This window comes from Candidatus Nitrohelix vancouverensis, assembly GCA_015698305.1.
In the GTDB taxonomy this organism is placed as follows: Bacteria; Nitrospinota; Nitrospinia; order Nitrospinales; family VA-1; genus Nitrohelix; species Nitrohelix vancouverensis.
In genome coordinates, this window is sequence record CP048620.1 from 486899 (window position 1) to 544569 (window position 57671).

The window sequence follows — 57671 nt, forward strand, 5'->3', positions numbered from 1 at the left end:
CCGCACGCGTACGGATTGAGCGGAGGGTGGCCCACAGGGTCCCCGTTCAAATTGAAGTGCGCGGAGGCAAAACCCAAAGTCATCCAAGGAGAATTGAATGCCAGATTTAACCATGAAACAATTGCTGGAAGCCGGAGCGCATTTTGGCCATCAAACCACGCGTTGGAATCCCAAAATGTCGAAATACATTTACGACGCACGCAATGGAATCCATATTCTCAATCTGCAAAAAGCGCTGATTGAATTCAAAAAAGCGGAAAACTACGTTAGAACCATTGCCCAGCAAGGAAAGAAAATTCTCTTTATCGGCACCAAAAAACAGGCCCAGAAGCTGGTAGCGGACGAGGCCGCGCGTTGCGGTATGTACTACATCAACCAACGCTGGCTCGGCGGCGCGCTGACCAATTTTTCCACGATGCGAAAAAGCATCGACCGTCTGATTGAGCTGGAGCGCATGGAAGCGGAAAATGAATTCGACCGTCTCCACAAAAAAGAAGCTCTCAACAAACGCAAGGAAATCACCAAGCTGAACAAATTTTTCTCCGGGATCAAGACCATGAAATCCATCCCGGACGCCGTGTTCGTGATCGACATCGAGAAAGAACACATCGCGTTGAAAGAAGCTCGCAAGCTGGGAGTCAAGGTCATCGCCCTGGTCGATTCCAACTGCAACCCCGACGGCGTTGATTTCCCGATTCCCGCCAACGACGACGCAATCCGATCCATCAAACTGTTCACTCAAAGGATTGCTGAACTCTGTCTCGAAGGTCAGGAAATGCACAAGGCTCGACGCGGCGAAGACAAATCTGATGCGGCATCGAAGAAATCGGCTGATGCGGCTCCAAAGAAACAAGCCGAAGCGCCTGCGGCTGAAGCCAAAACGGAAACCAGCCCCGCTCCCGAAGCGACGGCGGAGACCAAGTAACAGCAACAACGCTTCATTTCAATCTCGACTTGCTCTTGAGCGTTTATCAAGACAAGCTCGAAACGTTTTCAGACCTTGGGGGGCCGCGCCCCTCAAGGTTTGCGGCAAACGCCAACCCAATTCATAGTTTGGCTTGAGGGACACGGCCAGAACATAATCAATCAACTCATTAGAGACTCAACACGAGAAGGGAAGCACATGGAGATCACAGCGGCAATGGTAAAAGACCTGCGCGAACGGTCCGGCGCAGGAATCATGGAATGCAAAAAAGCTCTCAAAGAAACCGCAGGCGACGTCGAGGAAGCGATCACGTATCTTCGTAAAAAAGGCCTCGCCAGCGCCGGCAAAAAAGCCGGACGCGAAACCGGAGACGGCCTGATCGGCTCTTACATTCACGCTGGCGGAAAGATCGGCGTGCTGGTAGAATTGAACTGCGAAACCGACTTCGTCGCAAACACTCCGGATTTCCAGCAACTCGTGAAAGACGTCAGCATGCATATCGCCGCCGCGCGACCGCGTTTTGTGCGACGTGAGGATGTGACGGAAGAAGACCTTGCCAAAGAGCGAGAAATTTTCGCCGCACAGGCCCGGGAATCCAAAAAACCCGAAAACATCATTGAAAAAATCGTTGAAGGCAAGATGGAAAAATACTACGAGGAAAATTGTCTTCTGGAGCAAACCTTCGTGAAAGATAACAACCTGTCCATCACGGAGTTGATCAAACAAAAAATCGCTCTGCTCGGAGAAAACATCACCGTAGGAAGATTCAGCCGTTTTGAAATTTCCAAATAGAAAAGGAACCTGTGACCGAACCAGTCTATAAAAGGGCGTTACTCAAACTAGGCGGCGAGAGCCTTGCCGATGAAAAATTAGGCTTTGGCATCGACCAGGCGGCATTGAAAAATATCGCCGGCGAAATCTTTGAAGCCCGCAAGCTAGGCGTTGAAGTCGCCATCGTCATCGGCGGCGGCAATATTTTTCGCGGCATCACCGCCAGCGAAATCGGCATGGAGCGAGTCACCGCCGATTACATGGGGATGCTCGCCACTGTCATCAACGCCCTCGCCCTGCAACACGCTCTTGAATCGAACGGCATGCCCACGCGGGTCCAAACCGCGATGGAAATCGCGCAGGTGGCCGAAGCTTATGTGCGACGACGCGCCATTCGGCATCTGGAAAAAGGCCGCATCGTCATCTTCGCCGCCGGCACCGGCAATCCTTATTTCACCACAGACACCGCCGCATCCCTGCGCGCGATGGAAATTGGAGCCGATATCATTTTTAAAGCCACGAAAGTGGACGGCGTCTACTCTTCCGACCCTATGAAAGACGAGAACGCCGTTAAATTCGATCATCTCAGCTACATTGATGTTTTGAACAAGGGATTGAAGGTAATGGACTCCACCTCGGTGTCCTTATGTATGGACAATAAACTGCCCATGGTTATTTTCAACGTGCGCCAGAAACACAGCATTCGGCGCGCTTTGATGGGTGAAAAAATTGGAACCACTGTAGGGGTTTGACCATGATTGAAGAACAGAAAAAAGACTGCAAGGAAAAGATGCAACTCTCCCTTGAGCATTTGCGCATCGAACTGGGAAAAGTGAGGACGGGCCGCGCAACTACGGGAATACTCGACGACATCAAGGTTTCTTATTATGGAACCCCGACGCCGATCAACCAGGCCGCGACGGTCGCCGCTCCTGACAGCCAGACCATCACCATCCAACCCTGGGACGCATCCATCATCAAGGACATCGAAAAAGCCATTTTGACTTCAGACATCGGCTTGACGCCGTCCAACGACGGCAAGCTCGTTCGACTCACCATCCCGCCATTGACCAGCGAACGCCGCCAGCAGTTGGCCAAGCAAGTCAAAAAGCACGGTGAAGAATGCAAAGTGGCCCTGCGCAATATTCGCCGCGAAGTGAACGACAAGATCAAGGCGGCGGAAAAGAACAGCGAAGTGTCTGAGGACGACAGCCGCAAAGCCCATGATGAAATCCAGAAGATGACCGACAAGTTCAGCGCCGAAGCGGAGGCCATCGCTCTCGCCAAAGAAAAAGACATCCTGGAAGTCTGACCATGATTCCGGGCGCCTTGTACGAACAAATCGACCCCAATCGCCTGCCCCGTCATATTGCCATCATCATGGATGGCAACGGTCGCTGGGCGCGCAAACATTTCATGCCGCGCGTTGAAGGACACCGCGCCGGCGTGAAGACGGTGGATCGCATCGTGACTCTGTGCCGGGAAATTCACATCGAGGCCCTGACCCTCTATTCCTTTTCCGATGAAAACTGGAAACGTCCCGCGTCTGAAATCAAGGCGCTGATGAAGATACTGGACTATTACCTCAAAAAAGAACTCGACCGGATGAAAGAGGAAAACATCCGCTTCAATACGATCGGGCGCATTCAGGAACTGCCGCAGACGGTCCAAAACCTCATTCAGCACGCCAAAGATTACACCGCCGATAGCACAGGCATGATTCTGACCCTGGCTCTCAGCTATGGCGGACGCCAGGAAATTCTTGACGCCGTCAAAGTCATCGCCGAAAAAGTGCGCGACGGCGAATTGAAAGTCGAGGACATTGACTTCCAGCTCTTTGAACATTGTCTCGCCACCCGCTCTCTGCCCGATCCGGATCTGTTGATTCGCACCAGCGGTGAGAAACGCATCAGCAATTTTCTGCTGTATCAATCCGCCTACACTGAATTGTATTACACCGACGTTTTGTGGCCGCAGTTCAGTGAAGAGGACCTGCTGAACGCCATCATCGATTTTCAAAAACGCGAACGACGTTTCGGTCAGACTCGCGAACAGATCGCCCGATCCGGGCAGACCATTCATTCTTAAATCGCATTCGAAGGGAAACGAGAGTTGATTCGCATCGCCACTAGCGCCGTCGGCATACCGGTCCTTCTGGCCATTCTCTGGTATGGAGGAAGCCTAGGATTTTTTCTACTCGTCGCCCTCGCCGCCGTCATCGCCAACATCGAATTCCACCAGATGATCTCCCATTCCGGCGTCGGCGGATTCGTCGTCGAAGGAACCCTGCTGGCTTTCCTGATGGTTCTGAATTTTTATTTTGGCGGCGTTTATTTCATGGAGTGGATTTTCATTTCAATCCTGACGCTGTTCCTGGCCTGGTTCATTCGCGAGGACAATGAAAAAATCGCTCTCGACCAGATATCCTTCACATTGATGGGGGCGATGTACACGGGCGGACTGCTCGGCTTTTTCCTGCTGATCCGGCAACAGCCCGAGGGAGCGCAACTCATTATTTTCCTTTTGCTCATCATCTGGAGCGGCGACGCCCTGGCTTATTACGTCGGGCGCAATTTCGGACGTCGGCCTCTGGCAAAGACCAGCCCCAATAAAACCTGGGAAGGCGCCGTCGGCGGTTTGTGCGGTAGCATGATCGCCGCCCTGATCTCCGGCTTCACCTATTTGAGCCAGCTTTCGCCGTCCCATTGTTTGCTTGTCGCGTTCATATGCGGTATCATCGGTCAGTTTGGCGACCTTGCTGAATCCTTGCTCAAACGGAACACGGGCGTGAAAGATTCCGGAAACATTCTTCCGGGGCATGGCGGGATTCTCGACCGGATCGACAGCTTGCTATTCGCCGGTCCCGCATTCTACCTGTATTTGAAACTGGCCTCCTGAACAACGAATCTCGCCCGACGGAGCGCACACATGGCAAACAAGCCCATTCAAGGAATACTTCCATGAAAACCATTTCAATTCTGGGTTCCACCGGCTCCATTGGCGTCAACACGCTGGATGTCGTCGAACGCAATCCGGCTGAATTCAAAGTCTGCGGTCTTTCGGCAGGCGGTAATATCGACCTGCTCGCCGAGCAGGCCCGAAAATTTCGCCCCCGGGTGATCGCGGTTTTCGATCCGTCCAAAGCCAAAGCCCTGAAAGATAAATTGTCCGGCGAGAATATCGAAATCGTGTGCGGGCAGGAAGGTAATATTCAAGTCGCTTCTTTACCCGAAGCCGACCTGATCGTCTCCGGCATCGTCGGCAGCGCCGGGCTGGAGTCCACCCTGGCGGGCATCGAAGCAGGCAAAGACATCGCGCTCGCCAACAAGGAAACCCTCGTGGTCGCCGGCGAACTCGTGCTGAAAAAAGCGCGGGGCAAATCCAACATCATCCCCGTCGACAGTGAACACAGCGCCATCTTTCAAGCGCTCAACGGCGAATCGAATAAACGCATCCGAAAAATCGTTCTGACCGCATCCGGCGGCCCCTTTCGCACTTACAGCAAAGAGCAGATGGATCACGTGACCGTCGCCGACGCGCTCAATCATCCCAACTGGAAAATGGGGGCGAAGATCACCATCGACTCCGCCACCATGATGAACAAGGGCCTGGAATACATCGAAGCGAAATGGTTGTTCGGCGTCGACACGCAAGTCGATATCGTCGTGCATGCGCAAAGCATCATTCACTCGATGGTCGAATTTGTCGACACCTCGATCATGGCGCAGTTGGGCATTCCCGACATGCGCGTGCCCATCGCCTACGCCCTGTCGTATCCCGACCGACTGCCCTGCGAACTCGAATCCCTCGACCTCGCGGCGATCGGCAAGCTTACTTTTGAAGCGCCCGACTATGAACGCTTCCCCTGCCTGAAACTGGCGCAGGAAGCGATGGAACAGGGGCAGACCATTCCCGCGGTATTGAACGCGGCGAACGAAATCGCCGTCGACGCGTTTCTCAACGAACAGATCGCCTACAAGGATATCGCGGAGATCATCCGAAGCGTCATGCACAATCATGCGCCGGTCGACCTCGACTCGCTTGAAGTTGTGTTGAACGCAGACGCCTGGGCGCGCGAAGAAGCGCGCAAACAGATCGCCGTCGCCGCGCACTGAATCTCTATGTATCGAATTGGAAACGGATACGACGTGCACCGACTCGTCGAAGGCAGGAAACTGATACTCGGCGGCGTTGACATCCCGCACACGATGGGCCTGGACGGCCATTCCGACGCCGACGCGCTACTGCACGCGCTATGCGACGCACTGCTCGGAGCCTGCGGAGGCGGGGACATCGGCGCGCACTTCCCCGACACCGACGCGAAATGGAAAGGCGTATCCAGCCTCCTTCTGCTGGAACGAGTCGCCGAAATCTGCGCGGAAAAAAACCGCTCCATCGTCAACATCGACGCCATCATCGTCGCGCAAAAGCCACGACTGGCCCCGCACATTCCTCAGATGAAGAGCAACATCGCCCGCGCCCTCAAATTGGACGCAGACGACGTCAACATCAAAGCCACCACCACCGAAAAACTCGGATTCGCCGGACGGGAAGAAGGCATCGCCGCTTACGCCGTCGCCCTCCTCAAAAAAACCGACGGCTGACTCAAGCCAGCCCCGGCCCCTTGAAACTGTTCTTGCGCACGACTTCGGAAACCGGACGACGATAAGGCCTCGGCTTCGGCTCGCCCTTGGCCTTGCCCAGAACCACCAGCATCACCGGAATGCAATCCCTCGGCAACTCAACAATACGAGACACCGCCTGCGGATCGAATCCGATCATCGGCCCCGTATCGTAACCGCGCGCACGCGCGCTGTACATTAACGTCATCGCCGCAAGAGACGCGCTTCGAATCGCCTCGTCCCGGCAAATCTGGTCCTTCCCCTCGTAGAAATTGATCGCGTTGGGGATCATGAAATCCTGCACCTCCTGCGGCGCCGTCTGCCACATGGCCCCCGCATCCTGAAAGGCGTCCAGACGCGCGCACACCACGATCGCCGCCGAACAATCCTCCACCTGTTGCTGGTTCCAGGCCGCCTCGCGCAATTGCTTCTGCGTCTCCGCATCCTGCGCGCAGATGAAGACCGCATGCTGGAGGTTGAACGAACTCGGCGACAATCTCACCTCTTCAAAAATTTCCTTTAGAACCGCATCGCTGATGACATGGTCCGGGTCGTAATGCTTCACGCTACGGCGCGACTGCACGATTTCTGAAAATTCCATACATCTCTCCTAAATGAAAACAAGCTCAATACCATAAAAAAAACCCGGCAGAGCCTAAGCTCTGCCGGGCGACAATCGTACTAAAATTTACTTAGGGATAACTTTAGAAGCTTGAGGACCCTTTTGGCCCATTCCCTTTTCGAATTCTACCAACTGTCCTTCACGAAGGGTTTTAAAACCTTCGGTCTGGATCTCAGAAAAATGTACGAAACAATCTTCCCCCTCATCCGACTCGATAAATCCATACCCTTTGCTCTCATTAAACCACTTAACTCTTCCTTCAGCCATCTGGTACTCTCCTAACAAATGATCGGGAATGAAAACCTGCTAATCTGCCGTATTCATCCCCGGCTTTAATATTGGGTTGGATCCATGCAAGTACTTTTAGCGAGCCATATAGAGGAAAGACGAATAGGAATCAATTAAAATACCTTATCAAACTTAACTCAGGGCGAACAACCTACTAAAGGGATTCACTTAACCATAAATCTTCACAACCCTTTTTGACAACTACATTCTAACATAAAAAATCCACAATCAATATTTATTATGCATGAAACTAAAAATAATTTCCCCGACCCAGAAACCCGGCAAATCGCCCCCTCCCCCCGATTAGCTTTCACAATCCCGTTCAGTTGTGATATATTTTCCCGATATTGATGAACAGGCAAGTATCCGCGCTGTCCGGCAGGGCCGCAAACAAGCAGGGGAAGCAGACAAAAGCCCGAACCCGGCCCGAAACGCGCAGACAACCAGACCCCACCCCAAACGAACAAAATCCGGGCCGTTAGCTCAATTGGCAGAGCAACTGACTCTTAATCAGTAGGTCCTCGGTTCGACCCCGAGACGGCCCACCAAATAAAACAACGGGTTACGAAAATCATTCGTAACCCGTTTTTCTTTGCGCAGGCGCTATGCAGACAGATTAGTTAGGATAAGAAACAGGAAAATCAAAGAAAATAACTAATTTGAACCTTTGTGTTCGCTTATGGTTATATTCAGAAATGTCTGTTTATGACCCAAAACGGACGTTCAATTTTATTTTACTGTTAAATTGAATATAAATATGCCGAAACTAATTAATCTAATAATAGGATTCAAAATCCCTAAGGGCAGTAAGCCGCAAATATTACTACCCAACCAAATGGTACTAACGGGGAAGTTTAAATGCCAAGAATTCTGATCCGCTATAATAATCAAATTTTCAAATTCCTTCGTATAAAATTCGAAACCCAAAGAGATGGTTCGCTAATAGTTATTTTTGATCGGGAGATTAAAAACCCGGAGCTTTGGTCTTGGAGTACAGAACCGGACTCCAACCCTTTGTTGGTGGGGGAGTCACTAGATAAATTCCGCATTTCTTATCACACAAGCGGAAGGATCAATTTTCATGGAAGCAGTGCCAAGCCAATATTTTCAGAACCGATATTTGAAATAACAAAACCCCAAACACTCACATGGATTTCGATCCCTTCTTTTGAGAGCTTTACCCCTTTGACGGAGGAATTGACTGATGACACTGTCATGGAGATGCCCTCAGATTTAAATGACCGAATAACATTCAATCTTGTCATTGTCCCATATTCTTTCATATTTGATAAATCACCAATAATAATGGTTACTTATCATAAGTGGTTTAGTATTGCCCTCTTCAAAGATGTTCTGCCAACCGAAATAAAAAACGGATTTCAAGACCGTTTTATTACTGCTGTTCCTGGAAACGGAGTTTATGGGTCTCAGCAAATTGCTGGAGACAAAGCTTTGATCAAGTTCCACCAGAAGCTGAATGACACACAGGGCGCGATATATTACTGGGAGCCGAATCAAGGAATTTACAGACTGATTTTTAAGTCTCAAATGCGAATTAAGCCAAAACTAAAGGTCGAATTCTTGGACCCTAATATTAAAGCGGAAATTGTTCCATCTAATAGCCGGACAGAAAAAGTTGAAATTCGTTTTAAATGTATAAATAAGAATGGCGTCTTAAGAATTCCGCCACCTATTAAAAGTATCCTTTTGGATTCAAGACTTTGATATCATCACCAATCGCTTTTCTTACTCCACAAAACTGATCATATAACTGCTTCATTCTGTCCCCATTTTGGCGCTAAAGCACGGTATTACGCTATTTATCAAAAGTAGTTATTGCTTGCGGGCTAAGGGAGCTGGGGCAGAATCGCACGGCCTCACTTAAATCGACTCCAACTCGGAATAATATCTAAAAGGATAACCCTTCCTATAACCAGTCAAATGGTTTGTCCATTCTTCCAGGACTGTTCCCTTGTACTGAGCGGCTAGCTCAATGGCCTGAAGGTCGTTTCTTTTTAAATGTATGTTCACTACGGTACTATTGAATTGTAGAACTGGAATAACATGCGTGTTCGGGACTATTTCCGAAATCAGGTCTCTTACAATCTGATGCGCGTGCATGGTTTTGGGAAGGATCAGAATATCGGGTTGAAGAACTTCCAAATCCACCTGAAAAAATGGAAGTGATGGTTTTAGCATTCTGATGTTTCCCGCATAATCCACGCTTTTGTTACCCGCAATTGAAAACTTTCCCAGATTTGCTACCGCCAGGTTTTCCAAAAACAGTTTTGGGTCTTTTGGAGAGTCAAGCCCCAGCGAATTACAAATAAACAGAACCGCACAAAGCAAACTCCCATTTTCAACGGGTCCTATATGCAATCTGGGGAAGAATTTATCCCAGCCTTCCACGTTGGCCGCTCGGTGCCTGTTCCAAGCTCGATCATCACATAAAAAATCCGGGATGGTTTCTGGCTTCCGCTCATAATGCGCTAAATTCTCGGCGCTGGCATAAAGGACGATTTTCTTTGGCGCCTGATTATAATTTTTCCCAACAAAAGGAATGGATGGTGGGAAGGGTTTTCGGAGGGGATTTTTTGAGTTGTCCCATTGTTTCGATGGGAAAGCCCACTCCGGTGAACTGGTAAATTCGTTTTGATACCGATCCAATAATTCCGTTTCTATTTTGCCTGATGAGAACTGATCTGTCATTGCGCTTATGAATTGATCGGTTTCACGTTTTAACCTTTGGTATTGGGCACGCGTTCCATCACCTTGATAATTTCATCGAAATCGTAGGTCTTGTTCAATTCTCTCAAATGCTCGACCAGGAGTTCTGACACTTCCTCTGTTTGCTCCATCTCTTTCAAGATTATTTCAAGTTCTGTTACGTTGCATAGCCCTGCCATTTGTATAAGCCTGGATTGCAGATTCTCTGGCGCGTAGAATTGAGCGGGATCGAACTCTTTTTCCTCCGTTGCCTCTTCTTGCGACGGTGGATCCTCGTTTTCATAAACAAAATCAACATTCAGCAATTTGCCAATACATCTGTAGACTTCATTATCCTGTATGGGTTTTGACATATGTTCATGACAACCTATGGACAAATAATAGTCCCGATTCTTTCCAATAATGTCTGCGGTTAATGACACGATTTTAAAACGGTCCTTGCCAAATTCCTTGTGGATTTCTTGAATCGCATCTTCGCCGTTCATGACGGGCATTCTCATATCCATGAAAATAATGTCGGGTTGGTGTTCTTTTACTTTTTCTATTCCGTCCTTGCCGTTTACGGCAACAACAGTTTCAGCGCCAATATTCATCAGCATTTGGGAGAGCAGTTGTCGGTTGTTTTCAATATCGTCCACGATCAATGCCTTAACTTTTTGACCGGGGGATAAATGCAAAATGGTTCGGCTATCTACTATGGGAGAAACGCGAGTGACTGTAGTATCTTTTGCCGCGGGCGGAAGCGTCAAAGTGAAATAAAACTCGGCGCCTGAATCCGTTTCTGATTTTAAAAACAGGTCCGATCCCATCAGCTCTAGTTGTTTTTTGGCAATGGCTAGCCCCAGCCCTGTTCCGCCTTTTTGCTCCCCCGCTTTATCCTGTTGAAATGCATTAAAAATCTTTTCCTGGGCTTGAACCGGAATTCCCTGTCCGGTGTCGATAATATTGAACTGATATTGGTTATCTTTTAAGGGGGTTACAAAAAATTTTATCTCTCCCGAGTCCGTGAATTTGACAGCATTGCCCAGAAGGTTGATCAAGATTTGTTGCAACTTGACCTCATCGCCATAAACCACAACTGAATCGTCAAAGCCCTTTGCATTCCACTGTAATTTCTTTTCCTTGCAACGCGGCTCGAACAATCTTGAAACATGATCCAGCAATTCCTTGAGGTCGAAGGCGGAAACATTCAATTCCATTTTGCCCGCCTCAATTTTGGAGAGATCCAAAATCTCGTTGATCATGGTTAGAAGATTCTTCCCGCTGGTATCGATGGTTTTGATTGCATCTTTGACATTTGCCGCCATATCACTTTGCCTCAGTAGCATTTGCGAGTAACCAAGAACCGCGTTCAAAGGGGTTCGGATTTCATGGCTCATATTTGCAAGAAAGATGGATTTGGCCAGATTGGCTTCTTCGGCTTCCTCTTTGGCGCGTATGGCAATTTTTTCAGCTTCTTTTCTTTTATCAACTTCCATCTGCAAGGTTGCATTGACCAGTTTTAATTCCGCTGAGCTGGGAAGTTTGAGAGCCTGTTTCAGCAAAGGCCAGACAAGAACAGCGGTTACCAGAGAAACCACGCCGGTAGCCAGCTTAAGGAATCCTTCATACCAGTAAAACGGTTTCCAGATGGTGATCACGCTCACTAAATGAGTTGTTCCGCAAAGAAAAATAAATAGACCGAAAAGAATAAAAATCCACCCGAATGACAAATCCTCTCTCTTCCTTACCAACTGAACCAATGCGATGGGGATGCTGTAGTAGGCTAAGACTATGGTCAAATCTGATAGAACATGCAGGCCCAGCAAGTCGGGCTTCCATAACAAACATTGCCCATGCGGCATTAAATCTTCAGGCCTGACAAAATTTATTAGTTTGCTAAGTGTTTGGGGTTCCATGTTTTGGCTCACCAAGTAGTGGAAGAAAGATTTAATTGTTTAATATACATATACTAGTTAATGAAGGCGTTGGGTTCCACCTCAATCTTATTTCCCGGCAGACTTCCCCGCTGAGACAGGTGATCAAAAATAAGGGTGTGACGGAACTATCCGGCAAGCGCTTGCTCTCCTTCCGCCGGTTCCTGATCTCTTCTGTTTCGTCAATTAAGTCGGGTTCTCCTCTGGATTTTCAGGGGGAAAAACATTATCCTTCTGCTTGGCGGATTTTTCCTTTGTCGCATTGCTGTTGTCTCTGGCAACTCTCTCACCGCAAAGAATGAACCGTCTGCTCTGTCACCCTGCGCTGTTGAAATATCTATAACTCACCGGATTCAATCATCATGGAAAATTTAAAAGGGATCAAACTGAACGTGGGCGCCAGCCCCAGCGCTATATGAAGCAGGCCAGGTCCATCATAGATTATCAAAACTATGAATCCCTGGTTGCCCTCCTGATTTTTCTTTTTGGATCGCTTTTTCTCCACCTCATTATATTTACAATCTTTTTTTGCTCTATTGATAATTTTCGGTTTGGTCTATAGATTAAAGAGTGGAGCTTATTTTAGTTTGGCATAAATCCGAGGTTGAATTTCATCCCGCTTGCTTCCTTACCTTTGCGGGCGTGTCGTTCATTTTTGAAGGGAGTTGATATCATGGCTTATGGTTCCCCTCTTGGCATTCGCAGGATTTATTCGTTTGAGTTTGTGGTGGATTTTTTTGATCGGAGCCGCGAATTTTATATCAACAAACTGGGCTTCAAAGAATCGCATCGGTCCACCCCGGAGTGGGAGAAAATTTTCTCAAGCAGAGGGGTGTATTTTTCAGCGAATAAAATAAAGATTCTGGTTTCTTCGCCTTTATCTTCGCACGCCTACACCGCAAGATTTTTAAAGACGCTTTCGCCGGGAATCCGAAAGGTGACTTTTCTCGTTGAGGATTTGCAGGCGACGATCAAATACCTGCAGGATCACGACGCGACCTTCATCCACGAAGAAAAGGTTCTGGAGAGTGAAGGGACCTGTCACCGATTCATCACCATCACCACGCCGATTGGCTTTCTGGAGTTTTCTTTTCTTCAAATTTCTGGAGACGAAAACGCTATCCCTCTGTTCGAGTCCTTGCCGGGCGCGAATGATACGACATCGGCGCTGAAAAAAATCGATCATCTGACCATCAACGCCCGCACCTTGTATCCCATCGCCAATTTTTTTGAGCATGTGATGGGTATGGAGGAGTACTGGAGGGTTGCCTTTCATACGCCGGATTACAGCACCGGCAGGGAGGGCACTGGTTTGACTTCGCGGGTGATGTGGGATCCGGCGAGCAAAATCAAATTCGCCACGAATGAGCCGCTATGCCCGCATTTCAATGAATCCCAGATTCAAACTTTTATTGACCGGAATCACGGCGCAGGCATTCAGCACATCGCCTTTTCAGTCGAAACTATCATCGACGTGGTGAACCGTCTGAGAGGACAGGGGGTGGAATTTCTCGACACTCCCGACTCGTATTATGATTTGCTGATGGACCGCCTGCGATCCTGCAATGTGGCACAGATTGATGAGGCCTTGAGCGATTTAAAAGACCATCGCATCCTCGTGGATGGCAAGGACGATAAATATTTATTACAGATTTTTCTAAAGGACGCTTCGCTCCTTTATGACGAGGATAACGCAGGCCCGTTCTTCTATGAGCTGATTCAGCGCAAGGGTCATCAAGGTTTTGGCGAGGGAAATTTTAGAGCGCTGTTCGAGGCCATTGAGTCCGAGGAAAGCAAGCGATGAGATTTGTGCGGTATCTATTCAACAAGGACCAGCCCGAGCATGGACTTTTGCGCGATCAGCTCATTTACCCGATGAATGGCATGATCACGACGACGGCTTTGGAATTTCTTGCTGAAGAAAGCAATGCATGGAAGCGCATTGTGGGCCAGAAACCCGTCCCCATGACCAGCGTTACCCTGTTGCCTCCCATAGAAGATCCTGGCGCTTATCTGGCTTTTTATTCGTTTGAACAACATGTCAAAACCTGCCGCGCCAAACGCGGTTTGGAAATGGTCCCCGAATGGTATGACGGACCTGTCTGGTACAACGGATCGACGCGGTGTTTTTCCGGCGACCGGTCGCTCGTGCACTTTCCCGCCGGGGAGAGTAAGAAAGACTTTGAACTGGAGCTGGCGATCATTATCAAAAAAAAATGCTTTCGCGTTTCAGTGAAAGAGGCTTCGAAATATATTGGCGCCTACACCATCGTCAACGATTTCAGCGCTCGAGCGCTTCAGGAAAAAATCATGCGCGTCGGCCTGGGCCCCGCCAAGGCCAAAGACTTCAATACCGGCCTGGGCCCTTGTCTCGTCACCCCCGATGAAATCGGGAACCCGCGCAATTTATCCATGCGCGCCTGGGTGAACGGCGAACTCTGGTCGCAGGGCAACAGCGGCGACTCACATTTCACATTCGAACAAATGATCGCCTACGCCTCTGAAGATCAGACGCTGTATCCCGGCGACGTGCTTTCCAGCGGTACGGTAGGCACCGGTTGCGGTTTTGAACAGGACCGCTTTCTTAAAAAAGGAGACGAGGTCATTCTGGAAATTGAAAACCTGGGACAACTCACTCATTGGATAGGCTGATTCATGTTTAGATATCTTAAATTTGGCAATGTACCGCCGATGCACCATATCGCTCATTATTCCTCAAGCAAGCAGTTGCTCAACGAATATTGTTTCACGCGCGAAGGTTTTGAGGACAGTTACTCAATTTTATATTTGCACCATCCGCCCACGCAGGAAGTGGAATCGGAAACTTACCTCGAAGCCGCCTGGTCGGATTATCGCAAACGGGACCCTCAAAAATTGCAACGCAGGCATTTTCAGAGTCTGCGCTTTGATTCCGGCAGGGACTATATATCCGGTCGCAAGGTATTGGCTTTTAATGAATCATTGACCTATGGCTTGTGTCACCCGGAAATAGAAGAGAGCGCATTCTTTGCAAATAACGACGCCGACGAGCTTTTTTTCCTGCGCGACGGGCAGATTGAATTGCAATCGCTGTTTGGCAAACTGTCCCTGGTCGCAGGAGATTATTTTATCATCCCTCGATCCTGCCCCTACCGCTTCAGCGGTTCCAAACAAGCGCGCATGATATTTGTTGAAGCCAGGGAGGGCGTCGGCATCCCTTCAGAATTTATCAATGACAGGGGACAGTTCAAAATGGATGCGCCCTATTCTGAAAGAAGTTTCAAGACGCCCGAATGGGACGCCGAACTGTTTGAGTCGGACCAGGCATGCGCGATCATTCGCAAACGGAGCGAACAATACACTCGCACTTTCTATTCGAAGAACTACTTCAAGATGTCGGGCTGGGATGGTTTTGTCTATCCCTTTGCGATCAATCTGAAAGACATACAACCCAAAACAGGGCGCGTGCATTTGCCCCCTTCCTCTCATTTGACCTTTTCAGGCGGAGGTTTCGCCGTCATGAGTTTTCTGCCGAGGCTTCTTGATTTTGACGAGCAGGCCATTCCCTGCCCCTTCTATCACTCGTCGGTGCATTGCGATGAACTTCTGCTATACGTCTCGGGAAACTTCACGAGTCGCAAGGGTATCGATAAAGGATCGATCAGTTATCACCCTTCGGGAATTCCTCACGGACCGCATCCCGGAATGTATGAAAAATCCATTGGCGCCAAATCAACCGATGAACAGGCCGTCATGGTGGACACCTTCTCCCCCCTGCATTTGACGCAGGAAGGCGAGGCGCTGGAAGCCCCGGACTATCCCAATAGCTGGAGAGAGGACGCATCATGAGCAAAGCCACGGAATTTGTATCCATTCGACCTGAAGAACATTTCTGGGTGGAGATTTATCATCTCATGAACTCGGTGGTTCAACCGCGACCGATCGCATGGATTTCGACCGTGTCTGAAAAGGGAACCTATAACCTGGCGCCGTTCAGCTATTTCAACCTCTGCTCGATCAATCCGCCGGTCATTTCCAACGCCATCATTTACAATCGCGACGGTTCGGAAAAAGACACTCTGAGAAACATCAAGGCGACTGGAAAATACGTTGTCGGCAACGTGTCCTATGAAAATGCAAACAGCGCTAATGTCAGCTCGGCGCCTTTTGGACCGGAGGTAGACGAATTTGTGGAAGCTGATGTCGCCTTTATCGACCGGGGCCCGAACGAGCCAAGACTGATCGCAGACAGCGCGGTCAATTTCATCTGCGAGCTCAACCAAACGGTCAAGCTCGGCGAAGGGGCGGGAGTCGGCACCCTGGTTCTGGGCAACGTCAAGGAAATCTTGTTATCTGAAAGCCTTTCGAACCTGGACTGGAAGAAAGGCCTGCCGCCTGAACTTTTAAAGAATGTCGGAAGGATGGGCGCGGATCACTATGCTAAGACATCCGATTTATTCCAGCTGGGACGCCCTGAAAAAAAATGAAATACGCGGAACATTCCTATATTTACAGCGCGGTTCGCACTCCCATTGGCGCTTTTAATGGAGCCCTGTCTTCCGTTTCGGCGCCCGATCTTGCGGCCGTTGCGATTACGGAGGCTTTGAAACGGAGCGCGGTTTCGCTGGATGCTATCGGCTCCGTGTACCTGGGCAATGTGCTTCCCGCCGGTCTGGGTCAGGCCCCGGCCCGGCAAGCCGCCCGAAAAAGCGGCCTGCCCGATCATGTCGGAGGATTCAGCGTCAACAAGGTCTGCGGCTCCGGCTTGCAGTGCGTGATCCTCGCCGATCAATCGGTGCGACTGGGGCAAGCGGATTTCGTGGTCGCAGGAGGCATGGAGAACATGAGCCGCGCTCCCTTTCTGATCCCTCAAATGCGCAGGGGTCATAAACTCGGAAACGCTTCGATGATCGACAGCATGATCCATGACGGCTTATGGGATTCTTTTGAAGAAAAGCATATGGGCCAGCTCAGCGATGCCCTGGGGCAACAGCTCGCCTACTCTCGCGAATCGCAGGATGCGTATGCGCTCAACAGTTACGCGCGCGCGCGTCGCGCCCAGGAGTCGGGAATATTTGCCAGGGAGATTGCCTGTGTTTCGTTCACGAAAAAGGGCGTTCAGACAGTCATCGATAAGGATGAACAACCCTTTGCGGACGATCTCGATGATTTCGCTTCCTTGTCTCCGGTATTCGACCGGGAGCGGGGAAGCATCACCAAGGGAAACGGCGCCAAGCTGAACGACGGCGCCGCCGCGATGGTCATCGGCAAGGAAACGGCGGACCTCAAACCCATCGCCAGAATTATCGCCCACACAACGCATGCGCAATCCCCCGCTACCTTCGCATTGGCGCCCGTAGAAGCGATTCGCAAAATCTTAAAGGCGAATCAATTGAGCGTGAACGATATCGACCTGTTCGAAATCAATGAAGCCTTCGCCGTCATGTCCCTGGCGGTGAACGAACAGCTGGGGCTGAATCCTGAAAAGGTGAACGTGCACGGCGGTTCTATTGCGCTGGGTCACCCCATTGGAGCGACCGGGGCGCGTATTCTTGTGACCCTGATCAACGCCTTGCAGGAAAGAAATCTCAAGAGAGGACTGGCCAGTCTATGCATCGGAGGGGGAGAAGCGCTTGCAATGATCATTGAAAGGGTTTAGCCGCTTATCAACCACTCTTTGCAGACCGATTTCCAATGAACGATATATTGTGGGAACCCAGCGCGGAAGAAGTTGAGCGGTCAAACATGTTTCATTTCATGAACGCCGTCAACAAGGAGTTCTCTTTATCCCTGAACTCTTATTCGCAACTGCATCAATGGTCCGTTGAGAATCACAAGGAGTTCTGGGAATTTTACCGCGTCTATTCCGGGATAAAATTTCGCAAACCGCCGCATGAAATTCTCTCCCAGGAAAGCATGCCCGGGGCGCGCTGGTTCGAAGGGGCTGAACTCAATTACGCCGAAAATTTGCTACAGGCTCCGCCTGAAAAACTAGCGCTCATCAGCAAACTGGAGAACCGGCCTCTGACAAGGATGAGCTATGGTGAATTGAAGCGGGACGTCGTTCAATTCGCCTCGGCCTTGACGGCGCTCGACATTCAACCCGGCGACCGCGTCGCCGGCTACCTGCCCAACATTCCCGAAACGCTCATCGCCATGCTCGGTTGCGCATCCATCGGCGCCGTCTGGAGTTCCTGCTCGCCGGATTTTGGCACGCAAGGGGTCATTGACCGTCTCGGGCAAATCAATCCCAAACTACTGGTTTGTAGCGACGGCTATTTTTACAACGGGAAAACTTTTTCAGTAGATGACAGGATCGCTTCTATCGTCAAAGAAGTGACAAGTCTCAAATACCTGGTCCGCGTTCCTGTCATCAATGAAACGCTCCATGCCCCCGATCTTTCAATCGCCGAATGTTTTTCCTGGGAATCTTTTTTAAGCACAGGGAACCCCGACCGTTTCGAATTTCAATCCCTCCCTTTCAACCATCCGCTATTCATCCTTTATTCTTCCGGGACGACGGGACGCCCCAAATGCATCGTTCATGGCGCGGGCGGGGCCTTGCTCCAGCATCATAAAGAACATGCGCTACACAGCAACATCGACGACACGGATGTCGTTTTTTATTACACGACCTGCGGATGGATGATGTGGAACTGGCTCGCCTCCGTTCTGGCGCAAGGCGCCTGCATCGTTCTTTACGATGGCTCCCCGGCCTTCCCCTCCTACGACGTCCTCTGGGACCTGATAGACGAGACCGGCATCAGCGTTTTTGGTACCAGTCCCAAATTCCTGTCCATGAACCAGCAGGCAGGGGTGAGCCCGAAAGCCAGCAGTTCCCTTACAAGTCTTAAAACGATCCTGTCCACCGGCTCTCCCTTGAGCAAGGAAGATTTCCACTGGGTCTATGAACAGGTGAAAACCAACGTTCAATTGTCGTCCATCAGCGGGGGCACCGACATCATCTCCTGCTTCATGCTGGGCAATCCCATGCTCCCGGTGCGCGCAGGCCAGATACAGTGCCTGGGACTGGGGATGGACGTCGTCGCTCTGGATGAATCGGGCCGCCCAGTACGCAGCGCCAAGGGCGAACTGGCCTGTCGCAAGCCCGCCCCTTCCATGCCGATTTATTTTTTGAATGACCCGGACAACGCAACCTACTTCAACTCCTATTTCAGCCGCATTCCCGGAATCTGGTTGCATGGCGATTTCATTGAGATCAACGATCATGGCGGCGTGATCGTGTACGGCAGAAGCGACGCCACCCTGAATCCCGGAGGGGTGCGCATCGGGACCGCTGAAATTTACCGAGTGATTGAAAAAATGGAGGGCGTGCAGGACAGTCTGGTGATAGGGGTCGAGAATAAAAACGATATTCAAATGATCCTGTTCGTCGTCCTGCAAAAGGACATGCCGTTGAGCGATTCTCTCAAGATCCGAATGAAGACCGCCTTAAAAACCGAAGCCAGCCCCCGGCATGTCCCTCATGCGATTTATCAGGTCGCTGATATTCCCCGGACAATGAATGGCAAAAAGATGGAGCTCTGCGTTAAAAATATTTTCGAAAACAGGGCCGTCAACAATTTGATGGCCCTGTCCAATCCTGACTGCCTGCGGGAGTTTGAAACAATAAAGCACGCCCATGAATCGCTCTGAATTCGAACGAATGCAAGCGGGCGAACTCTCCCGCCGATGAAACCGACGGCAGGCCCCTGTTATAAGCCTCTTCGCGACTGATCCAGGCCCAGCCAGAAAGTATGGATCGCGTCCAAAGCCTGATGCCCTCCCCGCAGAAACTTTTTATGATCGAATTCAGGCTTATAATAAGCATCTCTCATTTCTTCAAGAACGTTGTCGCCGTGCCCCTTTTCGCTATCGAAATGAAACTGAAAAAAATCGAGAGGAATTTTTTGATCCGCGGACAATGCCTTTCTGTCGTTATAAATTTCAAGCCCTGTGATTAATTCCTTCCAGAAATTATCTGCCTCCGCTTCCTCTCCCTTTCCGATCCCCCAGGCGGCCCAGGTCTCAATCGCATAACTCGCACCGCGTCCAAACTCGCCATCTTTACTGCCATAGGTTGATTCGAGTCCCTTGATAAATTCCTTGGTCTGCGGCGATGAAGATTCCCAACTGCCCAGTTTGTCTGGGTCCAGATTCAAGGGACGAGCCGTATCCCTCAGCCAGTTGATATGAGCCCAACGCGTTTTGAAGGGTTGCTCTTCGGTCGATCCGTCGGGGTTGATGCCAACACCCAGTTCATTCGCTAATATGTAACGCGCATGCGTTTCAGATTCCCGGTCCGAAGCGTTCAGCAACCGCATCAACTGGGCCAGCAAAAACCATTTTGAAAACACGGCGAATTGCTCGAACAAATCGATGATCTGCGCTTCGCTGGCCTCTCCCTTCTTAAACCATTTGCAATAGGAGTTGTCGACTATGACCGGGTGAGTGTGGATTTCCTTTTGCACAATTCCCCAGAAAACTTCGAAATCTTTTCGCCTTGGAGTATTCATGTGTATCCCCCGCGATCGTTAGCATTGATTTCTCGCAGATAGATATCCTGCCGCTCTCAAACCGGTCGGAGACATTCTATCCACCCTATTAATTTAGTTCTATTTGGGGAAATAGCGACTTTTACAGGATTAAATATTTTTAATAAAAGACCCATAATACGGGAAACGGCCTAAATTATAGAAGAGCCCGAGTTGGCTCTTGTTTGCGGACTTATCAATTCACTTCACGAAAGCATCCATGAGCAAACCCCGCAAGTCGATTCATGGCGAATGGTCCTCGCGTTTCACTTTCATACTTGCCGCGACGGGATCTGCGATTGGTTTGGGAAATATCTGGAAATTCCCCTACATCGCCGGAGAAAACGGAGGCGGCGCCTTTGTTTTCGTGTTCCTCATCTGCGTGCTGGTGTTAGGCCTGCCCCTGATCATTGCCGAAGTCGCCATTGGACGCTACGGTCGTCAAAATCCGATCAACTCCATAAGCAACATCGTAGAAGAAAATAAAAGCCACCCCATGTGGGCCGTCACGGGCTGGCTCTGTCTGCTATCCGGATTCATTATATTTTCGTTTTATAGCGTGATTTCAGGATGGGTCTTCTCCTACGGACTGCAAATGGGACTCGGGACATTTCAAAATATCAGTCCCGACGATTCGATAAAAATATTCAATCAATTTTTGTCCCAACCCTGGACCCTTCTGTTCTGGCACAGCCTGTTCAGCCTGCTGACCCTGCTCGTCGTCGCCAAAGGCGTGCAGACAGGAATCGAAAAGGCGGTAGAAATTCTAATGCCTGTGTTGCTGATCCTGATACTCACCCTTCTCGCCTACGCCCTCTCCACGGGAAAATTCATGGAAGGCCTGCGCTTCATGTTCGATTTCGATTTTTCAAAACTGACAGGGGAAAGCATTCTGATCGCAATGGGACAGGCCTTTTTCACTCTCAGCCTGGCGTCGGGCGCGATGATGATCTATGGCTCCTATCTGCCGCGTGGCATATCGATTCCCAAAGCCTGCTTCATGATCGCCGCCGCAGACACCGCCATAGCCATACTGGCGGGACTGGCCATCTTCCCCATCGTTTTCGCGCACGGGCTGGAACCCGCATCCGGCCCCGGCCTGATCTTTCAGACCCTGCCCGTCGCCTTTGGAAATATGTTCGGGGGACAAGTGTTCGGCGCCTTGTTTTTCATGCTCCTCCTGCTGGCCGCTTTCACCTCGGCAATCTCAATGATAGAAGCGACGGTCGCCTGGCTGGTGGAAAATCATGATATGACGCGTAACAAAGCCTCGCTTCTGGGCGGGCTGGGCGCCTGGCTCCTGGGACTCGGCACGCTACTCTCGTTCAACCTTTGGTCGGGCAAAACTTTGTTTGGAAAAAATTTTTTCGAGAACATCGACTATCTGGTCACCAATATCATGATGCCGCTCGGCGGGATTTTGATCGCCCTCTTTGCCTCCTGGGTGATGTCCAAACACTCGATCCTGAACGAACTCGGGATCAAGGAAGGCCCGGGCTTCTGGGTCTGGAGGGTTTCGGCAGGCCTGATCGCTCCTGTATTGGTTCTTCTGGTTTTCTTCCACTCCATTGAATTCTTCTAATGATGATATCCGTTTGAACTCAGTTCATTCACACTCTATATCTCGATGGGTTTTGGAGAGCAAGCGACTCCCCTTTTCTAATGAGACTATTTGGATTATAAAGAACTCCCAGATGAATCCAAACTTCTGCCATCCCTTTCACAGAAGTACACGAAGGTAAATTGGATGCATCCCTTATTGCCAGAATTGTTTCAGTATTCATATAATAAGGCGCTATCGTTATTCTGGACTCACACCCATTTTTCAAAGAGGGTGCGGCGCAAACTCACCTTGAAAGAAGTTTATTGTATGTGGCAATGGTTCAGGAATTATCAGCGGAAAAAAATACTGGCGACTCCTTTCCCCAGCGCCTGGGAAAAGCAGGTTCAGAAAAACCTTCAATACTACCAACATCTCACCCTTGATGAAAAAAAGCGCCTGCAGGAGCTCATCCAAATCTTTATCGCAGAAAAAACCTGGTCGGGTTGCAATGGCCTGATATTAACGGATGAAATTCGCGTCACCATTGCCGCCCATGCCTGCCTGCTCATCCTTGCCCTGCCTAACGATTCCTATCGCAATGTGGAATCTATTTACGTTTACCCGACCACCGTATTTTCACCCGAGAGCAAGGTCGGATTCTTCGAAGTCGTCACCAACCCCGTGCGCGGCCCCATGCCCATTCTTGGCGAAGCGCATCATCACGGCGGACCGGTGATACTCGTCTGGGATGAAGTGAAGAAAGAAACCCGCCACCCCGAATACGGACACAATGTGGTCTATCACGAATTCGCCCATAAACTGGACATGCTCGACGACAGCGCCGACGGCACCCCGCCGCTGGCGAGTCGCGAAGAATATCAACGCTGGACTGAAGTCTGCTCGAAAGAATATCTGGAACTATGCGAGCAAGTGGAACAGGGAGAGGAACTGTTCTTTGACAGTTATGCGGCAACGGACGAGGCGGAATTTTTTGCGGTGGCGACGGAGCATTTCTTTTGCGAACCAAAAGACATGAAGCTCTACCATCCGGAACTCTATCAGGTCCTGCAGAGTTTCTATCGCCAGGACCCGGCGACGAGAAGCTCCACTTGACATAAAATCAAGCGGGTGATCTTTTTACTCCGATCGAAACATCCAGAACGATATCTGTGTAAGGGACGCGAGGAATGATTTTACCGCTGACTCCTTTCTTGAGCCGAACCAGGCCATAACGTTCCATGGTGTGAAGGGTGCGCGATAAATTTGATTTGGCGCGTCCTGATAGTTCTGCAAGCTCTGCAAGTGAACCCGGATTTTTTTCCAGGATAAGGTCGAGCAAAACCCGGTTCCTGTCAGACAAAATTTTGGCAAAGCTCTCCATGGACGTAAACCACACTTTCGGGTCATTACGCTTCGGATTAATTTTCCCGCTGGCAATAGCCAAGGTGCGCGCCTTCATTTCACCATAATTAGCAATTCCAATTTTTAATGTACTCATTGGATGATTCCTTTCTCTTTTAAAACCTGATCCACTTCTGCCCAGAAATCTGCCAGTAACGAAGCGACAGGTCTGGCGCGCTCTCACAAATTGAAATATTCCTTGATGCCCGCAAGGGTGTTGGTGGTGGCGACGGCGGCGAGGATCAGGCCCATCACCCGGCTGACGACGCTGGCGCCGCTACTCCCTATGAGCCGATTGATCCAGTTGGAAGCCAGCATCAGGATGTAAGCGATGAGCAGGACCAATAACATCATTCCCACAGTTTGCGCCTGCTCGGAGATATTGAAACGCGAGTTTTCGGTCATCAACACCGCGGCCAGCATGGCTCCAGGCCCTGCAATGGAAGGGACGGCTAAAGGAAAAATGGCGGTTTCTTTTTTACACTCCACCAGTCGCACTTCTTCTTCCGGCTTGCTTTCGCCAAAGATCATCGTCAATGCAAACAGGAACAGCACGATCCCACCCGCAACCTGAAAGGCTGAAAGCGGAATCTGCATCGCTGTCAAAATAATCTCACCGGCTATCACAAAGAACAACAGGATCCCGGCGGAGGCCAGCGTCGAATAAAGAGCGATCTTGCGTTTCGCGGCGTCGTCAAATTTTTTTGTCACGGCGATGAAGACGGGGACCGTTCCAATGGGGTCTATGACAGCGAAGAAAAATATGAATGTCGCTACAAAATCTATCATGGGCAATTCCTCGCTGTAATTTGAAACGTTTCAATCTCCTACGATGCAAGGTTAATTGAAACGCAAGACGCCGACAAGCGAAATCCCGCGCCTGTCTTGCGCCATCGGATCGGGCAAGACTTCAGCACGAAAGCGCGATGTCGCGCGATCTATTGCAAAGGGCCGCTACAAGCGGCTCAGCGCCGGGAAAATTCAGACTGTGATCCTTCGACCTCTGGTTTCTCCATCAGTCTGCCGCGACACGCGGCTCAGCGCGGGTTTTGCTGGAGGTATTCTCTTTTTTGCAGGACGCGATAGAGTTTTCCCGCTTCCGTTTTCACCTGCATGGCTTTGGGTAAGTGCGCCAGGTCTTCGGGCTTCTTGATTTCGTGTCGCGTCAACAGCGCGCGGAAGCTGGGGTCGTGAAAAATTTCTTCGGGGATGGCGGAGCGGAAAGTATCTCCCAGCAGGAGTTCGAGCTGGGCCTTTGTGTAGGGGATGCGCTCTTTGGCCCAGATTTTTTTCTGAATGCGTTTGGCGGGTCGGTAGGCGAATCCCCCGGGGCTTTTGTTTTCCTGCGCGAGGGCTTGCCCTTCATCCACAATTTCCATATCTCCGGTTCGGTCGAGGATCATCACCTTGCCCAGCGGGTTGGATCCGATCTCCACCGTGCTGTAGTTGACCAGCAGGCGACGAATGGCGGAGGGCCAGTCGGGCTGGTTGATGTCTGCGCTGATGAGGTCCAGTCCCAAATGCCCGGCGACCCTGAATTTCACTCCCGTGACCTGTTCCAGCGCCTGCGCTACATCGAACAGTTTCTGATCTTTCACTTGAATGGCGACGCCATTGGCAGTTTGTGCGATGGTTCCCACCTTGGGGAAGCCCGGTCCATGCCCGGAAACGAATGACGCTCCCGTTAGGCTCAGCGCTCCGGCGAGGCACAAAATTTTCAGAAGATGCGGCGCTCTTATAAAGAATAGATTCATTTTCATGTTTCGGCGATTTAAGGTTTCGCTGTGAACAGCCCGGCTATTCTACAATAAATTTTTTCGGGGACCACTCGCTAATTTTTTGAAAATTATCAAAAATTGGCACAATCGCCGCATCTAGTTGAAATTTTTGACATTAATGGCAAATAGACCTGATAAACCGGAGTTTTTTACTGCAAAAACGACCTTTTTGGGGTAGTTTAATCAAGCTATTTGCAATAAAAGCCTATTTGGTCACTTTAGGATACAGCATTTTCTCAATCAACGCTTTTCAGTCTGTCCATAGATTATTTATATATCTTCACTTTATTAAGGAAACCTCTCATGAAATTAAAACTAGTTTTAGCGCTTGCGACGCTTCTGATGATGGCGGCTCCTGCCTTTGCCGGCGACTGCCATTCAGAACTGGCAGTATTGGACACGCAGTTGGAAAACGCCAACGTCTCGGACGGCGTTAGAAAAGAAGCGACTTATATGCGCGACGAGGCCGAAAAAGCCTGCACCGCGGGGAATGAACAGGACGCTCAGGAGCATATCTCCATGGCGCGCAGGGCTTTGGGAATTCAAGGCTAACGAGGCTTGCATCACAAAACATCGCGGATCAAACATTTATCTTTAAACAAAACGGGGCGCACGGGGAATGAAATCAAAAACTAATCACTATCTGGTTTTACTACTGACATTATTTTTTATGATCATGGGAGCGGCGGACGCCTTCGCCACCCATTTTCGTTTCGGACAAATCACCTGGAAAAAAACCGGGCCAACGACGGTGCAGTTCACCGTCACCTCCGCCTGGCGGAGTTCTTTTGGCGTCCAGCCCACAAGTCAGGTGGTAGAGCTCGGCGATGGAACATGGGGACAAGCTGGCCCCGTTGTCGCCACACTGAGTGATCTGCGCGGCGAATCTTACAACATCCACACGAACACCTTCAGCAAAACTTACCCTGGAACCGGCCCCTATAGGGCATCAATCGATTCCTGTTGCCGCATCAGCACGCTGTCTAATGGAAGCGATACCATTTATCGAGTGCAAACCATGGTGGACTTGAGAGGTTCGCAAACCGGCTCAACAATCTCGTCCATCACGCCGCAATTGCAATGGCCCCAAGGCCCCAATTCAGTCGCTCTGCCCTTCGCCGATCCGGACAGCAATAACGTAACTTGTTCACTGGCTGCATTGTCAGGCACGACCGACGCGGGTTACAATACGCATCCGACCGCGGGAGGCAACGCGCTCAGCGTATCGAGCGATTGTGTGGTCTCCTGGGACGCTACTTCAGCCGCCGACAAATCCAAATGGGCGCTGCAGGTGGAACTCACAGAAGGCGGCCTCACCTCTGATCTGGATTTTATCATTGAAGTGAACGGTCAACTGGCTTTGAACGAAGCCCCCACCTGTACCCTGAACGGTCCGGTGAACAGCACGGTTGGCGTGGGTCAGGCGTTTGCGATCTCCGCAACAGGTAACGATCTCGAAGACACGCAGTTGACGATGACCGCTCTCGGCGTTCCGGCAGGCGCGACTCTGGTCCCGTCGAGCGGAACCACTCAGAACGATCCCTTCAACACGACCTTCAACTTCACGCCAACCACAACCGGTTCGCATGCGGTCACCATCAACTTCGCGGATTCACAGAATGCGCAAGGTTCCTGTAACTTCTCGCTCAACGTGGTCAACGCGCCGCCGGTGGCGGATGCGGGAAGCGACCAGAACGTGGATGAAGAAACGAATGCGACTCTGGATGGAACCAACAGCTCCGATCCTTTCGGTCGAACCCTGACTTATAGCTGGGTTCAGGTAGCAGGCCCTGCAGTGGCGCTCTCCGGTAGCTCTTCGGCGAATCCGTCATTCACCGCGCCTGCGGTGCTGGTCGATACGGTGGCGACTTTTGAGTTGACCGTAGACAATGGTTCTTTCACAGACACCGACACCGTCGATGTCACCATCGTCAACACCAACACGCCTCCGGTCGCCGATGCGGGTCCGGATCAAACCGTGGAGCAGGAAGGCCCGGCGGGTTCGAACGTAACGCTCGACGGCTCGGCTTCTTCCGATGCAGATAACGATCCGCTGACCTACGACTGGTCGGGCGACGCCACCGCAAGCGGCGTCAACCCCATCGTTCCATTGGCGGCGGGTACGCACAACATCACCCTCACCGTTAGCGACGGTAGCGAAACCAGCGACGACACGGTACAAATCACCGTCGCAGACACCATCGCGCCTGTGATCACCGTGAGTGATCGCACGGTGGAAGTGACAGGACCTACTCAGGCTGTCGATGTTTCTGGCGATGCCACGGCGACGGATGCTGTCGGCGTTGTGTCTTTGACTAACGATGCGCCTGCAACCTTCAACGCCAACACCACGACTGTGGTGACCTGGACGGCTTGTGATGCCGCCGGCAATTGTTCCACCGCCGTTCAAAACGTGACGGTGCAGGACACGACGCCGCCGGTAATCACTGTGACCGACCGAACCGTGGAGGCCACCGGGCCAACGATGAGCGTTGACATCTCGGCGGATGCCACGGCGACCGACGAGTTCGGCGTTGCATCTCTGACCAACGATGCGCCTGCAACCTTCCCGGCCAACGCCACGACTGTGGTGACCTGGACGGCGACCGATGCGGCGGGCAACACCTCCACCGCGGTACAGAACGTAACGGTTCAGGACACCATCGCTCCGGTCATCACCACTACGGATCGTACGGTGGAAGCCACGGGTCCGACGATGAGCATTGACATCTCAGCGGACGCTTCGGCGACGGATGCTGTCGGCGTGGTCTCACTGACCAACGATGCGCCTGCAACCTTCCCCGCCAACGCCACGACCGTGGTGACCTGGACGGCAACCGATGCGGCGGGCAACTCGTCCACCGCGGTGCAAAACGTGACGGTTCAGGACACCATCGCTCCGGTAGTCACTGCGACGGATCGTACGGTGGAAGCGACAGGACCGACGATGGCCATCAACATTTCAGCGGACGCTTCGGCGACGGATGCTGTTGGAGTCGTCTCTCTGACCAACGATGCGCCTGCAACGTTTGCCGCCAACTCCACAACCGTGGTGACCTGGACGGCGACCGATGCGGCAGGCAACTCGTCCACCGCAGTGCAAAACGTAACGGTTCAGGATACGATCGCTCCCGCTCTCGCAGCTCCGGCTGATGTAACGACGGGCGCTACGGGAACCCTGACTACGGTTGCTCTCGGCTCGCCGACTGCAACCGACGCTGTCGGCGTTGTTAGCTTGACCAACGACGCTCCAGCCGCAGGCTTCCCGGTCGACTCCACGACCACCGTCACCTGGACCGCCTCAGACGCGGCGGGCAACACCTCGACCGCTACGCAGGTGGTAACGGTTCGTCCTTTCGATCTCGATATCAACATTTTCAAAACCAAGTTGAAAATTCATCGAGGCGACAGCGACAAGGATAAGGATAAGGACAAAGACAAGGACAATGATCGAGGGCCGAAAGACTGGTTGCAGATCGATGGAAAATTCACTGAATTTTCCAACGGCGACGGCCTGAACTGGCTCACCGATCCGGTTGTCATCACCTTGAACGGCTTCACCTGGAACTTGCCTCCAGGCTCCTTCACTGTTAAAGGAGGAGACAGAGACAAGGACAAGGATAAAGATCGAGACCGGGGCGTTACCTACACCTACAAAGGCGGACACAGCGGCCTTACCGAGGTGAAGGTGGATAGAAACGGTAAATTCAAACTCAAGGTCAAACGCACCGACCTGAGCGGACTGTCCTATTCCACGCCGATTCCTTTCTCTGTCACCGTCGGAAATGACTTTGGAGAAACCGATGTTTCCTTCAATACTCGAAGGGGCAACGATGGCGACAAAGACAAGGATGACGATAAGGGAAAGAAAAGTAAGAAAAAGTCTGGTAAAAGGAGATAGTCTTTTTTAAACTCTAGCAATCGGGGGGAGGGGCTTCGCCCCTCCCCCTTTTTTTAATTGATCACTACTTATGCTGATACGAATTCTATCCATCGTCCTGCTGGTTTTGTCTGCCGCTCCGCTCCACGCGGAACCGAAACCGTCGACCAACAATCCCCCCGTCGCCAACGCAGGCGAAGACATCACCGGTCGGCAGGGAAGCTCCATCACGCTCAACGGCTCCGCCAGCCACGATCCCGACGGCGACAATTTCTCCTATCGCTGGAGTCAACTGACCGGCGACAAAGTCGAGCTGAAAAGCGCGAATTCGCCCACGCCCTATTTCGACGTGCCGCCCATTAAACCCGGCGGCGGTATCTTCATTTTCAAACTGGAAGTCACAGATGATAACAAGGACGACCCGAAAACCTCGACGCCTGATACGGTCATCGTCCATGTCGCCAGCGACATCGACCCGCCGAATTGCAAACGCGCGCTACCTAGCAAAGTCAGCCTGCGCCCGCTTGATTCCAAAATGCACGCCATCAAAATCAAGAATGTCGTCGATGACCGAGACTTTTATAATATTGCCATTCTCGATATCGTGAAGGTCACGCAGGACGAGCCGGTGCTGGGCGAGGGCTATGGCAGTAACGGACCCGACGCCGTCATTCAGGTCGCCGACCCTGTGGACTCGGTTCTGTTACGCGCGGAAGCGGGCAAAGACGGGAATGGCCGCGTCTATCGAATCGATTTCACCGCTACCGACGGTTTTGAAAAATGCGAGGGATCTGTCATGGTTTCTGTGCCGAACGGACAGAATAAGAATTACGCTGTGGACGATGGGCAAAATTACGATTCCACCAAACCCGGCGAGGCGCCCAGCTTGACGCTGGACCCATAAGGCTAACCCGCATTGCTATCATCCCCTTGGGCGAAATCAGAAAATCTTCGGCTCTTATCAAGCAGATGAAATCTGCCCAGCGTGACGCTGGACTCATAACGCTGTCATCTCTCTGCTATCTACCCCTTTAGACGCAACTGAAACGTTTCGGCTTTTATTAAGCAGATGAAATCTGCCCAGCGTGACGCTGGACCCGCAAAGCTAATCTCGCACTGCTATCAACCCCTTTAAACGCAATTGAAAACTTACGGCTCTAACCAAGCGGGCGAAGTCCGCCCGACTTGATAGAGCCGCAAGACTAGTCAAAAATTTTCCCTGAAGCTAGAACCGCTCCCGTCGCAATCAGGGATAGGACAACAATCACCGTAATCAAATAGATGTCAGTCAGCATAGCGCTCACCTCCTCGAAAATTCACGATCATTGCCAGAAGTAAGAAACCCAAATCGTCATGATCCCCGCAAGGATCGCAATAATAAATCCTGCGTGGATAAAAACATGAAACAAAGAGTTTTTGTCGAAACCGAAAAATCGATTGATTGAGTTTTTCATAACACCCTCCTTGAATTTTAATAAAATCCGTTACCATGGAGACTGTCTTTTAGAGATTCAGCGCTGGGAACCGTCGAAGTTTGGCCGCGTTGCCAGCAGGCCCACGCTCCAGACGCTCCCCTCGCGCCACCTTAAACAAGCTGCACTGCTCACAGTCTTTTCGCCTGTTTACTAGTTAAGATGGCTTGCATTCAATTTGGTTTTATTGATAATATTTACAATTAATATTGATTTTATTAATGCAAATATCATCATGAATTCGCTTAATTACCAGCATTTATATTATTTCAGGACCGTGGCGATGGAAGGGAGCGTTTCGCAAGCCGCCAAGAAACTTCTCCTCGGCCAGCCTGCCATCAGCCTGCAATTGAAACAGCTGGAAGATAATCTGGGCCTGCAATTGTTTCACAGGGAGAACAGAAAACTGACCCTAACAGAAGCGGGTCAGACGGCTCTGGAATACGCCAATCAAATTTTTCGACTCGGCGATGAAATGCAAGAGGCATTGAAGAATGGATCCTTCGCACGGCGCGCTCATCTTCAAGTGGGGGCCCTGGACAGCATTCCCAAAAAACTGATCCAGCTACTCATTCAAGCCGCAGGCGAAGTCGCCGAATGTAGCATCACCGTTCTTGAGGGAGAAGGGGATTTTCTGTTTCGGGAATTGCTCGCCTACAAAACGGATTTGGTGATTTCAAATTACCCCCCATCCATCGGCAACGCGAAATTGCATTCCTCGCGAATGCTTGCCAGCGCTCCCATCTCAATTTTTGCCGCGCCCAAATTCAAGAATCTTGCGAGAAAGTTTCCGCAATCAATGGCGGGTCAGCCATTCATCTTCCCGACACTGCATAGCAAGTTACGTCGCGATCTGGAGCATTACTTCCGCGTGAGAGAGATTCCCATCAACATTGCAATCGAAACCCAGGACACCGCGGTTCAAAAAAGACTGGGCATGGAGGGATTAGGCCTGGTGCCGCTCGCTGATTTTTCTGTGAAGGGGATAAGAAAAAGAGGTCAACTGGTAAAACTGGGAACCCTGGCGGAACTGCATGAAGAATACTGGCTGACTTCCAATTCAGGACTAATCCATAACCCCGTTGCCGCCAGCTTATTCGAAAACTTTCAACTCAAGATCTAATCTGTTTTCACGATTAACCCGCTTAAGCGCAACTGGAAACTCACGGCTCTTGTTCTGCAGACATAGTCTGCTTGGAAAATTATTCCCTAAGGCATTTCTGTGATTGGTTAGCAAGCTTCGACTTAATAACAGGGTACAAGTTATAAGTCGCATAAAACTCCGTTCGAAACGCCTTCCATCCCGAACGCTCCACGGCGAGGTTCACCTCCCGCAACTTTTTTGCAGGCACTTCCAGAGTGACGACCTGACCGATCCCCATCATCACATACCAGGAAACGACATGCGTGCCCGCAGGCGGAAACTGTTCCATAAATTTGGCGTCCGACAAAATCGTCTGGATTTCATCAATCGTCTTGGACTGATCGTGTTTAAGAAACACAGTCAGTAAAATACTATCCTCTGCCTGTCGATGCGTATCACTGTCGACCAGCTCCAGACTCCGCATCGATGTTTTAACCTTGAGGATTTCTTCTGCATCGGCGCTCGTCACAGCGCCAGACATCAGGAAAATCAGCCCTGTAAAAATTAATAAACTCATGATGTGTGGATGAATGTTAGATTTCATGATGTTTTCCTATAAAAAATGTTAATTCTCAATTTACCAATGAAGTCTAGTCACAGAATACACATCTGTAATTTATAAGAAAATATCTAATCGCGATAGGCCCTGCCCCTGCCCGGCGCATGAGGGCAAATAAAAAAGGACCCACGCTTGTTAAACGTGAGTCCCTAATCTTCCTCACCCTCAGAGAGGAAGTTTCTAACGCTCAACTCGCACTCCTATCAACCAGTTCAGGCGTAATTGAAAGCGTTTCGGCCCTCTTCCTGCAGGCGAAGCCCGTCTATTATTTTGAAACTTGTGCTTTCAAAATTTTCGATTCAGTGATCCTTGCGTTGCCCTGCGCGTTTGCCTGCGCCGCGCCAAAGTGCTTGGCGGCAAGCTCATGTTTTCCCAATTTATCCAAAGCCATCGCTTCGTTAAAATGATACTCGCCAACGCTCGAATCCTTTTTAGAAGCGGTTTCAAAATGACTCAACGCCTCGCTGTATCGACCGATATTAAAATTGGAAATTCCCAGGGCATTTTCCAATTGAGCGCTTTCATCCAAACCCTCTCGCTTCGGAGCCTTCAACGGCACGTCCGCCGTAAGCACGATCTTGGGTTTAAGAGATAAAAGTTTGGCGTGCAACTCTCCCCGCTCTTTTTCAGCCACCTTGAATTTTTTCAGCGACACCATGATATGATCGACAATGACGTAGAAATCCGCGTCCGTAACGCCCAGCCCCACATGCACCACCTCCAGCGGTCGATTGATCACTCGACAGGGACCGCCGGTTGTGTAGCACATGAGATTTTTATTTTTCTGTCGCAATTGATTCCTTGTATCCGTTCCCATTCCAACAAAGAAATGCGCGATCTTAGGGTCCGCCCACGACTTGGTGAGAAAATCATCGATCACATTGGATATAACGTCATACCCCCCCATGCGCACATACAGAGAATTTTCATCCACAGACTCATAGGCTTTCTCCGCAGTTGCTAAACCGGGAGCCATTAGAAATAGCGTTAACAACACAACATACATACCCTTAAAGCTCATACTTGATTTCATAATTTCCTTTTTTATTTTTCATTGTTCAATCAGTGAACGTGATTCGGTATTTGCCCAGGTCCCAACATAGCATACGGGCCATCTTTTCGTAGTAGCGCTCCTCAGGACAATCATTCATACAATTGATGAAAGAATCAGCTACACCTCGGCATGAAGCGACAATTCATTGCATGGACCACAAAAATTCTTCTGTCCGAAAAAATATAATGCTAAGGTCATAACGCCAAATTATTCTTCAACGGTATGGTAGATTGATTCAGTCTTAACTTCTCTAATTCGACGCGGTGCACATGAAAATTATTTTCAGTCTGTTCCTGGCTCTGTCCTTCTTTCCGAACGCTTGGGCCGCCGACTGGCCCAAGCGAACGATCAAGCTAACGGTAGGCTTTGGAGCGGGGGGAACGACGGATTCCACGGCGCGGCTTCTCGCAAAAATTCTCGAAAAGGACCTCGGAAAACGAATCACCGTGATCAATAAACCGGGAGGGGGCGGCTCGGTCGCCGCGGCTCTCACTCGCGCGCAAAGACCCGACGGTTATAATTTGTTCACGCTCGCAACCGGCGCTTCCGTTCTCATGCCGCACATGCTCGATCTGCCTTACGATCCCTTAAAAGATTTCACATTTATCGCGCAGTATGCGACCTGGAATTTCGGCATTGTCGCCCCTGTAGACGCTCCGTTCGAAACCCTTCAAGAGTTGATCGAATTTGCCAGACAAAGGCCGGGAAGCGTGAGTTATGGCATTGGCGGCGCGGGCACGCCTCCGCATCTGGCGATGGAGCGTCTCGCGCAGGTGGAGGGCCTCGACTGGAAGGCGATTCCCTACACCGGCGGTACGGCGGCTGTGACGGCCTTGCTGGGCGGGCATATCACGATCATGGCGGGTTCAACCGAATGGCTGTCGCAAGTCAAGGCGGGTCGATTCAAACTGCTGGCGATTCTATCGGACAAAAGAATGCCCGATTTCCCGGAGGTTCCCACCCTGCTTGATCTGGGCTACGAAATCGCCGCGCCTTCCATATTGGGCATCGCCGGCCCCGCCGGGATTCCCGATGAAGTCGTCGCCAAGCTGGAGAGCTCGATTGCTTCAGCAATGAAAAGCGCCGAGATGGAAAACCTGATCAGGAATCTGGCAATGCAGATCGAGTATCGAAACAGCGCCGACTTCGAAGCGCATGTCCGGCGGGAGCATCAGGGACAAGGCGATTTGATTCAATCGATCGGTCTGGCCAAACAATGAAGCCGAAGCGATCATTCAGCTTAAAAAAGCGCTCCCCACTCTAATCGCATATTATGGAATCTTACCGAAGTCTCAAGCAGGACATTATCGCATCGCTGGCGATTCTGTTGCTGTCCATTTTCACGATTGGCTACCTCATCCCCAACCACGTCGCCGAAGCCAGCGTTACGGCGCTATCGCCTCGCTTCTTCCCGCTCGTCGGCGCCGTATCCATCGGTCTGTTTGCGCTCTGCTTGTGTCTAACTTCAACCTTTTCACTCAAACGATTAACAAATGAAAATCAAATTGAAGCGACGACTCGCCAAAACGCAAAGCTCTCAGCCTTCGCTGAGTTCAAACGACCCCTCATCGTATTTGCGATTTTATGCGCCTTCGTTTTTGCATTCGAATCGTTTGGCTACCTTGTCGGCGCTCCGGTCGCTCTTTCAACTTTGATGTTCGCTTTCGGTCAGCGCCGCCCCCTCGTCTTATTCGTTCACTCTCCATTGATCGCAGGCCTCCTGTTCCTTGCCTTCGAATATGGGCTGGGTTTACCGCTGAGTTGAGGCCTTATGCCCGATGAACTTCTGAGTTCGTTTCTTTTGGTTTTCAGTTTCGGAAATATCCTTGCGGTATTGCTGGGCGTGATCTTTGGCGTGTTCATGGGAGCGGTGCCCGGTCTGACCGGCACCATGGGCCTCGCTCTGATCATTCCGCTGACTTATACACTGGACCCCGTCGCCGCATTTTGCATTTTGCTCGGTTGTTACAAAGGATGTCTTTTCAGCGGAAGCATTCCCGCCATTCTGATCAACACGCCGGGAACGCCCGCGGCGGCGGCGACGGTCTTGGACGGCTACCCGCTGTGCCAGCAAGGCCAGGCGGGAAAGGCGCTGGGCATGGCGCTCTGGTCTTCGGTGATCGGCGATTTCATTTCGATGATCGCTCTGGTGTTTGGCGCGCTGGCGCTGGCAAGCATGGCCACAAAGTTTGGTCCTCCCGAGTACTCCATGCTGATCCTGTTCTCTTTGACGATCGTCGCGGGAGTATCCGGCGACTCGTTGACCAAGGGATTGATCGCGGCGGGTTTTGGCTTTTTATTTGGAACCGTCGGACTCGATCCGATGACCGCAACGCCGCGTTTCACCTTCGGCGCGGTCACGATGATGAACGGCATTTCATTGATGGCGATGCTGATCGGTTTGTTCGCCATGTCTGAAATACTGATTCAGGCGCAGTCGCAACACGCTCGCGCAACGCTGACCGCCGCGATATCTCAGGCGAAAATCAGCCTGAACGATTTGAAGCAATGCGCGAGAACGATTTTCCGGGGCTCCATGATCGGAATCATTCTAGGCTCCATTCCCGGCCTGGGCGCCACCCCCGCCGCGTTTCTGTCCTACAGCGAGGCGAAGCGAAAATCAAAACGCCCCGAACGATTTGGAAAAGGCTCGCTGGAAGGCGTCGCCGCCACCGAATCGGCAAACAACGCAACCTGCGGCGGCGCGCTCATTCCGCTCATGGCTCTTGGAGTGCCGGGAGACGTGACCACCGCCGTATTGCTCGGAGCCTTTCTGATCCACGGCCTGGCGCCGGGGCCGGTCTTGTTCGAAGAGAATTTGGGACTCGTCTACGCCATCTTCAGCGCCTTGTTTCTGGCGGTGATCCTGCTTCCCTTCGTCGGTCTCGTCGCGGTTCGAATTTTTTCAAGGATTTTGAAAATTCCCAAATCCATCCTGTTCCCCGTCATCGCCCTGCTCTGCGCGCTCGGCATTTACAGTTTCAATTCGAGCTTTGCCGACGTGTGGACCATGCTGATTTTTGGAGTAGTCGGTTTTGTCATGCGCAAGCTGGACTTCCCTCTGGCGCCGATGATGGTGGGATTTGTTCTCGAACCCATTGGCGAGCGTTCGGTTCGGCAAGCCCTGACCCTCTCCTCTGGCAACCCGGGCATCTTTTTCTCCACCCCCATTTCGATTTTGTTTTCAGGCCTGACTCTTGCGTCGCTTACCTATATTTCTTTCAATAGTTACAAGAAAATAAAGCAGGCAAAAAAATCCTAAGAATTGATTAAAATATCTGGAAGGCTATTATAATACAGCCCCTTTTCCATTGATTTTTCCTGCATTATCGCCTCCCTCATGAGTTGTATTTCCTGCAAAACACATTTCGGGCGACGATCCTGTTCTGTAATGAATAGAAGGCTTTATGGCGTATCAAAGCGTTCCTTTCCCGGCTCATACCCTCGCTTGGTTGACTCCAAATCGACCCGCGATTTCTCCCCAAATGAAGCAAGGGAGATATTGTTGAAATAGATAAAATATTCGGTTAATCTAAGCCCGATTTTTACCGGGTGGAGGTATTCAGCCCTGCAGGAAATGAGAATTTTTGTCCATAAAAAGGTGATTCTATGAATATCGTTCAACTCAGCCTTTTGCAAAACGACGGTTGCGCGGGCGGTTGTAAATTCTGTGGACTGAGCCTCAACTCCGAAGTCGAGCGCGAACTCTCCCCCAGCGAAATTGAGTTTCAAAAATCATTCGATTTTGCGCGCAGTTCCAATGCGCGCCTCGAACTGGTGTTCCCAAGCGTTGGCACCAATCAACGCGAAGTGCTTGGCCTGTTAACTGAAATGTCCGGCGTCATTCAACGCAACGCCGACGTCGATCTCGCCATCAACCCCGGTCTTTGCACCCGCCCCGAGTTTTACGATCAATTGGCGAGTCTTGGCGTTAAACGTTACCGCAACAATCTGGAGAGTTCCCGCCGCTTGTTTCAAGACCTGGTTCCGAGTCGACCGCTGGCCCAGGACACCAAACTCGAATCGTTAACACTCGCGCGCGCTTCCGGCCTGAGCGTCGACACCGGTTGGCTCTGCGGTTTGGGCGAGACCGAAGCGGATATTGATGATATTCTTGAGCTGCTGGAGGCATCCACCCCGGATTCCATCACCCTTAATTTTTTTGACCCGCGTGAAGCGGCGGAAGCTTTTGAACACACGCAACCTTCCCATCAAGCGGGATTGGACCGCTACGAAGCCTTGCAAGCCCGTTTCCCAGGAACAGAATTGACTCTGGGAGGCGCGTACGAACTGTGGATGGGAGCGGATGCCCAGCAACTATTAAAAGCGGACGGCGTTTATGTCGGTCGCTTTCTCGATCATGGAATTGAGAAGAGCGCTTGCTAATAAAACGGATTTTTCTTCCACTCCTGCAATCCAATAATTCCAGATGCCTTTGATAGAAGCCATCGTCATCGGCGCCGGACAGGCGGGTCTGGCGATGAGTCGCTGTTTAGGCCGTCGCATTATTCCGCACATCGTTTTGGAGCGCGGCCGGATCGCCGAGCGCTGGCGCAGTGAGCGCTGGGATTCGCTTCACCTGCTGACCCCGAACTGGCATACCCGCTTGCCGGACTGGAGCTATCGGGGCGAGGACCCCGAGGGTTACATGAGCGTTCCCGAACTCGTTACATTTTTCGAAGACTACGCGCAATCGTTCAGTGCGCCCATACATGCCGGGCGAAATGTTGATTCCGTCCAACCGATTCCCAAGGGATACGAAGTGCGAGCCGGATCGGAAATTTGGCATACGCGCGCGCTGATCATTGCCACCGGGCACTGCGACGTCCCTTACGTGCCGGATGTCGCCGCTGGCCTGAATTCGCAGATCGTTCAATTGACGGCGCCGCAGTACCGCAACCCCGATCAGCTCGACCCGGGCGGCGTACTGATCGTCGGCTCCGGCGCTTCGGGATCGCAAATCGCTGAAGAAGTTGCGAAATCGGGCCGACGCGTGACCCTGTCTGTGGGCAGACACCGGCGCCTGCCGCGACGTTACCGCAACCAGGATATTCTCTGGTGGATCGACCGCATGGGTATTTTTCGCGAACCCGCAGACCCATCCACCTCACGTGGTTTCCCCGCCCCGCAACTGGTCGGTTCGAACGAAGGTCGTTCTCTCGATCTTGGCATCCTGCAGGAACTCGGAGTAAGATTGACCGGTCGGGTGGCGGCGATTGAGGGGGTCCGCGTCCGCTTTCATTCAAATTTAGAGAACTCGATTCAACAGGCAGAAGAAGAGATGCGTAATTTTCTCGACCGCATAGACTCCTTCGCGGACGCGCATGAACTGGGCGGCATCGCAGAAAGGCCGGAACCGGCGAGACCGGAACCGGTGAGCCCCGCCCCGCCGCCAGACGAAATTGATCTTTCCAATGAAGGCATTCGCACCGTGATCTGGGCTTCGGGCTATCGTCGCGCCTATCCCTGGTTACAGATGGACCTGCTCGACGATCAGGGGGAATTGCGCCATCGCGACGGCGTGACAGACGCGCCCGGGATCTATGTGATCGGCCTGAGACGCCAGCGCTTGAATCATTCCAATTTCATCGACGGAGTCGGAGACGACGCCGAGTTTCTCTCCGAACACATCCTTCGTCATCTCGCTGAATCATGAAAACCTCCCACTCGATCAGCCAGCTGGGACGAATGCTCCGCGACAGAAGTCTGGGCTGCCTGGAACTGACCCAAGACGTTCTCGGCGAAATAGACAAACGCAATCCGCATCTGAATGCCTTCAGCAATATCACTCGGGAACGCGCTCTCCAGGAAGCCGCTCAGGCTCAAAGCGAACTGGACCGAGGCCTGGACCGCGGCCCCTTACACGGCATTCCCTACGCGATCAAAGAACTCTTCGACCTGGAAAACGCAGGCGCCAGCGCCGGAACCCCTTTGCTCGACCATTACATTGGCAAAGCAGACGCCGGAGTCATTCGACGGTTGGCAGAAGCCGGAGCGGTTCTGGTGGGACAAACCCACACCAGCCCGCTGGCGGCGACGATCCTTGGCGTCAACCCCGCGCGCGGCACGCCGCACAATCCCTGGAAAAGGGAAGCATATATTCCCGGCGGCTCATCCAGCGGTTCCGCAGTCGCGGTGTCGGCCGGGCTGGTCCCTTTCGCGCTGGGTACGGATACGGGCGGCTCGATCCGCGTCCCCGCCGCCTTGTGCGGGGCCGCCGGTCTTTGTCTCACAACAGGAAGCGTTGATTCCAGTGGAATGCGGCCCCTGGCGCCAAGTCTGGACAGTATCGGCCCGCTCGCCCGCTCCGCACAGGACATCGAATTCGTTCGCGCCGCCATTCAAAATGGCGAGACGAAGAATCCGCCTGACCTTAAAGACCTGAGGATCGGCGTTTGCGAATCGGTTTTTTTCGACGACGCGCAGGAAGAGATCCCTAACGCCGTCTTCTTAGCGGCGCGAATACTGGAAAAACTCGGCGCAACGATTTTCAATGTGCAGTTTGAGGAGCTGGAACGTTTGCATCAACTCGCTTGCGAAACGAGTTTGATTGCGGCGGAAGCCTACCCACTGCATCGGGAAATTGTCGACCACCCCGATGCCGACTGGGTTCTGCATTGGCTGAGAGTTGCGCGCGACTATTCGCCTCAACATATCCAGAAGGCGCTGAATGAAAAGAACGCGATTCAGGCGCAACTGGCGGAGCGCATGCGCGATCTGGATGCGGTTCTGGCGCCGACGACGCCGCGCGTCGCCGTTCCCGTTTCGACTTGCGACAGGCCCGATACCCACGCAGAGCTATCCGCCGCGATGTCTCGAAACACGCGATTGGGCAATCTTGCCGGCTGGTGCGGCCTGTCCATACCATCGGGATTCACAACCGACGGATTGCCGATGGGTCTCATGATATACGCAGGTCCCCGTCAGGAATTGATTGTGATCCAAGTCGCACGCGCCTTTGAATCGTCTTATCATGCAAAGCGCGAAGCGCTTCAATTTTCACCCATACCTTAGCCATCACACAAGGATGCCCATGCAAGCCAACAATTCCATGTCCGTCGAATTTTCGAGCGTGAGAGAGCAAGCGCGCGAGGAATATGAAAAATTTCTGGGGACCTTCCTTCGGGACAGCCCGGTTGTGGCGCGACGCGGCGACCCGAAAGTCGCTGATCTGGTGTTTGGAGATCCGCATGACCCATCGCTGTCCGGCATTGCCGAAGCCTTGCATGCGGCGGTTGATGTCAGCGCGGATCTGGGCTATCGCTACCTGCATCATTTGCCCGAAGCGCGCGAAGCGGCGACGGATGCGCTTTCACAACGCACCGGGCTGAATTTTGAGAGCGATGATTTGTTTCTGAACACTGGCGCCTTTTCCGGTCTGGTCTGTTGCCTGCAGGCCTTGTGCGATCCTGGTTCCGAGGCGCTTTACCTCAGCCCACCGTGGTTCTACTACCGCTCCATGATCAAGTCCGTCGGCGCCATCCCGAAGGGCGTGGACCTCAATCCGGAAGACTGGGGCCTGCCGCTGGATGCGATCAAGTCTGCGATTGGCCCGAAAACCAGCGCCGTCCTGATCAACTCCCCGCACAATCCGAGCGGCAAGGTATTATCTGACGAAGAACTTTCTGCTTTGGCGGAGATACTGACGGAGGCGAGCCGTCGCCTGGGTCGGGAGATTCCAATCATTTCAGACGAGGCTTATTCGCGCATTGTTTTTGATCAGGCCCATGCGCCGACGCCTGCGCGCCACTACGCCGCGACGATCGTTCTCTACACCTACGGCAAAACGCTCCTCGCTCCCAGTCTGCGAATGGGCTATATGGCGCTGGCTCCCGGCTTTCCCGATTCCGCGCGCATGCGACGTATGTTCGATGCGATCCAGCCGATGGGCGGCTGGTTGCTCCCGACCTGCATCGGGCAACGCGCCCTGCCGCAGTTGGAAAATCTTTGCGTTGATTTAGAACAAATCAAACGTCGGCGCGACCATCTTGTCTCCGCCCTGCGAGAGGGAGGCTATCGAGTCGTTCCCGCCGAGGGGACTTTTTATATGCTGGTCGATAGCCCGGATCCCGACGACATCGCCTTCTCGCTTTATCTTGAATCGCGCGATGTACTGGTTCTGCCCGGCTCCGTACTGGAAACGCCAGGAACGTTCAGGGTATCGCTCACTGCTTCGGACAGAATGATCGAACAGGCCGCCGAAGTGTTCAGAAAGGGCTACACACCGGAATCGCCTAAATAGAAACAGGGATAATTCACTAGAACAGGTCTTCGATGGAAAGATACCTTTCGCCGGTATCATAATTGAAGGTCAGAACCACGTCGCCTTTTGCAATCGTTCCATCCTTGATTTGCTTTTCGACAGCGGCCAGGACCGCTCCGGTGGATACCCCTGCAAACAGCCCTTCCTCTCGCGCAACTCGGCGCGTCATCGCAAACGCTTCTGCATCGCTCACAGGGGCGACTCGGTCCAGACTGTCCACGATCAGGTTATCCGGAATAAAACCGGGGCCGATGCCCGGTATATTATGACTGCCGCCATTGCCTTCGGAAAGCGTTGGCGCCCCCGAGGGGTCGACAGCAACCACTTTCAGATTCTCGATATGTTCCTTCAGGATATCCGCTAGCGCGCTGATATGTCCGCCTGTGCCAAACGCCGCAAAGAGATAATCGAGGCGATCGAAATCGCGAACGATCTCCAGCGCCGTTGTGTTCTTGTGCGAATCGATATTGGCCCTGTTGCTGAACTGTTCGAGCATGATGGAACCGGGAATCGCATCGCGCAAGGCCTGGGCTTTTTTAATCGCGCCGTCAATGCCTTCCTCTTTAGGTGTCAGCACAAGGTCGGCGCCGTAAGCCGTTATGATTTTTCGCCGCTCGATGCTTTGCGATTCCGGCATGACGATCTTGACTTGATAGCCTTTCAGCGGGCCGACCCAGGCGAGACCGATCCCCGTATTGCCGGAAGTCGCTTCAATAAGCGTTCCACCTGGTTTCAGGGCGCCGTCATTTTCCGCCGCTTCGATCATTCCCAGACTGATGCGGTCCTTGATACTGCCGCCGGGGTTTTGCCGTTCCAGTTTGATCCAGATTTCATGCTCCGGGAAAAGCTTGTTCAGCCGCAAATTCGGTGTGTTGCCGATCAATTCGAGTAAGCTGTTTATTTTCATGTGACGATCAATTGATTTCCGGTTCAGGAATGAATGGGAAGGATGTTCCGCAACCTATTATAGAACCGTTTTCAAAGAAAAAACAGACGGAGTCCAATTAGCCATCATACATTTCGCCAGGGATAGAATTTTTTCAGCAGCGCCGCCGTCGATCCCAGGAGTGAAAGTCCGTTAAGTATAAGCGTCTCTGATGACGCTACAGTTATAACAGCACCTTCTGCCAGTCATGTCATTCGCCAGTTTTGTTCTACCCAAAAAGGCTTTATACTCCATTGAGGAGGAATACAAGGCGCTTTGCCTGATAAAGGGAAAAGCTATTTTTTTGAATTATGAAGCGAATGAGGAATGCTAGACAATCGCTCCCATTGATCCCCATCACACGGCCCCTCTTACGATGAAAAATTCAAGAGAATCCAATTTCAACAGACGCTCTATATATTTTTTGAAAATCCTTCTTCCCCTGATTTTATTGAGTTGCGCTTCGCAACCTTCAATCTCTTCAACTCCGGCCCCGCTCACTACTGACAGTCGCGTCGATTTTCTGAACTCTCAAATCAACAAGGGCTGGATGATCAGCTTCAAACTCCCCTCTTGCGATCCTCTGGCCGTCAGCAATTTGAAAACCCGATCCTTCACCTACGATGTTGCGCTTTCCGCCATCGTTTTCAAAATGCTCGGGCAAGATGAGAAAGCGGACCGCCTGTTGTCCACAATTGAAACATTCATCACCGCCGAAAATGGAATAGAATTTTCCTACGACGCCAACGACGGCCCTCTGGGAATGCGCTATGTAAGAACCGGGGCTGTCTCCTGGCTTGGATACGCCCTGGTCTACGCGGACCGACTCAAACATGCGCAGATTCTTGCCGAGTTTCTACTGACCCGAAGAGTCGTATCGCAAGGCGACTCAAGGAACGGTCTTTTCAGAGGCGGCTTCGGAGAGATCAAAAAAGAGACTTTTAACGACAAGGAAATTGAATGGATTTCAACCGAACATAATATCGACGCCTATTTTTTCTTTAGAGATCTGGGACTCAAGTTAAGCAACACGCATCCACAAAACGCTTCACGATATTCCGCCGTCGCTCGTGATCTGAAAGACAGGATCGTCGATACGCTTTGGAATCCTGAAGGTCGTTATTTCTACAGAGGTCTCAATATGCAAGGTCTCGACAGGGAAACGCCTCTGGACGTTCAAACCTGGGGGGCCTTGTTTTTAACCGCCACCGGGCATGGAGAGAAGGCTCGTTCGGCGCTTCAATTCGCCAGAAAACATTTTTTACTGAAAAACGTTTCGGTCAAGAAAGAACTGGACGATGAACAAAAATTCAATTGCCAGTATGAGTGCAAGAACACTTCATTCATTGGATTCAAACCCTATCTGGCGTCTCCTGAATACAAACGCCCTCCCGATTTGATCTGGACAGAAGGCTCTTATGGCTACAGTCTTGCGGCGAAACGCCTTGGCATCGCCGAACCGGAATTGGAATCCAGCCTCAATCAACTGGAGAGCTGTAACCTTTATGGCGGCGTTTTGCAAACAACGGAAACGCGAAGCCCCATTCCTTATGAGTTTCATGCATGGGAGTCCACAGCCAGCACCTCCTGGAGCCTGATCGACTCGCTGGAATCCAGTTTGCCAGAACACAGGAAGCTCTGGACTTCAGACAAAGCCTCGAAATTATTATCTTCTAATTGAATCTGATCGTTGAATACATCTTCAGCCCCACAACGTTCAGACTTCATATTGCCATTCCATCTCTGATTTACTGCCATAAAGCCGACACTCCTATACCATTGATTTATGTAGACTTTTTTCATTATTCCGAATATAATTTAAACAAATTCATATAAATTTAATCTAATTACATAACTCTGCAAAGTGAACGCGCAACAGGTTTGGAGACCTGCCCCAGCCGTGCTTTCCTTCTGCCAAAGGGACTATGAAATCAATATACAAATCAATGGCGCAAGCCTTGATCTTGATATTATTGGGTTCCGCAAGCCTGACCGGCTTGTCAGGCGCCAAGGATCGTCCCGCCTACGCCGCAGATACAAATTCAACGCCCGCAAGCCAGTCTTCCGATTCTGATAGGATCGAGGCGGTCTCGAACCCGTCTGGTTCCGAAGAAACGGGACTGTTCTCCGGTCTTTCAAAATATTTTGAAAGTTTCATTCATTATTTTGATTCCCTTTTCTTCCAGAAGAACAAAATTCAAAAACTGCTGGATGACAAGAACTACCTGCAAGCGGAAATAGAACTCAAGGCGCTTCTGGAGCAGGCCCCAAATGATGCGGACTATTTGAGAGTCTACGCCGCAGTCTTGCTCATCAACGCGAAAGCCGATCCTGCCATAGAAATTTACAATCAGGTGATCGAACAATTCCCAAGAGACATGGACTCGCGCCTGGGTCGCGGCAGAGCGTTTCTTTCGAAAAAGGATTACCCATCCGCATTGAGCGACTTCAGGTATGTGCTGGACAGACAAGGCGACAATCAAAATGCTTTGAAAGGATTGGCGGATACCGAACAGGCCATTCAGTATGAAGCGCAACTCCAAGCCGAACGGGCAATCGCTCAACAAAGAAATCGCGATATGGAAACAGCGGCGAGCCTGACACAGGAACAAAAATACTCTGAAGCGGCAAACATCTATCGCTCTCTCATCGAGAAAAATGAAAATGATCTGGAAGCAAAACTATTTTTAGCGAGGAGCTACGCCCTCAACAACCAGATTGATGAAGCGCGATCCATGTACCAATCCGTCAAGTCAATCGATCCAAACAATGTCGATCTTCTAACAGGCGAAGCCTATCTGCTGGCCAAGGAAAACAAGAACGACGCCGCTGTCGTCAATTTTCAAAGAGCGCTGGAACTGGACAAGAACAACAGCGATGCCCTGCAGGGCCTCAAAATGATTCAGGATCGCGAACAAAACAGAATTCTTCAGGCCGCCGTAAAGAACAAAAAGGAAAAGATTAAATCCCTGCTCACAAGGGCTTATAAATTGATAAGTTTTAAGAAATACTCTGCCGCAGAAGAAACTCTGGAGAAGTCATTAAAAGAATTTCCCAATCATCCTGAAATCAGCTTTTATCTGGCCCGGACAAAAATTTTTCAAAACAAATACAAAGAGAGTTTCGATCTTATAAACCCTCTGATCGACAACCAACCCGACAATGAAGATTATTTGAATCTGCGCGGGCGGGTCTTTATCGCCACGGGGCAATTGGACAAGGCCGATTCAGATTTCGTCCGGGTATTACAGATCAACAAACAGAATGTTGAAGCAAAGAATGGGATCCAACAGATCGCAAAAATAAAGGCATCCACTCTACAAGAGAGTGTTCTCGCTCAAAAAAGGCAATACCTTCAGAACCATCGGGAGCAATTGAAAGAACTTCTGGACAACAATCAATATTCAGAGGCGATAAAAATTTGCAGAAGCGTTCTTGAAAAATATCCCGACGAACTCGCATTCCAGATCACTCTCGCTCAAGCTCTTGCTCTCAATTCAGAAATGGAGGAAGCCGAAAATTTATACGCCGTTCTCATAAACAAACATCCTTTTAATAGCGAATTGATAATCGGTCAGGGATTTTTATTTCTGCGACAAGGGCAACTCAATCAGGCTCAACAAGCGTTTCTCAAAGCTCAGGGAATCGATAGCGACAATCAGGACGCCGCCACGGGCCTGGCATTACTGAAAGAACGCATTGAAAAAGAAACGATCGCCGCATTCATCCGTGATGAATGGGACAAGGCAAACACCCACATCCAACGCGGCGACTATGAGACTGCCATTCAAAGCTATCAGAGCGTCCTCGATCAACATCCTGACAATCTGGACACTCAGATTCTACTGGTTCGCGCTCACCGCCTGGCTTCAGATCTCCCGAGCGCGGAAAACCTGCTCGACACCCTCATTCAATCACACCCGGGAAATGCAGACCTGTGGGCAGAAAAAGGTCAGATACATTCTCTTAAAGGCGACGATGCCCTGTCCCAGGAGAGTTTTGAAAAAGCGCTTGAGCTAAGACCGGACAGCCAGGAACTTCGCATCCGCATTGCCCGTATCATTCAGGGCAGAGCCTATGATTTGCTATTGACCCGGTTGAAAGCGCTCGAGGAGAATAAAGAGTTTGAAGCCGCAGAAGCGCTCATCAGAGAGCATTTATCAAAACACCCCAAGGATGCGCAAACGCACTATCTTCTGGCAAGGAACCTGCGTTTTCAAAACCGCTACAACGACTCCATCGAAATCCTCAATGCTCTGCTGAGTCAAGCTCCATACAATATGGACTACCTTGCCAGCCGCGGAATTATCTGGAGAATATTAAGAGAAACCGACAAAGCCAAACTGGACTATGAGAAGGCCTTGTCTCAAGACCCCGAGCGGGTGGACCTGCTTTTGGGCAGAGGCCATGTTGCGGTTCTGGAGAAAGAGTATTTCGAAGCGGAAGAGTATTTCAATCTGGCGTACGAACTTGCTCCTGAGGAGCCTGAAACGATCGAGTCCAAAGCGCGTATCGAAAACTTCGTCAAAGACACCGTGGTGGAATCGTTTCAAACCGAGACTTTTAGCGGGGGACGCGATTCCAGACACACACAGCGCCTCGAATGGTTTCACCCATTCAATTCCAAATTCAGAGGCAGTGTTGGGATGGAAAGCGTATTCATTTCAGGAGACGCCGATCACACGGGAATCATCTCGGGGAATTACGATCTCTGGGACGATCTGAACCTGAGAGGCCAATTCAGCTTTTCCCCCTCTCCAGATGTGGTCGCCAAACAAATCTATGAAACGGAAATCACCAAAAGCATCAAAGGCATTCCGCTGGAAGCCCTGTTCATGTATCGATACATGGATTTCGAGGAATCCAATTTCCATCTGATTTCGCCCGGCTTCAATTATTATCTCAGCGAGCATACCCGCGTTCTGGTTCGCGGCTATTTTGGCTTCCAGGAAAACGGCAATTCCCATTCCGCGTTTTTAAACATCAATCACGAATTCAGCCCAAGCTTATCCGCTTATATTGGCGGAGCCATCGGTAATGAATCCTTTACCATCGTATCCGGGGCGGACACGCTGGCGGTGGATTCCATCTCAATGCAAATGGGAATTAAATGGAGGATTTCGGATCGGTTCTCGATTGGCTTTAATTACGTTTACGAAGAGAGAAAGGATCAGTTCAACAGGAACCTTTTTGGAATCGTGATACCCCTGCGTTTTTAAAATCCTTTCTTCTCCATAACCCCCCAACCTACTTTTTTCTTCATCGCATACTGGAATGTGCCGACCAGGCGCCACCAGGTATTCGCCGGGCGATAGATAAAGGTCTCTAGCGCCGACAAGCCGCACAGAATAAGCACATGGCTCAATTTCGGATAACGCCGGAAGGTCATCTCCTCAAGGATCACCGCGCCCAGAGAAAGCACTATATTTAGAATGATCGCTCCTATAAAAAACAAGATCGCCAACTCTGCATTCACCAGATCGAAATACCAGGCGACCAAAAAAAGAATCACCCCGACGAATTCGACAATCGGCCCCAAGCCCTCAAAAATGAGAAAAAAGGGGAACGCGAGCATACCAACCACGCCATACTTTGGATTTAAAAACATCGTTGAATGGACGGACAAGCATTGCAACAAGCCCCTCTGCCAGCGCTTGCGTTGCAGGCCAAGCACCTTGTAAGTTTCAGGCGCTTCGGTCCAGCAAACCGGGTCCGGAATATATACAATTTTATATTTTTCTTTTTTCTGGCGAAGATGTTTATGAAGCCTCACCACCAGCTCCATATCCTCACCGATAGCATCCGCCCAATAACCGCCAACGTCAATGACATGTTGTTTTTTGAAAAGGCCGAAGGCGCCTGAAATGATCAACAGGCAACTGAAAGAAGAAAACGCCACTCTCCCCGCCAGAAAAGCCCGGAAGTACTCCATGATTTGAAATTTACCCAAAAGGGTTTTGGGCAATCCCACCTCGTCTATGATCCCACCCCTCACCTTGCACCCGTTGATGATTCGAACCGTTCCGCCGGCGGCGACAGTAGACGTGTCCTGAATAAAGGGTCGAATGATTTTAAGCAGAACGTCCTTTTCTATGATCGAATCCGAATCGATCGCGCAGAACAAGGGATATGAAGATGCATTGATGCCAGCGTTCATTGCGTCGGCTTTACCGCCGCCGTTGACCTTGTCGATCACAAGCAAATTAGGGTGCTTCTTAGATTCATAAACTCCGCGGACTGGCGCGCATTCCACCTGTTTCCGGTAAACCTTGTTGGTAATTTTCAAGTCAAAAGAATCTTTAAGGTATTCCAGAGTTCTATCCGTCGAGCCATCATTGATGACCACGACTTCATACAAAGGGTATTCCAGTTGTAGCAAAGAATTGACGCTGTTTACTATGGACGCTTCCTCGTTGAACGCCGGAGCCAGGATAGAAATCGGCTTGGAGAAAGGGGATTGAAAGACGCTCTTCAATTCGACCAATTGAACCAGCTTCAGGTATTTTCGAATCGCAAAAAAAGCGAGAACAATCAGAAAAATATAGATGCTGTTTAGAACCAGAAAATAAGAAACAATGAAGGTGTTGTAGAGCGTGATCAGAGGCTGGGCAATGTTCAAATAGATCTGATCTAAAATAATCATACGTTCACCAGTTGCCGGATTACATCCCGCGTGAATGGATCCTCAGTTTCTTTAAATAATTTTCTCAGATAATCTTCGCCGGACCTTCCTGTTTTGAAAATCGCGGTGGCGGCGTGAAATCGGCACCACCAGTCCTGATCTCCCAACAAACCCGCCAAGGCTTCAAAAGCTGTTTCATCCTTGAAATTGCCCAGAGCCTTCGCCGCCTGAGACCTGATGGTTGGGTTGTGATTTTTCAGGCAACGCACCAGCGCGGGAAACGATCCGATTTCAACCAGATTCCCAAGAGCCTTGATAACATGTATTCTTTCTTCATCGCTGTTCGACGTTTCAAGCAGTTGCGTCAAAAAAGGCGCCACTTCAACCCGCCTATAGTGCCCGAGAAAATCAAGTATTTTCGTTCTCGATCGCGGCAATTCATTATAAATAGCAAGACTCTCCGAGATTTCAGCAACCACGCCCTTTCCATACCCCAATAAAATTTCTGCAAACATTTCTCCCGAGAGATTCTCTTTGGCCAGCAAGATCGCAAGAATTTTCCCTACTGATTTGCTATCTCCCATTTTCATTAAAGCGGTGGATGCGGCGTAAGACACCAAATCGTTCTCATCAGACAAGGCCTCCGCCAAATCCTTCTTCGCCTCATCCGCCCTTATCTGACCGAGTCGATAAGCCGCCAATGCGCGCCTGAAATAATCCGACGAATCGCGCAACTGCTCAAGCTCCCGATCCAGAAGCCCCTGCTCTCTAAAAATATTGCGAATTTTCTTTGCGTCTCCCCCTCTTATGTTCTCTAAATAATAAAAGAGAAACTCAATAAACATCTCCAGGTCTTTATTCTTAACCACCATATCGAATTGAGCGTCAGGCAGTTCCTCGCTCAGATATTGGAACAATTGAACGCTCCATAGATCAAAATTTTTCTTCTTTCTATTTTCGTAGAAATCCGATTTCACTCGCACATATATAATGTAGAAAAAGAAACCGACTGCGGTGGCTAGAGTGGACAGGGTGAGGATGACGGCAATGGTGACTACGGGGGCTTTATTGAAATAAAAGGAAACGAAGACCAATAAGGGATTTTCAGTCATCAGGACAAATAATTTTCAGTTGGATTATAACCGCGTTGCATACCCTCAACACAATTCACATATCACTAGTATCGACTGAAATATCGACCCTTCCAACCCAGGCGACTGATCATTGTCCTTAAAACTATAAACTCATTTTCTCCCGGATCTTTTTAAAGTCATCTTGATCCGCAATAGCATCTCGTCGGGATTAAACGGTTTGGTAATATAATCGTCGCCGCCTAGCTCAAGGCCCTTGACGATGTCCTGACTTAAGGCCTTGGAGGACAGAATGATGAAGGGGATATCGCAGGTTTCAGGATCGTTTTTTACCCGCTCCAGAACCTGCAGGCCATTGATGTAGGGCATCATGATATCCGTGATCACCAAATCAGGATTTTCTGATTTAACGAAACGGAGCGCTTCTTCCCCATCTTTTGCCCAGACAATGTTGTAGCCTGCTTTTTTTAAAGAATACTCAAGGAGCTTAAATAAGGGCGGCTCGTCCTCCACAACCAGGATCTTTTCTGCCCGAGGTTTTATACTGTCTGAGTCCGAATCTGTTTTCGGCGACTCAGAATCGGTATCCGCTTGTTTCGTAATGAAGTATTGTTTCAGTTGAGTGTGTTTGCCCAAACTGATCCAACGTTCGCCATCTTCGGATATTTTATCCTTTCTGGAAAGCTCTCCATTCTGTATTCCCAGAATCAATGATTTTGCAGGAAAATCTTTTTCAATTTTCCCCCCTCTCATCAATAAAACTGTTTTTAATGGATTGCCCATCAACTTTCCCTTATAAATTTATCAAGGCGCCGTCGGGGACCAGGTTGAGCAAAGTTATTTATTATGAGCCACTCAACTTCCGTCTCGCCAAAAGTATTATAAGAGTCTTTCCATATATAAAAACAAAATTGTTTCCAGGATTGCGACAATCTACCCTATCCTCACCCTCTTTAAATTCACCTGCAACACCACTATACTTTTCATGCGCACGCTGTATTGCCTGATTGCTTTTTAGGGCAGATAGGCTATACTGTATGAAACTACATCATCTGCATCTCTTCTGTCTGCAGACTTCTGGCAGAGAGGTTCAAGACGGCGTAAACAGTGAAAAAGTAAGCATCTCCAGGATTTCTTGAGGACGGACGTCCCCTTTCAGGTGTTGCGAACAAACCGCTCTTTTTGAGGCGGTTATTGCTTTTTTAACAGCGGAAACAGGCAACACGGGACGAAAGATTTCGAGACCTGCAACCTCGAACAACGTCAACGGCCCCCAACCCTGCGCATAATACAATTGTGCGGCAAGCCGCAGTGCACGATCATCGTCTTTTGACATATTCAGTTTCGATCCGTTTGCAGACGAGTCAAACTATCTTTGAATTGGCAGTAAGTTTTTCCAGCGTTTCTGGGAACATCAGGCAACAACAGCTCCACATGAGGTAACTTATGCACGAAGTAAAAGTCTACGACGGTTCAGGTAAATTGAAAAAAGTGATTTCAGTCAAACAACTGAACGTCCGATCCGAGAAACAATTGGAGTCTCCCTCTTTTTTCGGTAGAAACAAAAAAGCTGGAAAACCGGCGGACAATGAATCGCCGCAACCTGCGCCCAATAAAGCGCCTTAAACTTTTTACTCTGGAGGTCTTATTTCTCAGGTCATTGTGGTTCAAAACCAGGTCGAACGGGCGTTAAAAGTTTTAAAGCGCCAACTCAACAAAGAAGGATTGTTCAAAGAACTCAAAAGCCGACGCTTCTTTATGAAACCGTCTGTTAAGAAAAAATTGAAAATGAAGGAAGCCAAGAAAAAGCGCAAGGCCGCGAAGCGAAGATCCCGAAATTTCTGGCAACAATAAAACTCCAGGCGCCCAGGCCCCCTACCGTTTTGATAAACAGCTGAGGTTCAATGAGCTGTGCATTCCTAATCATGGAAATTAACGGGGGCTGAAACGGTTTCATCCACTTGGACCCCTTTACCGTTCTGCGATTGCAAACCATTTTCGGGAGTTCGCCATGGAAAACTACGTTTTTTACGTTCTCGTTGCATCGATGCTGTGCAATTTTGTCGTCTTGGGAATTTCTATAAACCGCCCCAATTCATTTGTACCCGTCAGTTTGTCCGCCATTTCCATTTCTCTCCAAGGCGCTGCCTTGCGAATGGTCGCTCTCAACTCGATCAATTCTTGAGTCTGTACTCTCAACATCTAGAGGCCAAAATCCTATGGATGCTTTCTCCCAACCATTATATGGAGGTTCACGAAAGTGACCACTACAACCACATCTCTTAAAGAACAGATCGAAGCCCTGATGCAAACCTGCACAGAGTTAGCCACCGAAGCGGACAAGCGAAGACAAACCGCTTCTACAAAGTTTGAGTATTACAAATTTGAATTTTCGGACGGCGAGCGCAACGCCTATGAAACGATCGCCAAGAAATTAAAATCCGTCCTCGACAAAGCCGAGAAAGAAGCGGCGAAATAAAGTTTTCCACAAGCCCGCTCACAACCGTCTGGCTTGCAGGGCCGACCGACCCGTCGGCCCTTATCCACCCTTTTGCAGCACAAATTAATCACAATAAATACAATCAATTAGAAATTTTTTCCTATTGGCGGGAATAAATTAAAGATTTAAAGGTCTTTATATCAAGAATAAGAAATTTTCTTATATTTTTGTCTTTAATTTTTATCTACAAAATTGAGAACGTCAAAACGCATTACCGACGGCCTCTCACACAAACACCAGGGGGAAAAATGAAAACCAGATACCAGATCACTCTGTTCAGCATGTTCACGCTACTTTTCAACATCTTTTCGGTCTCCGCTGTCGGAGCCGAAATTCAGGCCAGTCTCGCCACCGCTCCCAATGTTCCCGCTCCTGTGAAACACAACAAGCCGGAAACCGTCGTGATTAAAATGCAAGCGAAGGAATACATCGGCGACCTTGACGAAGGAGTCAAATATGGCTTCTGGAGCTACGACGGAACCGTGCCCGGCCCGATGGCGCGAGTGCGCGTTGGCGACACCGTGCAGTTCCATCTGAGCAACGCCAGCGACAGCACACAACCGCATAACATTGACATCCACGCCGTCAACGGAGCGCACGGCGGCGCGGCCCTCAGCATGGTCTCCCCCGGGGAAGTGAAGATTTTCTCCTTCAATGTCATGGCCCCCGGCTTGTACATCTACCATTGCGCCGCAGGCTCCATCGTCGACCACATCGCCAACGGCATGTACGGCTTGATACTGGTCGAACCCGAAGGAGGTCTGCCGAAAGTGGACAAGGAATTCTACGTCATGCAAAGCGAATTCTTCACAACGGATCCCGAAGACGGTCTGGCGAGCTTTGATTTTCAAAGAGGACTGGATGAAAATCCGACCTATGTGGTTTTCAACGGAAAAAACGGGGCGCTCGTCGACACAAATGCCTTGAAGGCAACGGTTGGCGAAACGGTACGCATTTTCTTCGGGAACGTAGGCCCCAACAGCGTGTCTTCCTTCCACGTTATTGGAGAAATTTTTGATTCAGTCTACGTTGAGGGCGGCATCGGTGGAACCGTCACCAGAAATATTCAAACCACTCTGGTTCCCGCCGCAGGTTCCACCATCGTCGAGTTCAAGGTCGACTATCCCGGCTCTTATGTTCTCGTGGACCACAGCATTTTCAGAGTCGCCAAAGGCGCTCTGGGCCACCTGGTTGTAGACGGCCCAAAAAATGAAAAAGTAGTTCGCGCAGGCAAGTAACAGGACCTATATTATAAGTAAGGGGAGGAATTTTTATTCCCCCCCGAATTCTCCTGAATATCAATCTACGGAAGGAGACAATCATGGATATTTACGATAAATGGTTTGAAATTTTGTCCAAACGCCTGGAACTGGGCCAACGCTTCGGTCTGCGCATGCAGATGGAAGGAGAAGGCAAGTTCAAGGATTTTCAGGGCGAGCATGAAATCCCTGCGCTCAAAACATTTCTGGATAACGCTCGTCATGAAAAAATTGAAGATCTCATCATACGCGGAGCGGATGCTCAGGACAGCGTTATCAGCGAATGCGTATAACGCCTGAGCGCGTCGTTCGTCATTGAACACATATCACAGGAGAGGCCTCGCAGGATCGCCGGATCACAACCCGGCGTTTGGCGGGGCCTTTTCGTATCCGTCGATTCTGCCCGCCTGCATTCCCCACCCGCTATTTTTTAGTTCATGATCTGAAAATTTGAGAAGCATTTTGAATAAAAACAGATAGAATGCGCGCATGAACTACAAAAAACTCTTTGCAGAAATCGACCTCGAATTAAAAGACCTGGAAGACAAGGGTAAAGTCGCCTCCTACATCCCCGAATTGCGCGACGTGGACCCCGCCAAACTGGGCATTCATCTTGTCACCGTCGACCAGAAAAACTATAGCCTCGGAGACAGCGCCGAGAAATTTTCCATTCAGAGTATCTCCAAGGCGCTGACCCTGACCCTGGCCTTTAAGCTCGACGAAGACAAACTCTGGAAACGCGTGGGCGTGGAACCTTCCGGAACGCCTTTCAATTCTCTCATCCAGTTGGAATATGAAAAGGGCATTCCGCGCAATCCCTTCATCAACGCAGGCGCGTTGGTGACCTGCGACGTTCTCCTCAGCCGCCTCGATGATCCCAAACAAGAGTTCATCGAATTCGTCAGAAAGATTTCCGGCAATCCCAAAATAGATTACAGCCCGCACATTGCAGAATCAGAAAAACGCACTGGCTTCCGCAACAACGCCCTCATCAACCTGATGAAAGAGTACGGCAATATCAAAAATAAAATTGATGATGTTCTTGATTTTTATTTCCACCACTGCTCCATCGAAATGTCCTGCAAGGAACTGGCGCATGCCTTCTTATTTCTTGCCAATTATGGAGTCCATCCCAAAACCGGAGAAGAGATCATCGACGGCAGTAAATCAAAACGCATCAACGCCATCATGCAACTCTGCGGATTTTACGACGAAGCGGGAGAGTTCGCCTTCAAGGTCGGTTTGCCGGGGAAAAGTGGCGTGGGCGGCGGCATCATCGCGATTCATCCCGGAAAATTCAGCATTGCTGTTTGGAGCCCCAAGCTCAACAAAAAGGGAAACTCTTACAAAGGCATGAGAGTTCTCGAATCCCTCACCAGCAAAACCCAATCCTCCATCTTTTGAATACGCTCCCGGCCATTCACAAAAAAAGACCCACGGCAAAAACCGTGGGCCGAACTTCCTGCCAAAACTATATTGAGACAACGATGGATCGAATCACTCCTGCATGCGAAAATCCTTCGCGTAAAAAATGACAAGGTCTTTCACGGACAACATGCCGACCACCTTGTTCTCCTCCGTCACGACCAGATGACGAATCTTTTTTTTGATCATCATTTCATTCGCCATTTCCACGGGAAGATATTTGTCGATGGAAATGATGGGCTGGCTCATCACGTCAGAGACCATCGTTGTATCCGGATTGAGGCCCTTGCTCAGAACCTTGCGAGACAAATCAGTTTCCGTGACCAGCCCCACATACTCCCCAAGCTCCTGAATAAGAACCGAACCCACCTCATGCGTTTGCATGAACAACGCCGCTTCTTGCACTGACGACTGGAAATCTACAAACAACACGGGGGAACTCATGTATTCTCCGATATCATCCATTGGCTTTCTCCTTTGTAGTCAAGTTGTATTACGTTATACGAAAACCTGTCGCGTTGCTAAGTTCTCAAACGCGGGTTCGCATAATAAGAAACCAAATCCTTAACTGACAACATACCGATGATCTTTCCCTCCTCTGTGACGGCAAGATGACGTATACCGTGCTTTGCCATGAACTTGTTCGCTTCCTCAACCGGACGATCCGCCGCCAGCGTATGAAGCGGCGTTGACATGATCGAAACAACTTTTGTCGATGCGGGATCAAGCCCTTGCCCCAACACCTTCCGAGTCAGGTCGCGCTCCGTCATAATGCCGACAAAAGACTCTCCTTCACTAATAAGAAGAGAGCCAATATTGTGGCTTTCCATAAACTGAGCGGCTTCTACAACTAATGTTTGTGAATCCATACTCAGAACAGGAGCGGACATGTAACCGCCAACCTGCTCGCCTGAATTGTCCATGGATTTTAAAAATCGGTGAGGCACGTGTTTGGTAGGCATAATGAACCTCTCGTTTAAGATAACGGCGCTCCGCTCAAGACGGAGATAAGTTGCAAACAACCGTTCCCGGAACAAGAATGTTCAGCAATCCCGTTCACGGGAAGTCCTGTTTAGATGAAACTCCGCAGGCGCGGGATTCATCCAAGTGGAGTCAACAGGGTGCGCTCCTTACTGGACGAAGTCAATCGAATCCGACCTAAACAACTGATTTATTTGGAGAGTTATAAATGAGGGGAATGACCTAAAACACTCGGAAAATCAATAAAAAATCAAAGTATGATCGACCCCAGACATTAGCAGATTGAGTCTGTCTACAATCAAATTTCTTTTGAAAGAATTCTCAAGAAACCGCCAATGAGTTGTTCCGGGCGTTGATTATGAGCTTCCACCATGGCTTTCAAATGTTCCTCAACAGAAAGTTTTTTCCAGTCGATCCGGTATCCAAGCCGTTTTAGAATCTCGCCGAAAAGCAACTTCTGAGTTCTTCCATTGCCCTCGCGAAACGGATGCAAGGCGTTGCATTCGCTAAAATAATAGGCCAGCCTGCGGCAAAGATCATTCAACGCCAAACCCTGAAGAAAATTTTCCCGACTCAATTCATCGAAAACCCTCTTGCCCTCAGATTCTATGTTTTCAGGATGAGCGAACAATGTATTTCCCTTTGACATTTGTACTGTACGGAATACTCCTGACCACTCATAAATATCCTGAAACAGGATATGATGAATTTCCTGCCATAGCTTCAGGGTGATCGGCTTATCCTGCATCGCGCTCATAGCTTCAGGCAAGCGCACAACAGTTGCATTAAGCTCTAACGCTTCCAGTTCTGCGGCGTCAGTCACGCCTGGGATATTTTTGAGAATTGTTGAATTGGGGTATTGGTAGATATCGGACCCGTCGTTCCAGTAGGAATCTTTTGGGTCAGTCATACCCTGAGTTCGTGGCTGTATTGCCTGCAAAGCTCCAGATACTCGCTTGCAGTCAGCTTTTCAGCGGCAAATAAATCTTGTAGTTGCAGAGACAATGCGGAGGGGAGAATACCTTCGTATTCGCTGATGATCAAAAAATCGCTGATTTGCCTGCGACGCGAATCAATCTGTTCCGGCGTAAGGCGCGATGGGCGGGATTGAATAATTTCAATTTTTTGCTGTAGGGAGTCCATGCTCTCGTCTCCTATATGATACTCAATTATACCATCAGAGGTTCCAATACGGACTTTGCAAATAGGCTTGGATTATTAAAAAAATATGTTGATTTCAGTCACATGTATATAAATTAAAAATTGATTATATTAATTTAGTTAAAAAAAGCGGTGGCGGGACTCGAACCCGCAACCTTCCCCCTCATACCCTGGCGCCTCCAAAGTATGTCGTAAGATGGGAAACTCTATCCAATTGAGCCGCTCCGCT

Annotated in this window: 56 protein-coding genes and 2 tRNA genes; 37 read left to right on the forward strand and 21 right to left on the reverse strand. The window is 50.3% G+C overall.

The window, feature by feature from the left end; translation table 11 throughout:
• The first annotated feature begins 97 nt into the window (after nt 1-97).
• The 8 genes from rpsB (at nt 98) to G3M78_02435 (ending at nt 6300) form a co-directional block, all read left to right on the forward strand.
• Complete coding sequence (rpsB, locus tag G3M78_02400) at nt 98-925, forward strand: 30S ribosomal protein S2 (protein QPJ64307.1); 828 nt, start codon at nt 98-100, stop codon at nt 923-925.
• Nucleotides 926-1123: 198 nt separating this feature from the next.
• Nucleotides 1124-1717, forward strand: a complete 594-nt coding sequence (gene tsf, locus G3M78_02405; protein ID QPJ64308.1) for a translation elongation factor Ts — start codon at nt 1124-1126, stop codon at nt 1715-1717.
• Nucleotides 1718-1728: 11 nt separating this feature from the next.
• Nucleotides 1729-2448 carry a UMP kinase gene (locus tag G3M78_02410; GenBank protein ID QPJ64309.1) on the forward strand — a complete coding sequence of 240 codons (720 nt, stop codon included), beginning with the start codon at nt 1729-1731 and terminating at the stop codon, nt 2446-2448.
• A gap of 2 nt (nt 2449-2450) precedes the next feature.
• Nucleotides 2451-3008: a ribosome recycling factor gene (gene frr / locus G3M78_02415; GenBank protein ID QPJ64310.1), complete on the forward strand. Its 558-nt coding sequence runs from the start codon at nt 2451-2453 to the stop codon at nt 3006-3008.
• A gap of 2 nt (nt 3009-3010) precedes the next feature.
• The gene (locus G3M78_02420; GenBank protein ID QPJ64311.1) at nt 3011-3784 is read left to right on the forward strand and encodes an isoprenyl transferase; all 774 of its coding nucleotides are present in this window, start codon (nt 3011-3013) and stop codon (nt 3782-3784) included.
• Between the two features lie 24 nt (nt 3785-3808).
• The gene (locus G3M78_02425; protein ID QPJ64312.1) at nt 3809-4594 is read left to right on the forward strand and encodes a phosphatidate cytidylyltransferase; all 786 of its coding nucleotides are present in this window, start codon (nt 3809-3811) and stop codon (nt 4592-4594) included.
• A gap of 62 nt (nt 4595-4656) precedes the next feature.
• Complete coding sequence (locus G3M78_02430) at nt 4657-5811, forward strand: 1-deoxy-D-xylulose-5-phosphate reductoisomerase (GenBank protein ID QPJ64313.1); 1155 nt, start codon at nt 4657-4659, stop codon at nt 5809-5811.
• Between the two features lie 6 nt (nt 5812-5817).
• Nucleotides 5818-6300 carry a 2-C-methyl-D-erythritol 2,4-cyclodiphosphate synthase gene (locus G3M78_02435; GenBank protein ID QPJ64314.1) on the forward strand — a complete coding sequence of 161 codons (483 nt, stop codon included), beginning with the start codon at nt 5818-5820 and terminating at the stop codon, nt 6298-6300.
• Between the two features lies 1 nt (nt 6301).
• On the opposite strand, the gene G3M78_02440 is transcribed toward G3M78_02435, so the two are convergent.
• Entirely contained in the window at nt 6302-6919 is a 618-nt protein-coding gene (locus G3M78_02440) for a nitroreductase family protein (GenBank protein QPJ64315.1), read from the reverse strand.
• 87 nt (nt 6920-7006) lie between these two features.
• Nucleotides 7007-7207 carry a cold-shock protein gene (locus tag G3M78_02445; GenBank protein ID QPJ64316.1) on the reverse strand — a complete coding sequence of 67 codons (201 nt, stop codon included), beginning with the start codon at nt 7205-7207 and terminating at the stop codon, nt 7007-7009.
• Between the two features lie 493 nt (nt 7208-7700).
• On the opposite strand from G3M78_02445, the gene G3M78_02450 reads away from it, so the two are divergent.
• Together G3M78_02450 and G3M78_02455 are read left to right on the forward strand one after the other, a co-directional pair.
• Nucleotides 7701-7776 (forward strand) — tRNA-Lys (locus tag G3M78_02450).
• A gap of 310 nt (nt 7777-8086) precedes the next feature.
• Complete coding sequence (locus G3M78_02455; protein ID QPJ64317.1) at nt 8087-8953, forward strand: hypothetical protein; 867 nt, start codon at nt 8087-8089, stop codon at nt 8951-8953.
• Between the two features lie 156 nt (nt 8954-9109).
• On the opposite strand, the gene G3M78_02460 is transcribed toward G3M78_02455, so the two are convergent.
• Together G3M78_02460 and G3M78_02465 are read right to left on the reverse strand one after the other, a co-directional pair.
• Nucleotides 9110-9937 (reverse strand): hypothetical protein, encoded by an 828-nt coding sequence (locus tag G3M78_02460; protein ID QPJ64318.1) that lies wholly within the window; start codon nt 9935-9937, stop codon nt 9110-9112.
• 29 nt (nt 9938-9966) lie between these two features.
• Nucleotides 9967-11601, reverse strand: coding sequence for a response regulator (locus tag G3M78_02465; GenBank protein ID QPJ64319.1), 1635 nt, complete (start codon nt 11599-11601; stop codon nt 9967-9969).
• A 943-nt stretch (nt 11602-12544) separates the two neighbouring features.
• Here G3M78_02465 and G3M78_02470 point away from each other — a divergent pair.
• From G3M78_02470 to G3M78_02495, 6 genes are read left to right on the forward strand one after another with little or no spacing between them, the layout of a single operon-like run.
• Nucleotides 12545-13675, forward strand: a complete 1131-nt coding sequence (locus tag G3M78_02470; GenBank protein ID QPJ64320.1) for a 4-hydroxyphenylpyruvate dioxygenase — start codon at nt 12545-12547, stop codon at nt 13673-13675.
• Complete coding sequence (locus G3M78_02475) at nt 13672-14523, forward strand: fumarylacetoacetate hydrolase family protein (protein QPJ64321.1); 852 nt, start codon at nt 13672-13674, stop codon at nt 14521-14523. The genes G3M78_02470 and G3M78_02475 overlap by 4 nt, the downstream gene beginning before the upstream one ends.
• Nucleotides 14524-14526: 3 nt before the next feature.
• Nucleotides 14527-15699 (forward strand): homogentisate 1,2-dioxygenase, encoded by a 1173-nt coding sequence (locus tag G3M78_02480; GenBank protein ID QPJ64322.1) that lies wholly within the window; start codon nt 14527-14529, stop codon nt 15697-15699.
• On the forward strand, nt 15696-16337 hold the full coding sequence (locus G3M78_02485; GenBank protein ID QPJ64323.1) for a flavin reductase family protein: 642 nt from the start codon (nt 15696-15698) through the stop codon (nt 16335-16337). Before G3M78_02480 ends, G3M78_02485 begins: the two co-directional genes overlap by 4 nt.
• A complete protein-coding gene (locus G3M78_02490) occupies nt 16334-17509 on the forward strand; it encodes a thiolase family protein (GenBank protein QPJ64324.1) in 1176 nt (391 codons plus the stop codon). Before G3M78_02485 ends, G3M78_02490 begins: the two co-directional genes overlap by 4 nt.
• A gap of 35 nt (nt 17510-17544) precedes the next feature.
• Nucleotides 17545-19506 (forward strand): acetoacetate--CoA ligase, encoded by a 1962-nt coding sequence (locus G3M78_02495; GenBank protein QPJ64325.1) that lies wholly within the window; start codon nt 17545-17547, stop codon nt 19504-19506.
• A gap of 59 nt (nt 19507-19565) precedes the next feature.
• On the opposite strand, the gene G3M78_02500 is transcribed toward G3M78_02495, so the two are convergent.
• Entirely contained in the window at nt 19566-20366 is an 801-nt protein-coding gene (locus tag G3M78_02500) for a hypothetical protein (GenBank protein QPJ64326.1), read from the reverse strand.
• A 238-nt stretch (nt 20367-20604) separates the two neighbouring features.
• On the opposite strand from G3M78_02500, the gene G3M78_02505 reads away from it, so the two are divergent.
• Both G3M78_02505 and G3M78_02510 read left to right on the forward strand, forming a co-directional pair.
• Nucleotides 20605-21966, forward strand: coding sequence for a sodium-dependent transporter (locus tag G3M78_02505; protein QPJ64327.1), 1362 nt, complete (start codon nt 20605-20607; stop codon nt 21964-21966).
• Between the two features lie 288 nt (nt 21967-22254).
• The gene (locus G3M78_02510; protein QPJ66742.1) at nt 22255-23040 is read left to right on the forward strand and encodes a zinc-dependent peptidase; all 786 of its coding nucleotides are present in this window, start codon (nt 22255-22257) and stop codon (nt 23038-23040) included.
• Nucleotides 23041-23047: 7 nt separating this feature from the next.
• On the opposite strand, the gene G3M78_02515 is transcribed toward G3M78_02510, so the two are convergent.
• From G3M78_02515 to G3M78_02525, 3 genes are all read right to left on the reverse strand, one after another.
• On the reverse strand, nt 23048-23425 hold the full coding sequence (locus tag G3M78_02515) for a helix-turn-helix domain-containing protein (protein QPJ64328.1): 378 nt from the start codon (nt 23423-23425) through the stop codon (nt 23048-23050).
• An 83-nt stretch (nt 23426-23508) separates the two neighbouring features.
• Nucleotides 23509-24117 (reverse strand): MarC family protein, encoded by a 609-nt coding sequence (locus G3M78_02520; protein QPJ64329.1) that lies wholly within the window; start codon nt 24115-24117, stop codon nt 23509-23511.
• 248 nt (nt 24118-24365) lie between these two features.
• Nucleotides 24366-25088, reverse strand: a complete 723-nt coding sequence (locus G3M78_02525; protein ID QPJ64330.1) for a hypothetical protein — start codon at nt 25086-25088, stop codon at nt 24366-24368.
• Nucleotides 25089-25409: 321 nt separating this feature from the next.
• Here G3M78_02525 and G3M78_02530 point away from each other — a divergent pair, with 321 nt between their 5' ends.
• The 4 genes from G3M78_02530 to G3M78_02545 all read left to right on the forward strand — a co-directional run bounded on the left by G3M78_02530 (nt 25410) and on the right by G3M78_02545 (nt 31581).
• A complete protein-coding gene (locus G3M78_02530; protein ID QPJ64331.1) occupies nt 25410-25658 on the forward strand; it encodes a hypothetical protein in 249 nt (82 codons plus the stop codon).
• 67 nt (nt 25659-25725) lie between these two features.
• On the forward strand, nt 25726-29007 hold the full coding sequence (locus G3M78_02535) for an HYR domain-containing protein (GenBank protein ID QPJ64332.1): 3282 nt from the start codon (nt 25726-25728) through the stop codon (nt 29005-29007).
• A gap of 70 nt (nt 29008-29077) precedes the next feature.
• Nucleotides 29078-29890, forward strand: coding sequence for a hypothetical protein (locus G3M78_02540; protein QPJ64333.1), 813 nt, complete (start codon nt 29078-29080; stop codon nt 29888-29890).
• Between the two features lie 803 nt (nt 29891-30693).
• On the forward strand, nt 30694-31581 hold the full coding sequence (locus G3M78_02545) for a LysR family transcriptional regulator (protein QPJ64334.1): 888 nt from the start codon (nt 30694-30696) through the stop codon (nt 31579-31581).
• Nucleotides 31582-31660: 79 nt separating this feature from the next.
• On the opposite strand, the gene G3M78_02550 is transcribed toward G3M78_02545, so the two are convergent.
• Entirely contained in the window at nt 31661-32146 is a 486-nt protein-coding gene (locus G3M78_02550; GenBank protein QPJ64335.1) for a hypothetical protein, read from the reverse strand.
• A gap of 280 nt (nt 32147-32426) precedes the next feature.
• Nucleotides 32427-33137 (reverse strand): hypothetical protein, encoded by a 711-nt coding sequence (locus tag G3M78_02555; GenBank protein ID QPJ64336.1) that lies wholly within the window; start codon nt 33135-33137, stop codon nt 32427-32429.
• Between the two features lie 347 nt (nt 33138-33484).
• Between G3M78_02555 and G3M78_02560 the strand changes: the two genes are divergently transcribed.
• From G3M78_02560 to G3M78_02590, 7 genes are all read left to right on the forward strand, one after another.
• Nucleotides 33485-34435: a tripartite tricarboxylate transporter substrate binding protein gene (locus tag G3M78_02560; protein QPJ64337.1), complete on the forward strand. Its 951-nt coding sequence runs from the start codon at nt 33485-33487 to the stop codon at nt 34433-34435.
• A gap of 53 nt (nt 34436-34488) precedes the next feature.
• Nucleotides 34489-34980 (forward strand): tripartite tricarboxylate transporter TctB family protein, encoded by a 492-nt coding sequence (locus tag G3M78_02565; protein ID QPJ64338.1) that lies wholly within the window; start codon nt 34489-34491, stop codon nt 34978-34980.
• A gap of 6 nt (nt 34981-34986) precedes the next feature.
• On the forward strand, nt 34987-36477 hold the full coding sequence (locus tag G3M78_02570; GenBank protein QPJ64339.1) for a C4-dicarboxylate ABC transporter permease: 1491 nt from the start codon (nt 34987-34989) through the stop codon (nt 36475-36477).
• A 347-nt stretch (nt 36478-36824) separates the two neighbouring features.
• Nucleotides 36825-37601 (forward strand): hypothetical protein, encoded by a 777-nt coding sequence (locus G3M78_02575; protein QPJ64340.1) that lies wholly within the window; start codon nt 36825-36827, stop codon nt 37599-37601.
• A gap of 43 nt (nt 37602-37644) precedes the next feature.
• On the forward strand, nt 37645-38871 hold the full coding sequence (locus G3M78_02580) for an NAD(P)-binding domain-containing protein (protein QPJ64341.1): 1227 nt from the start codon (nt 37645-37647) through the stop codon (nt 38869-38871).
• Nucleotides 38868-40229, forward strand: a complete 1362-nt coding sequence (locus tag G3M78_02585; protein QPJ64342.1) for an amidase — start codon at nt 38868-38870, stop codon at nt 40227-40229. The genes G3M78_02580 and G3M78_02585 overlap by 4 nt, the downstream gene beginning before the upstream one ends.
• Before the next feature lie 19 nt (nt 40230-40248).
• Nucleotides 40249-41457 (forward strand): aminotransferase class I/II-fold pyridoxal phosphate-dependent enzyme, encoded by a 1209-nt coding sequence (locus tag G3M78_02590; GenBank protein QPJ64343.1) that lies wholly within the window; start codon nt 40249-40251, stop codon nt 41455-41457.
• 16 nt (nt 41458-41473) lie between these two features.
• Here the strand turns inward: G3M78_02590 and G3M78_02595 are convergent, their stop codons facing one another.
• Entirely contained in the window at nt 41474-42385 is a 912-nt protein-coding gene (locus tag G3M78_02595; protein ID QPJ64344.1) for a cysteine synthase family protein, read from the reverse strand.
• 394 nt (nt 42386-42779) lie between these two features.
• On the opposite strand from G3M78_02595, the gene G3M78_02600 reads away from it, so the two are divergent.
• Both G3M78_02600 and G3M78_02605 read left to right on the forward strand, forming a co-directional pair.
• Nucleotides 42780-44084, forward strand: coding sequence for a hypothetical protein (locus G3M78_02600; protein QPJ64345.1), 1305 nt, complete (start codon nt 42780-42782; stop codon nt 44082-44084).
• 244 nt (nt 44085-44328) lie between these two features.
• On the forward strand, nt 44329-47622 hold the full coding sequence (locus G3M78_02605; GenBank protein ID QPJ64346.1) for a tetratricopeptide repeat protein: 3294 nt from the start codon (nt 44329-44331) through the stop codon (nt 47620-47622).
• Here the strand turns inward: G3M78_02605 and G3M78_02610 are convergent.
• The 4 genes from G3M78_02610 to G3M78_02625 all read right to left on the reverse strand — a co-directional run bounded on the left by G3M78_02610 (nt 47619) and on the right by G3M78_02625 (nt 51452).
• Nucleotides 47619-49016: a glycosyltransferase family 2 protein gene (locus G3M78_02610; protein QPJ66743.1), complete on the reverse strand. Its 1398-nt coding sequence runs from the start codon at nt 49014-49016 to the stop codon at nt 47619-47621. The genes G3M78_02605 and G3M78_02610 overlap by 4 nt on opposite strands.
• Nucleotides 49017-49042: 26 nt before the next feature.
• Nucleotides 49043-50137, reverse strand: coding sequence for a HEAT repeat domain-containing protein (locus G3M78_02615; GenBank protein QPJ64347.1), 1095 nt, complete (start codon nt 50135-50137; stop codon nt 49043-49045).
• Nucleotides 50138-50269: 132 nt separating this feature from the next.
• Nucleotides 50270-50902: a response regulator gene (locus G3M78_02620; protein QPJ64348.1), complete on the reverse strand. Its 633-nt coding sequence runs from the start codon at nt 50900-50902 to the stop codon at nt 50270-50272.
• A 304-nt stretch (nt 50903-51206) separates the two neighbouring features.
• On the reverse strand, nt 51207-51452 hold the full coding sequence (locus G3M78_02625; GenBank protein ID QPJ64349.1) for a hypothetical protein: 246 nt from the start codon (nt 51450-51452) through the stop codon (nt 51207-51209).
• 110 nt (nt 51453-51562) lie between these two features.
• Here G3M78_02625 and G3M78_02630 point away from each other — a divergent pair, with 110 nt between their 5' ends.
• Both G3M78_02630 and rpsU read left to right on the forward strand, forming a co-directional pair.
• Nucleotides 51563-51742, forward strand: a complete 180-nt coding sequence (locus tag G3M78_02630) for a hypothetical protein (protein ID QPJ63870.1) — start codon at nt 51563-51565, stop codon at nt 51740-51742.
• A gap of 21 nt (nt 51743-51763) precedes the next feature.
• Complete coding sequence (gene rpsU, locus G3M78_02635) at nt 51764-51970, forward strand: 30S ribosomal protein S21 (GenBank protein ID QPJ66744.1); 207 nt, start codon at nt 51764-51766, stop codon at nt 51968-51970.
• A 174-nt stretch (nt 51971-52144) separates the two neighbouring features.
• On the opposite strand, the gene G3M78_02640 is transcribed toward rpsU, so the two are convergent.
• Nucleotides 52145-52318: a hypothetical protein gene (locus G3M78_02640; protein QPJ64350.1), complete on the reverse strand. Its 174-nt coding sequence runs from the start codon at nt 52316-52318 to the stop codon at nt 52145-52147.
• A 58-nt stretch (nt 52319-52376) separates the two neighbouring features.
• Between G3M78_02640 and G3M78_02645 the strand changes: the two genes are divergently transcribed.
• The 4 genes from G3M78_02645 to G3M78_02660 all read left to right on the forward strand — a co-directional run bounded on the left by G3M78_02645 (nt 52377) and on the right by G3M78_02660 (nt 55279).
• Complete coding sequence (locus G3M78_02645; GenBank protein QPJ64351.1) at nt 52377-52595, forward strand: hypothetical protein; 219 nt, start codon at nt 52377-52379, stop codon at nt 52593-52595.
• Nucleotides 52596-52864: 269 nt separating this feature from the next.
• Nucleotides 52865-53854 (forward strand): nitrite reductase, copper-containing, encoded by a 990-nt coding sequence (gene nirK, locus G3M78_02650; GenBank protein QPJ64352.1) that lies wholly within the window; start codon nt 52865-52867, stop codon nt 53852-53854.
• Nucleotides 53855-53937: 83 nt separating this feature from the next.
• On the forward strand, nt 53938-54168 hold the full coding sequence (locus tag G3M78_02655) for a hypothetical protein (GenBank protein QPJ64353.1): 231 nt from the start codon (nt 53938-53940) through the stop codon (nt 54166-54168).
• A gap of 196 nt (nt 54169-54364) precedes the next feature.
• Complete coding sequence (locus tag G3M78_02660; protein QPJ64354.1) at nt 54365-55279, forward strand: glutaminase; 915 nt, start codon at nt 54365-54367, stop codon at nt 55277-55279.
• Nucleotides 55280-55372: 93 nt separating this feature from the next.
• On the opposite strand, the gene G3M78_02665 is transcribed toward G3M78_02660, so the two are convergent.
• The 5 genes from G3M78_02665 to G3M78_02685 all read right to left on the reverse strand — a co-directional run bounded on the left by G3M78_02665 (nt 55373) and on the right by G3M78_02685 (nt 57670).
• Entirely contained in the window at nt 55373-55765 is a 393-nt protein-coding gene (locus G3M78_02665; protein QPJ64355.1) for a CBS domain-containing protein, read from the reverse strand.
• Between the two features lie 56 nt (nt 55766-55821).
• A complete protein-coding gene (locus tag G3M78_02670; GenBank protein QPJ64356.1) occupies nt 55822-56262 on the reverse strand; it encodes a CBS domain-containing protein in 441 nt (146 codons plus the stop codon).
• 317 nt (nt 56263-56579) lie between these two features.
• Complete coding sequence (locus G3M78_02675; protein QPJ64357.1) at nt 56580-57191, reverse strand: cell filamentation protein Fic; 612 nt, start codon at nt 57189-57191, stop codon at nt 56580-56582.
• Nucleotides 57188-57424 (reverse strand): hypothetical protein, encoded by a 237-nt coding sequence (locus G3M78_02680; GenBank protein ID QPJ64358.1) that lies wholly within the window; start codon nt 57422-57424, stop codon nt 57188-57190. Before G3M78_02680 ends, G3M78_02675 begins: the two co-directional genes overlap by 4 nt.
• Before the next feature lie 146 nt (nt 57425-57570).
• Nucleotides 57571-57670 (reverse strand) — tRNA-OTHER (locus G3M78_02685).
• Nucleotide 57671: the final 1 nt, after the last annotated feature.

Excerpts from the sequence above, each read along its gene's own strand:
- G3M78_02480 (QPJ64322.1), top strand. The coding sequence starts at position 14,527 with ATGTTTAGATATCTTAAATTTGGCAATGTACCGCCGATGCACCATATC.
- G3M78_02550 (QPJ64335.1), bottom strand. The coding sequence starts at position 32,146 with ATGAAATCTAACATTCATCCACACATCATGAGTTTATTAATTTTTACA.
- G3M78_02655 (QPJ64353.1), top strand. The coding sequence starts at position 53,938 with ATGGATATTTACGATAAATGGTTTGAAATTTTGTCCAAACGCCTGGAA.
- G3M78_02625 (QPJ64349.1), bottom strand. The coding sequence starts at position 51,452 with ATGTCAAAAGACGATGATCGTGCACTGCGGCTTGCCGCACAATTGTAT.
- G3M78_02495 (QPJ64325.1), top strand. The coding sequence starts at position 17,545 with ATGAACGATATATTGTGGGAACCCAGCGCGGAAGAAGTTGAGCGGTCA.
- G3M78_02445 (QPJ64316.1), bottom strand. The coding sequence starts at position 7,207 with ATGGCTGAAGGAAGAGTTAAGTGGTTTAATGAGAGCAAAGGGTATGGA.
- G3M78_02570 (QPJ64339.1), top strand. The coding sequence starts at position 34,987 with ATGCCCGATGAACTTCTGAGTTCGTTTCTTTTGGTTTTCAGTTTCGGA.
- G3M78_02515 (QPJ64328.1), bottom strand. The coding sequence starts at position 23,425 with ATGAGTACATTAAAAATTGGAATTGCTAATTATGGTGAAATGAAGGCG.
- G3M78_02600 (QPJ64345.1), top strand. The coding sequence starts at position 42,780 with ATGAAAAATTCAAGAGAATCCAATTTCAACAGACGCTCTATATATTTT.
- tsf (QPJ64308.1), top strand. The coding sequence starts at position 1,124 with ATGGAGATCACAGCGGCAATGGTAAAAGACCTGCGCGAACGGTCCGGC.
- G3M78_02680 (QPJ64358.1), bottom strand. The coding sequence starts at position 57,424 with ATGGACTCCCTACAGCAAAAAATTGAAATTATTCAATCCCGCCCATCG.
- G3M78_02675 (QPJ64357.1), bottom strand. The coding sequence starts at position 57,191 with ATGACTGACCCAAAAGATTCCTACTGGAACGACGGGTCCGATATCTAC.
- G3M78_02545 (QPJ64334.1), top strand. The coding sequence starts at position 30,694 with ATGAATTCGCTTAATTACCAGCATTTATATTATTTCAGGACCGTGGCG.
- G3M78_02420 (QPJ64311.1), top strand. The coding sequence starts at position 3,011 with ATGATTCCGGGCGCCTTGTACGAACAAATCGACCCCAATCGCCTGCCC.
- G3M78_02565 (QPJ64338.1), top strand. The coding sequence starts at position 34,489 with ATGGAATCTTACCGAAGTCTCAAGCAGGACATTATCGCATCGCTGGCG.
- G3M78_02560 (QPJ64337.1), top strand. The coding sequence starts at position 33,485 with ATGAAAATTATTTTCAGTCTGTTCCTGGCTCTGTCCTTCTTTCCGAAC.
- G3M78_02540 (QPJ64333.1), top strand. The coding sequence starts at position 29,078 with ATGCTGATACGAATTCTATCCATCGTCCTGCTGGTTTTGTCTGCCGCT.
- G3M78_02490 (QPJ64324.1), top strand. The coding sequence starts at position 16,334 with ATGAAATACGCGGAACATTCCTATATTTACAGCGCGGTTCGCACTCCC.
- G3M78_02475 (QPJ64321.1), top strand. The coding sequence starts at position 13,672 with ATGAGATTTGTGCGGTATCTATTCAACAAGGACCAGCCCGAGCATGGA.
- G3M78_02430 (QPJ64313.1), top strand. The coding sequence starts at position 4,657 with ATGAAAACCATTTCAATTCTGGGTTCCACCGGCTCCATTGGCGTCAAC.
- G3M78_02485 (QPJ64323.1), top strand. The coding sequence starts at position 15,696 with ATGAGCAAAGCCACGGAATTTGTATCCATTCGACCTGAAGAACATTTC.
- G3M78_02460 (QPJ64318.1), bottom strand. The coding sequence starts at position 9,937 with ATGACAGATCAGTTCTCATCAGGCAAAATAGAAACGGAATTATTGGAT.
- G3M78_02470 (QPJ64320.1), top strand. The coding sequence starts at position 12,545 with ATGGCTTATGGTTCCCCTCTTGGCATTCGCAGGATTTATTCGTTTGAG.
- G3M78_02575 (QPJ64340.1), top strand. The coding sequence starts at position 36,825 with ATGAATATCGTTCAACTCAGCCTTTTGCAAAACGACGGTTGCGCGGGC.
- G3M78_02500 (QPJ64326.1), bottom strand. The coding sequence starts at position 20,366 with ATGAATACTCCAAGGCGAAAAGATTTCGAAGTTTTCTGGGGAATTGTG.
- rpsB (QPJ64307.1), top strand. The coding sequence starts at position 98 with ATGCCAGATTTAACCATGAAACAATTGCTGGAAGCCGGAGCGCATTTT.
- G3M78_02630 (QPJ63870.1), top strand. The coding sequence starts at position 51,563 with ATGCACGAAGTAAAAGTCTACGACGGTTCAGGTAAATTGAAAAAAGTG.
- frr (QPJ64310.1), top strand. The coding sequence starts at position 2,451 with ATGATTGAAGAACAGAAAAAAGACTGCAAGGAAAAGATGCAACTCTCC.
- G3M78_02520 (QPJ64329.1), bottom strand. The coding sequence starts at position 24,117 with ATGATAGATTTTGTAGCGACATTCATATTTTTCTTCGCTGTCATAGAC.
- G3M78_02440 (QPJ64315.1), bottom strand. The coding sequence starts at position 6,919 with ATGGAATTTTCAGAAATCGTGCAGTCGCGCCGTAGCGTGAAGCATTAC.
- G3M78_02510 (QPJ66742.1), top strand. The coding sequence starts at position 22,255 with ATGTGGCAATGGTTCAGGAATTATCAGCGGAAAAAAATACTGGCGACT.
- G3M78_02605 (QPJ64346.1), top strand. The coding sequence starts at position 44,329 with ATGAAATCAATATACAAATCAATGGCGCAAGCCTTGATCTTGATATTA.
- G3M78_02530 (QPJ64331.1), top strand. The coding sequence starts at position 25,410 with ATGAAATTAAAACTAGTTTTAGCGCTTGCGACGCTTCTGATGATGGCG.
- G3M78_02585 (QPJ64342.1), top strand. The coding sequence starts at position 38,868 with ATGAAAACCTCCCACTCGATCAGCCAGCTGGGACGAATGCTCCGCGAC.
- G3M78_02595 (QPJ64344.1), bottom strand. The coding sequence starts at position 42,385 with ATGAAAATAAACAGCTTACTCGAATTGATCGGCAACACACCGAATTTG.
- G3M78_02535 (QPJ64332.1), top strand. The coding sequence starts at position 25,726 with ATGAAATCAAAAACTAATCACTATCTGGTTTTACTACTGACATTATTT.
- G3M78_02615 (QPJ64347.1), bottom strand. The coding sequence starts at position 50,137 with ATGACTGAAAATCCCTTATTGGTCTTCGTTTCCTTTTATTTCAATAAA.
- G3M78_02670 (QPJ64356.1), bottom strand. The coding sequence starts at position 56,262 with ATGCCTACCAAACACGTGCCTCACCGATTTTTAAAATCCATGGACAAT.
- G3M78_02555 (QPJ64336.1), bottom strand. The coding sequence starts at position 33,137 with ATGGCTCCCGGTTTAGCAACTGCGGAGAAAGCCTATGAGTCTGTGGAT.
- G3M78_02505 (QPJ64327.1), top strand. The coding sequence starts at position 20,605 with ATGAGCAAACCCCGCAAGTCGATTCATGGCGAATGGTCCTCGCGTTTC.
- G3M78_02665 (QPJ64355.1), bottom strand. The coding sequence starts at position 55,765 with ATGGATGATATCGGAGAATACATGAGTTCCCCCGTGTTGTTTGTAGAT.
- G3M78_02640 (QPJ64350.1), bottom strand. The coding sequence starts at position 52,318 with ATGTTGAGAGTACAGACTCAAGAATTGATCGAGTTGAGAGCGACCATT.
- G3M78_02580 (QPJ64341.1), top strand. The coding sequence starts at position 37,645 with ATGCCTTTGATAGAAGCCATCGTCATCGGCGCCGGACAGGCGGGTCTG.
- G3M78_02435 (QPJ64314.1), top strand. The coding sequence starts at position 5,818 with ATGTATCGAATTGGAAACGGATACGACGTGCACCGACTCGTCGAAGGC.
- G3M78_02660 (QPJ64354.1), top strand. The coding sequence starts at position 54,365 with ATGAACTACAAAAAACTCTTTGCAGAAATCGACCTCGAATTAAAAGAC.
- G3M78_02590 (QPJ64343.1), top strand. The coding sequence starts at position 40,249 with ATGCAAGCCAACAATTCCATGTCCGTCGAATTTTCGAGCGTGAGAGAG.
- G3M78_02525 (QPJ64330.1), bottom strand. The coding sequence starts at position 25,088 with ATGAAAATGAATCTATTCTTTATAAGAGCGCCGCATCTTCTGAAAATT.
- G3M78_02455 (QPJ64317.1), top strand. The coding sequence starts at position 8,087 with ATGCCAAGAATTCTGATCCGCTATAATAATCAAATTTTCAAATTCCTT.
- nirK (QPJ64352.1), top strand. The coding sequence starts at position 52,865 with ATGAAAACCAGATACCAGATCACTCTGTTCAGCATGTTCACGCTACTT.